46 protein-coding genes are annotated in these 56,211 nt (G+C 63.4%); 16 read left to right on the forward strand and 30 right to left on the reverse strand.

Annotation, left to right across the window (positions count from 1 at the left end):
* The 7 genes from ACQKPZ_RS21445 to mtnA form a co-directional block, all read right to left on the reverse strand.
* A partial coding sequence (locus ACQKPZ_RS21445; RefSeq protein WP_427541943.1) for a 30S ribosomal protein S1 occupies nucleotides 1-1,100 on the reverse strand: 1,100 nt, incomplete at its 3' end.
* Between the two features lie 124 nt (nucleotides 1,101-1,224).
* A complete protein-coding gene (gene cmk / locus ACQKPZ_RS21450) occupies nucleotides 1,225-1,911 on the reverse strand; it encodes a (d)CMP kinase (RefSeq protein ID WP_403203007.1) in 687 nt (228 codons plus the stop codon).
* The gene (locus ACQKPZ_RS21455) at nucleotides 1,908-4,115 is read right to left on the reverse strand and encodes a bifunctional prephenate dehydrogenase/3-phosphoshikimate 1-carboxyvinyltransferase (RefSeq protein WP_427542023.1); all 2,208 of its coding nucleotides are present in this window, start codon (nucleotides 4,113-4,115) and stop codon (nucleotides 1,908-1,910) included. Before ACQKPZ_RS21455 ends, cmk begins: the two co-directional genes overlap by 4 nt.
* 225 nt (nucleotides 4,116-4,340) lie before the next feature.
* Nucleotides 4,341-5,435, reverse strand: a complete 1,095-nt coding sequence (gene pheA, locus ACQKPZ_RS21460; RefSeq protein ID WP_403203009.1) for a prephenate dehydratase — start codon at nucleotides 5,433-5,435, stop codon at nucleotides 4,341-4,343.
* Nucleotides 5,435-6,520: a 3-phosphoserine/phosphohydroxythreonine transaminase gene (serC, locus tag ACQKPZ_RS21465; RefSeq protein WP_391125016.1), complete on the reverse strand. Its 1,086-nt coding sequence runs from the start codon at nucleotides 6,518-6,520 to the stop codon at nucleotides 5,435-5,437. The genes pheA and serC overlap by 1 nt, the downstream gene beginning before the upstream one ends.
* 266 nt (nucleotides 6,521-6,786) lie before the next feature.
* Nucleotides 6,787-9,552 carry a DNA gyrase subunit A gene (gyrA, locus tag ACQKPZ_RS21470; RefSeq protein ID WP_427541946.1) on the reverse strand — a complete coding sequence of 922 codons (2,766 nt, stop codon included), beginning with the start codon at nucleotides 9,550-9,552 and terminating at the stop codon, nucleotides 6,787-6,789.
* Between the two features lie 341 nt (nucleotides 9,553-9,893).
* On the reverse strand, nucleotides 9,894-10,970 hold the full coding sequence (gene mtnA / locus ACQKPZ_RS21475) for an S-methyl-5-thioribose-1-phosphate isomerase (protein ID WP_427541949.1): 1,077 nt from the start codon (nucleotides 10,968-10,970) through the stop codon (nucleotides 9,894-9,896).
* Between the two features lie 110 nt (nucleotides 10,971-11,080).
* Between mtnA and ubiG the strand changes: the two genes are divergently transcribed.
* The 3 genes from ubiG to ACQKPZ_RS21490 all read left to right on the forward strand — a co-directional run bounded on the left by ubiG (nucleotide 11,081) and on the right by ACQKPZ_RS21490 (nucleotide 13,340).
* Nucleotides 11,081-11,779 carry a bifunctional 2-polyprenyl-6-hydroxyphenol methylase/3-demethylubiquinol 3-O-methyltransferase UbiG gene (ubiG, locus tag ACQKPZ_RS21480; protein WP_012271034.1) on the forward strand — a complete coding sequence of 233 codons (699 nt, stop codon included), beginning with the start codon at nucleotides 11,081-11,083 and terminating at the stop codon, nucleotides 11,777-11,779.
* Nucleotides 11,780-11,781: 2 nt separating this feature from the next.
* Complete coding sequence (gene mupP / locus ACQKPZ_RS21485; RefSeq protein WP_391125006.1) at nucleotides 11,782-12,453, forward strand: N-acetylmuramic acid 6-phosphate phosphatase MupP; 672 nt, start codon at nucleotides 11,782-11,784, stop codon at nucleotides 12,451-12,453.
* A 146-nt stretch (nucleotides 12,454-12,599) separates the two neighbouring features.
* The gene (locus tag ACQKPZ_RS21490) at nucleotides 12,600-13,340 is read left to right on the forward strand and encodes a YciK family oxidoreductase (RefSeq protein WP_427541952.1); all 741 of its coding nucleotides are present in this window, start codon (nucleotides 12,600-12,602) and stop codon (nucleotides 13,338-13,340) included.
* A gap of 122 nt (nucleotides 13,341-13,462) precedes the next feature.
* On the opposite strand, the gene ACQKPZ_RS21495 is transcribed toward ACQKPZ_RS21490, so the two are convergent.
* The 7 genes from ACQKPZ_RS21495 to ACQKPZ_RS21525 all read right to left on the reverse strand — a co-directional run bounded on the left by ACQKPZ_RS21495 (nucleotide 13,463) and on the right by ACQKPZ_RS21525 (nucleotide 21,428).
* Complete coding sequence (locus tag ACQKPZ_RS21495; protein WP_403203020.1) at nucleotides 13,463-14,248, reverse strand: TenA family transcriptional regulator; 786 nt, start codon at nucleotides 14,246-14,248, stop codon at nucleotides 13,463-13,465.
* A 31-nt stretch (nucleotides 14,249-14,279) separates the two neighbouring features.
* Complete coding sequence (locus ACQKPZ_RS21500; protein ID WP_427541955.1) at nucleotides 14,280-16,736, reverse strand: EAL domain-containing protein; 2,457 nt, start codon at nucleotides 16,734-16,736, stop codon at nucleotides 14,280-14,282.
* Nucleotides 16,737-16,973: 237 nt separating this feature from the next.
* Nucleotides 16,974-18,713, reverse strand: a complete 1,740-nt coding sequence (locus ACQKPZ_RS21505; protein WP_427542026.1) for an ABC transporter ATP-binding protein — start codon at nucleotides 18,711-18,713, stop codon at nucleotides 16,974-16,976.
* 85 nt (nucleotides 18,714-18,798) lie between these two features.
* Nucleotides 18,799-19,431, reverse strand: a complete 633-nt coding sequence (locus tag ACQKPZ_RS21510) for a DsbA family protein (protein WP_391124997.1) — start codon at nucleotides 19,429-19,431, stop codon at nucleotides 18,799-18,801.
* 3 nt (nucleotides 19,432-19,434) lie between these two features.
* Complete coding sequence (locus ACQKPZ_RS21515) at nucleotides 19,435-20,367, reverse strand: rhodanese-related sulfurtransferase (protein ID WP_427541958.1); 933 nt, start codon at nucleotides 20,365-20,367, stop codon at nucleotides 19,435-19,437.
* Between the two features lie 229 nt (nucleotides 20,368-20,596).
* On the reverse strand, nucleotides 20,597-20,893 hold the full coding sequence (locus ACQKPZ_RS21520; RefSeq protein ID WP_400742072.1) for a BolA family protein: 297 nt from the start codon (nucleotides 20,891-20,893) through the stop codon (nucleotides 20,597-20,599).
* 10 nt (nucleotides 20,894-20,903) lie between these two features.
* Nucleotides 20,904-21,428, reverse strand: coding sequence for a DUF2059 domain-containing protein (locus tag ACQKPZ_RS21525; RefSeq protein ID WP_003252642.1), 525 nt, complete (start codon nucleotides 21,426-21,428; stop codon nucleotides 20,904-20,906).
* 154 nt (nucleotides 21,429-21,582) lie between these two features.
* Here ACQKPZ_RS21525 and ACQKPZ_RS21530 point away from each other — a divergent pair, with 154 nt between their 5' ends.
* Nucleotides 21,583-22,977, forward strand: coding sequence for a class II fumarate hydratase (locus tag ACQKPZ_RS21530; RefSeq protein ID WP_391124990.1), 1,395 nt, complete (start codon nucleotides 21,583-21,585; stop codon nucleotides 22,975-22,977).
* Between the two features lie 129 nt (nucleotides 22,978-23,106).
* Here ACQKPZ_RS21530 and ACQKPZ_RS21535 read toward each other — a convergent pair whose 3' ends face one another.
* A complete protein-coding gene (locus ACQKPZ_RS21535; RefSeq protein ID WP_427541961.1) occupies nucleotides 23,107-24,072 on the reverse strand; it encodes a DMT family transporter in 966 nt (321 codons plus the stop codon).
* 253 nt (nucleotides 24,073-24,325) lie between these two features.
* Nucleotides 24,326-25,819, reverse strand: a complete 1,494-nt coding sequence (gene pap / locus ACQKPZ_RS21540; protein ID WP_427541964.1) for a polyphosphate:AMP phosphotransferase — start codon at nucleotides 25,817-25,819, stop codon at nucleotides 24,326-24,328.
* 113 nt (nucleotides 25,820-25,932) lie between these two features.
* On the opposite strand from pap, the gene mnmC reads away from it, so the two are divergent.
* The 5 genes from mnmC to ACQKPZ_RS21565 all read left to right on the forward strand — a co-directional run bounded on the left by mnmC (nucleotide 25,933) and on the right by ACQKPZ_RS21565 (nucleotide 33,366).
* Complete coding sequence (gene mnmC, locus ACQKPZ_RS21545; protein WP_427541967.1) at nucleotides 25,933-27,897, forward strand: bifunctional tRNA (5-methylaminomethyl-2-thiouridine)(34)-methyltransferase MnmD/FAD-dependent 5-carboxymethylaminomethyl-2-thiouridine(34) oxidoreductase MnmC; 1,965 nt, start codon at nucleotides 25,933-25,935, stop codon at nucleotides 27,895-27,897.
* Nucleotides 27,898-28,124: 227 nt separating this feature from the next.
* A complete protein-coding gene (locus ACQKPZ_RS21550) occupies nucleotides 28,125-29,912 on the forward strand; it encodes an N-acetylglutaminylglutamine amidotransferase (protein ID WP_427541969.1) in 1,788 nt (595 codons plus the stop codon).
* 3 nt (nucleotides 29,913-29,915) lie between these two features.
* Nucleotides 29,916-31,661 (forward strand): N-acetylglutaminylglutamine synthetase, encoded by a 1,746-nt coding sequence (gene ngg / locus ACQKPZ_RS21555; RefSeq protein ID WP_427541972.1) that lies wholly within the window; start codon nucleotides 29,916-29,918, stop codon nucleotides 31,659-31,661.
* Between the two features lie 125 nt (nucleotides 31,662-31,786).
* Nucleotides 31,787-32,971 carry an osmoprotectant NAGGN system M42 family peptidase gene (locus ACQKPZ_RS21560; protein ID WP_391124974.1) on the forward strand — a complete coding sequence of 395 codons (1,185 nt, stop codon included), beginning with the start codon at nucleotides 31,787-31,789 and terminating at the stop codon, nucleotides 32,969-32,971.
* A 167-nt stretch (nucleotides 32,972-33,138) separates the two neighbouring features.
* Nucleotides 33,139-33,366 (forward strand): YheU family protein, encoded by a 228-nt coding sequence (locus ACQKPZ_RS21565; RefSeq protein WP_051099660.1) that lies wholly within the window; start codon nucleotides 33,139-33,141, stop codon nucleotides 33,364-33,366.
* A gap of 53 nt (nucleotides 33,367-33,419) precedes the next feature.
* On the opposite strand, the gene csrA is transcribed toward ACQKPZ_RS21565, so the two are convergent.
* On the reverse strand, nucleotides 33,420-33,608 hold the full coding sequence (csrA, locus tag ACQKPZ_RS21570; protein ID WP_427541975.1) for a carbon storage regulator CsrA: 189 nt from the start codon (nucleotides 33,606-33,608) through the stop codon (nucleotides 33,420-33,422).
* 120 nt (nucleotides 33,609-33,728) lie between these two features.
* Entirely contained in the window at nucleotides 33,729-34,538 is an 810-nt protein-coding gene (locus tag ACQKPZ_RS21575; protein WP_427541978.1) for an SDR family oxidoreductase, read from the reverse strand.
* Nucleotides 34,539-34,759: 221 nt separating this feature from the next.
* Between ACQKPZ_RS21575 and ACQKPZ_RS21580 the strand changes: the two genes are divergently transcribed.
* The gene (locus tag ACQKPZ_RS21580; RefSeq protein ID WP_012271016.1) at nucleotides 34,760-34,912 is read left to right on the forward strand and encodes a DUF3309 family protein; all 153 of its coding nucleotides are present in this window, start codon (nucleotides 34,760-34,762) and stop codon (nucleotides 34,910-34,912) included.
* Here ACQKPZ_RS21580 and ACQKPZ_RS21585 read toward each other — a convergent pair.
* From ACQKPZ_RS21585 to ACQKPZ_RS21625, 9 genes are all read right to left on the reverse strand, one after another.
* Complete coding sequence (locus ACQKPZ_RS21585) at nucleotides 34,840-37,989, reverse strand: transporter substrate-binding domain-containing protein (protein ID WP_427541981.1); 3,150 nt, start codon at nucleotides 37,987-37,989, stop codon at nucleotides 34,840-34,842. The two genes, ACQKPZ_RS21580 and ACQKPZ_RS21585, sit on opposite strands and share 73 nt — an antisense overlap.
* A gap of 9 nt (nucleotides 37,990-37,998) precedes the next feature.
* Nucleotides 37,999-38,625, reverse strand: coding sequence for a response regulator (locus ACQKPZ_RS21590; RefSeq protein ID WP_427541984.1), 627 nt, complete (start codon nucleotides 38,623-38,625; stop codon nucleotides 37,999-38,001).
* Between the two features lie 24 nt (nucleotides 38,626-38,649).
* Entirely contained in the window at nucleotides 38,650-39,831 is a 1,182-nt protein-coding gene (locus ACQKPZ_RS21595; RefSeq protein WP_427541987.1) for a hypothetical protein, read from the reverse strand.
* Between the two features lie 14 nt (nucleotides 39,832-39,845).
* Nucleotides 39,846-40,580, reverse strand: a complete 735-nt coding sequence (locus tag ACQKPZ_RS21600; RefSeq protein WP_427541990.1) for a molecular chaperone — start codon at nucleotides 40,578-40,580, stop codon at nucleotides 39,846-39,848.
* 116 nt (nucleotides 40,581-40,696) lie between these two features.
* Nucleotides 40,697-43,207 (reverse strand): CS1-pili formation C-terminal domain-containing protein, encoded by a 2,511-nt coding sequence (locus ACQKPZ_RS21605; protein ID WP_427541993.1) that lies wholly within the window; start codon nucleotides 43,205-43,207, stop codon nucleotides 40,697-40,699.
* A gap of 87 nt (nucleotides 43,208-43,294) precedes the next feature.
* On the reverse strand, nucleotides 43,295-43,774 hold the full coding sequence (locus ACQKPZ_RS21610) for a CS1 type fimbrial major subunit (protein WP_427541996.1): 480 nt from the start codon (nucleotides 43,772-43,774) through the stop codon (nucleotides 43,295-43,297).
* A 222-nt stretch (nucleotides 43,775-43,996) separates the two neighbouring features.
* Nucleotides 43,997-45,661 (reverse strand): cation acetate symporter, encoded by a 1,665-nt coding sequence (locus ACQKPZ_RS21615; RefSeq protein WP_427541999.1) that lies wholly within the window; start codon nucleotides 45,659-45,661, stop codon nucleotides 43,997-43,999.
* Nucleotides 45,658-45,969 (reverse strand): DUF485 domain-containing protein, encoded by a 312-nt coding sequence (locus tag ACQKPZ_RS21620; protein ID WP_016715535.1) that lies wholly within the window; start codon nucleotides 45,967-45,969, stop codon nucleotides 45,658-45,660. The genes ACQKPZ_RS21615 and ACQKPZ_RS21620 overlap by 4 nt, the downstream gene beginning before the upstream one ends.
* 240 nt (nucleotides 45,970-46,209) lie before the next feature.
* Nucleotides 46,210-47,070, reverse strand: a complete 861-nt coding sequence (locus ACQKPZ_RS21625; protein ID WP_427542002.1) for a glycine betaine ABC transporter substrate-binding protein — start codon at nucleotides 47,068-47,070, stop codon at nucleotides 46,210-46,212.
* A gap of 197 nt (nucleotides 47,071-47,267) precedes the next feature.
* On the opposite strand from ACQKPZ_RS21625, the gene ACQKPZ_RS21630 reads away from it, so the two are divergent.
* Nucleotides 47,268-48,854, forward strand: a complete 1,587-nt coding sequence (locus ACQKPZ_RS21630) for a beta (1-6) glucans synthase (RefSeq protein ID WP_427542005.1) — start codon at nucleotides 47,268-47,270, stop codon at nucleotides 48,852-48,854.
* Nucleotides 48,855-48,957: 103 nt separating this feature from the next.
* Here the strand turns inward: ACQKPZ_RS21630 and ACQKPZ_RS21635 are convergent, their stop codons facing one another.
* Nucleotides 48,958-49,335 carry a hypothetical protein gene (locus ACQKPZ_RS21635; RefSeq protein ID WP_427542008.1) on the reverse strand — a complete coding sequence of 126 codons (378 nt, stop codon included), beginning with the start codon at nucleotides 49,333-49,335 and terminating at the stop codon, nucleotides 48,958-48,960.
* Nucleotides 49,336-49,525: 190 nt separating this feature from the next.
* On the opposite strand from ACQKPZ_RS21635, the gene ACQKPZ_RS21640 reads away from it, so the two are divergent.
* Complete coding sequence (locus tag ACQKPZ_RS21640; RefSeq protein ID WP_427542011.1) at nucleotides 49,526-50,824, forward strand: serine/threonine protein kinase; 1,299 nt, start codon at nucleotides 49,526-49,528, stop codon at nucleotides 50,822-50,824.
* Nucleotides 50,817-51,644, forward strand: a complete 828-nt coding sequence (locus tag ACQKPZ_RS21645; RefSeq protein ID WP_427542014.1) for an MlaA family lipoprotein — start codon at nucleotides 50,817-50,819, stop codon at nucleotides 51,642-51,644. Before ACQKPZ_RS21640 ends, ACQKPZ_RS21645 begins: the two co-directional genes overlap by 8 nt.
* A 160-nt stretch (nucleotides 51,645-51,804) precedes the next feature.
* Here ACQKPZ_RS21645 and ACQKPZ_RS21650 read toward each other — a convergent pair whose 3' ends face one another.
* Together ACQKPZ_RS21650 and ACQKPZ_RS21655 are read right to left on the reverse strand one after the other, a co-directional pair.
* Nucleotides 51,805-52,953 carry a patatin-like phospholipase family protein gene (locus ACQKPZ_RS21650; RefSeq protein WP_427542017.1) on the reverse strand — a complete coding sequence of 383 codons (1,149 nt, stop codon included), beginning with the start codon at nucleotides 52,951-52,953 and terminating at the stop codon, nucleotides 51,805-51,807.
* Between the two features lie 146 nt (nucleotides 52,954-53,099).
* A complete protein-coding gene (locus ACQKPZ_RS21655) occupies nucleotides 53,100-54,035 on the reverse strand; it encodes a lipid A biosynthesis lauroyl acyltransferase (protein ID WP_427542020.1) in 936 nt (311 codons plus the stop codon).
* A 111-nt stretch (nucleotides 54,036-54,146) separates the two neighbouring features.
* Here ACQKPZ_RS21655 and minC point away from each other — a divergent pair, with 111 nt between their 5' ends.
* From minC to minE, 3 genes are all read left to right on the forward strand, one after another.
* Nucleotides 54,147-54,908, forward strand: a complete 762-nt coding sequence (gene minC, locus ACQKPZ_RS21660; protein ID WP_403202372.1) for a septum site-determining protein MinC — start codon at nucleotides 54,147-54,149, stop codon at nucleotides 54,906-54,908.
* A 109-nt stretch (nucleotides 54,909-55,017) separates the two neighbouring features.
* Complete coding sequence (minD, locus tag ACQKPZ_RS21665; RefSeq protein ID WP_054893840.1) at nucleotides 55,018-55,830, forward strand: septum site-determining protein MinD; 813 nt, start codon at nucleotides 55,018-55,020, stop codon at nucleotides 55,828-55,830.
* A 3-nt stretch (nucleotides 55,831-55,833) separates the two neighbouring features.
* Complete coding sequence (gene minE / locus ACQKPZ_RS21670) at nucleotides 55,834-56,088, forward strand: cell division topological specificity factor MinE (protein WP_003252572.1); 255 nt, start codon at nucleotides 55,834-55,836, stop codon at nucleotides 56,086-56,088.
* Nucleotides 56,089-56,211: the final 123 nt, after the last annotated feature.

Genomic DNA, 56,211 nt, shown 5'->3' on the forward strand with positions numbered 1-56,211 from the left:
TCTTTCCCTACTCGACTATCTTCCGATCTTAAGTCTTCCCATGGGTTTGTCTTTCTATGCTTGTTGCCCTGTGAGATACGACGACGCTCTTCGTAATTGTCCAGAACCATGACTTCCACTTCGTCGCCAACCTGAACGACTTTCGACGGGTGGATGTTCTTGTTGGTCCAGTCCATTTCGGAAACGTGTACCAGACCTTCAACGCCTTCTTCCAGCTCAGCGAAGCAGCCGTAGTCGGTCAGGTTGGTAACGCGAGCTTGTACGCGAGTACCTTCTGGGTAACGGGCAGTGATAGCTACCCACGGATCTTCGCCCATTTGCTTCAGACCCAGCGAAACGCGGTTGCGCTCGCGGTCGAACTTCAGAACGCGTACGTCGACTTCGTCGCCAACGTTAACGATTTCCGATGGGTGCTTGATGCGCTTCCAGGCCATGTCGGTGATGTGCAGCAGGCCGTCGATACCGCCCAGGTCCACGAATGCGCCGTAGTCGGTGAGGTTCTTGACGATACCTTTGACTTGCTGGCCTTCCTGCAGGGTTTCCAGCAGGGCTTCGCGCTCGGCGGAGTTCTCGGCTTCCAGCACGCTGCGACGCGAAACAACAACGTTGTTGCGCTTCTGGTCCAGCTTGATGACCTTGAATTCCAGCTCTTTGCCTTCGAGGTGGGTGGTGTCGCGCACTGGGCGGACATCAACCAGGGAGCCCGGCAGGAACGCACGGATGCCGTTAACGTCGACAGTGAAGCCGCCTTTAACCTTACCGTTGATAACGCCCTTGACCACTTCTTCGGCGGCGAAAGCTGCTTCCAGAACAATCCAGCACTCGGCGCGCTTGGCTTTTTCACGGGACAGTTTGGTTTCGCCAAAGCCGTCTTCTACCGCGTCCAGCGCAACGTGAACTTCGTCACCGACCTTGATGGTCAGTTCGCCAGCTTCGTTGTAGAACTGCTCGAGCGGGATGACACCCTCGGACTTCAGGCCAGCGTGTACGGTAACCCAGTCGCCGTCGATGTCGACAACGATACCGGTGATGATGGCACCCGGCTGAAGATTGAGGGTTTTCAGGCTTTCTTCAAAGAGTTCTGCAAAGCTTTCGCTCATTTTAATTCCTGTAGATTCGGGCGAAACAAACGCCCCTCGCCACATTCCAGACAATGTGGGTCTGTTTTAAGTAAAGGAAAGCCGGCAAGACGTTGACTGGTGAACCTGCCTGCTCTCCTGGCTATCAGAGAAGGTCGCGCTGGGCGATCTCGCTCCTGATACGTTGCAACACCTGCTCGATGGACAACTCGGTAGAGTCCAACTGAATGGCATCGGCCGCTGGTTTCAGCGGGGCCACTGCACGTTGGGTATCGCGTTCATCACGCGCACGAATCTCATCCAGCAGACTCGACAGACTAACATCTTCACCCTTGCCCTTCAACTGCAGGTAGCGGCGACGTGCACGCTCCTCCGCACTGGCGGTGAGGAAGACTTTCAACGGCGCGTCGGGGAACACCACGGTGCCCATGTCGCGGCCGTCGGCAATCAGCCCCGGCGCTTCGCGAAACTCGCGCTGGCGTACCAGCAGCGCATCACGCACGGCCGGCAGCGAGGCTACCATCGACGCACCGGCGCCGACGGTTTCGGTGCGGATGACGTTGCTGACGTCCTCACCCTCAAGGATGATCTGTTGCAGCTTACCGGGCTCGGCAGCAATGAACTGCACATCCAGATGGGCGGCAAGCTTGGTCAGCAGCTCTTCGTTGGTCAGGTCGACGCCGTGGTTGCTGGCGTTGAACGCCAGCAAGCGGTACAGCGCGCCGGAGTCCAGCAGCTTCCAGCCCAGCTCGCGGGCCAGCAGGCCGGCGACCGTGCCTTTGCCCGAGCCGCTTGGCCCGTCGATGGTGATGACTGGCGCCTGCGAATTCACGACTTGCCCTCTTCCGCCACGCGGATACCGACTTCGGCGCACAACGCCAGGAAGTTGGGGAACGAGGTGGCGACGTTGGCGCAGTCGTGGATGCGGATAGGCGCGCTGGCGCGCAGCGAGGCCACACTGAAGGCCATGGCGATACGGTGGTCACCGTGGCCATGCACTTCGCCACCGCCCAGCTGACCGCCGTCGATGATGATGCCGTCCGGGGTCGGTTCGCACTTGATGCCCAGGGTGATCAGGCCGTCGGCCATCACCTGGATACGGTCGGACTCCTTCACCCGCAGCTCTTCGGCGCCACGCAGCACGGTACGCCCTTCGGCGCAGGCGGCGGCCACGAACAGCACCGGGAATTCGTCGATGGCCAGCGGCACCAGCTCTTCCGGGATGTCGATACCTTTCAGCTTCGCACCGCGAACACGCAGGTCGGCCACCGGCTCGCCGCCGACTTCACGCTGGTTTTCCAGGGTAATGTCGCCGCCCATCAGACGCAGGATGTCGATGACACCGGTACGGGTCGGGTTGATGCCGACGTGTTCCAGCACCAGCTCGGAGCCTTCGGCGATGGAAGCCGCTACCAGGAAGAATGCCGCCGAGGAAATGTCGGCTGGCACTTCGATGCGGGTGGCGGTCAGCTTGCCGCCAGACTGCAACGAAGCCACCGGGCCATTGCTCTCGACCGAATAGCCGAAACCGCGCAGCATGCGCTCGGTATGGTCGCGGGTCGGTGCCGGCTCGGTGACAGTGGTCTTGCCTTCGGCGTACAGGCCGGCCAGCAGCAGGCAGGATTTGACCTGAGCGCTGGCCATTGGCAGCGTGTAGGTCAGGCCCTTGAGTTTGTGGCCACCGCGAATGGTCAGCGGCGGGCGGCCTTCGGGGCCGGTCTCGACCACCGCACCCATTTCGCGCAGCGGGTTGGCCACACGATTCATCGGGCGCTTGGACAGCGAGGCGTCACCGGTCATGGTCACGTCGAACGGCTGGCCGGCCAGCAGGCCCGACAGCAGGCGCATCGAGGTGCCGGAGTTGCCCACGTACAGCGGCCCGGGCGGCGGCTTGAGGCCATGCAGGCCAACGCCGTGAATGGTCACGCGACCGTGGTTGGGGCCTTCGATGACCACACCCATGTCGCGGAATGCCTGCAGGGTCGCCAGCGCGTCTTCACCTTCGAGGAAGCCTTCGACTTCGGTGGTGCCTTCGGCCAGCGAGCCGAGCATGATCGAGCGGTGGGAAATCGACTTGTCGCCCGGTACACGGATCCGCCCGTTCAGGCGGCCACCCGGTTGGGCCAGGAAAATCAGATCGTTGGCGTTCATAGCGTCCACATAGGCCCGGCGGGCCAGGATTTTACTGAAATGCTCGCGGGCAACCCGTGCGCGGGTGAATACACCCAGCAGCTGGTGCCCGTCCCCTTCAGCGATCGCGTCGCGCAAGGCGTCGAGATCGCTGCGATATGTATCGAGTGTGCGCAGGACAGCGTCGCGGTTGGCGAGGAAGATGTCATGCCACATGGTCGGGTCGCTGCCGGCGATTCTTGTGAAATCGCGGAAGCCTCCCGCAGCGTACCGGAAGATCTCGAGGTTTTCATTGCGCTTGGCCAGCGAGTCGACCAAGCCAAAGGCCAGCAGGTGCGGCAAATGGCTGGTGGCGGCCAGCACTTCGTCGTGGCGCTCGACCGACATGTGCTCCACATCGGCATCCAGCGCGCGCCACAGGCGGTCGACCAGGGCCAGCGCGGCCGGGTCGGTTTCGGCCAGCGGCGTGAGAATGACCTTGTGGCGGCGGAACAGGGTGGCGTTGGAGGCCTCTACCCCGCTCTGCTCGGAGCCGGCGATGGGGTGGCCGGGGACGAAGCGCGGCAGGCGCTGACCAAAGACCGAACGTGCCTCACGGACGACATTGCCCTTGGCACTGCCGACGTCGGTGATAATGGCGTTGCCGAGGTCGAGCCGAGCCAGGCGCGCCAGGACCTTTTCCATGGCCAGGATCGGTACGGCCAGCTGGATGACATCGGCGCCCACGCAGGCGGCGGCGAGGTCTTCTTCACAGCGGTCGACCACGCCCAGGGCCACGGCCTGCTTGCGCGAGGGTGCATCCAGGTCGACACCGACCACTTCGCGGCACAGGCCGCTTTCACGCAGGCCTTTGGCAAACGAGCCACCGATCAGGCCGAGGCCGACCACGACCAGGCGATTGATGATTGGTGCGGGTTTGGTTTTTGCTGCTTTTACCACTGGTGCGAACCCTGTTCAGAAATCTAGACAGCCTGTTAGGGCCATTGGGGCTGCTTTGCAGCCCATCGCGACACAAGGCCGCTCCTACAGGGACCGTGCAAACCTGTAGATTGCCCCTCCACAGGTGCGCGGTACCTGTAGGAGCGGCCTTGTGTCGCGATGGGGCGCGAAGCGCCCCCCAACAACCTCAAATCAAAGTACTGCCTTCGGATACGAGCCCAGCACCTTCAGCGCCACAGCCTCCTGGCTGATCTGCTCCAGCACCGCCTTGATCAACGGGTCGCGGTGGTGGCCAACGAAGTCGATGAAGAACACGTAGGTCCACTTGCCACTGCGCGACGGGCGAGTCTCGATGCGGGTCAGGTCGATGCCGTTCTCGTGGAACGGCACCAGCAGCTCGTGCAGCGCACCTGGCTTGTTGCTCATCGAGACGATGATCGAGGTCTTGTCGTCGCCGGTCGGCGGCACTTCCTGCTGGCCGATCATCAAAAAGCGCGTGGAGTTGTCCGGGCGGTCTTCGATCTTTTCGGCCAGGCGGGTCAAACCATACAGGTTGGCCGCCATGTCACCGGCGATCGCCGCCGAGTTCCACTCGCCCTTGACGCGCTTGGCCGCCTCGGCATTGCTCGATACCGCCACGCGCTCTACGTTCGGGTAGTGCGCGTCCAGCCATTTGCGGCACTGGGCCAGCGACTGGGCGTGGGAGTAGATGCGGGTAATGCTGTCGGTCTTGGTGTTCTCGCCTACCAGCAGGTGATGGTGGATGCGCAGCTCGACTTCGCCGCAAATAACCATGTCGTGCTCAAGGAAGCTGTCCAGGGTGTGGCTGACTGCGCCTTCGGTGGAGTTTTCCACCGGCACCACGCCGAAATTGACGGCGCCGGCCGCCACTTCGCGGAACACTTCGTCGATGGCCGCCATCGGCCGGCTGATCACCGCATGGCCGAAGTGCTTCATGGCCGCAGCCTGGGTGAAGGTACCTTCAGGGCCGAGGTAGGCGATTTTCAGCGGCTCTTCGAGGGCCAGGCACGAAGACATGATTTCGCGGAACAGCCGCGCCATCTCTTCGTTGCCCAGCGGGCCCTTGTTGCGCTCCATCACGCGCTTGAGCACCGCGGCTTCACGCTCGGGGCGGTAGAACACCGGTTTTTCGCCTTCTTTCAGCGAGGCCGTCTTGACCCGGGCTACTTCTTCGGCGCAACGGGCGCGGTCGCTGATCAGCTCGAGGATTTTCTCGTCGAGGCTGTCGATGCGTACGCGCAGCGCCTTGAGCTCCTGTTCGGACATCAGCCGTGCTCCTTCTCGAATTCAGCCATGTAGCCAACCAGCGCTTCAACTGCTTCCAGGCCCAGGGCGTTGTAGATGGAGGCACGCATGCCGCCCACCGAACGGTGGCCCTTCAGGTTGAGCAGGCCGCGGGCATCGGCACCGGCGAGGAAGGCCTTGTCCAGGCGCTCGTCAGCCAGGCGGAACGGCACGTTCATCCACGAACGGGCGTTGACGCTGATCGGGTTGGTGTAGAAATCGCTGTTGTCGATAAAGCCGTACAGGCGTTCTTTCTTGGCGCGGTTGCGCTGCTCCATGGCATCGACGCCACCCTGCTCTTTCAGCCACTCGAAGACCAGGCCCGAGAGGTACCAGGAATACGTGGCCGGGGTGTTGTACATCGAACCGTTGTCAGCCGAAACCTTGTAGTCGAGCATGGTCGGGCAGCTGCTGCGGGCATGGCCCAGCAGGTCTTCACGCACGATCACCACTACCAGGCCGCTAGGGCCGATGTTTTTCTGCGCGCCAGCGTAGATCAGGCCGAACTGCGACACATCGATAGGGCGCGAGAGGATGTCGGACGACATGTCGACCACCAGCGGCACGTCACCGGTTTCTGGCACCCAGTCAAACTGCAGGCCGCCGATGGTTTCGTTGGACGCATAGTGCACGTAGGCGGCGTTTTTGGTCAGGCTCCACTCGTTCTGGCCCGGGATGGCCAGGTAGTCGTAGGGCTTGGCGCTGGCAGCAACGTTGATGTTGCCGAAGCGGCGCGCTTCCTCGATGGCCTTTTTCGACCAGATGCCGGTTTCGATGTAGTCGGCAGTGCCGTTTTCCGGCAGCAGGTTCAGCGGGATTTCGGCGAACTGCTGGCTGGCGCCGCCCTGCAGGAACAGCACCTTGTAATTGGAGGGGACGGACAGCAGGTCACGCAGGTCCTGCTCGGCCTTTTCGGCGATGGCCACGTAGTCGTCGCTGCGATGGCTCATTTCCATCACCGACAAGCCCTTGCCGTTCCAGTCCAGCATCTCGGCCTGGGCGCGCTGCAACACAGCGTCAGGAAGCGCGGCAGGGCCTGCGCAGAAGTTAAAGGCTCGTTTGCTCACATCCACTCTCGCTCTGCCAAATGGTACTAATTCATTTCTTGCAGGCCGCGCACTGCTCTTTGTAGGAGCGGCCTTGTGTCGCGAAAGGGCCGCAAAGCGGCCCCAGCAATTCATCTGTTGACGCTGAAACCCTGGGGCCGCTTCGCGCCCCTTTCGCGACACAAGGCCGCTCCTACAAAAAGCTCGCCCGCACTAGGCCGGGCTTCGCCTGCTGCAATCAGTCAAACGGGGCGACCTTGGTCGCCCCGTTCGGGTTTTACACTTGCTTACTCCTGCGGCGCCTCTTCGGCACCCGCAGCCTCATCATTGTCTGGCGCTTCGGCCTCGACGCCCTCCTCGCCCGTCTCGATCACATCATCGAGTTCGTCCTCGGACGGCTCCTGGATACGCTCCAGGCCCACCAGTGTCTCGTCAGCCGCCAGCTTGATCAGCGTAACACCCTGGGTGTTCCGGCTCAGGCTGGAAACTTCACCAACCCGCGTGCGCACCAGCGTGCCCTGGTCGGAGATCAGCATGATCTCCTCGCCTTCCTGTACCTGGATGGCACCAATCAGCAAGCCGTTGCGCCCTTTGGTACCCATGGCGATAACGCCCTGGCCACCACGGCCGCGACGCGGGAACTTGGACAGCGGGGTGCGCTTGCCGAAGCCACGCTCGGAAGCGGTAAGGATCTGCGAACCGGACTCCGGGATCAGCATGGAAATGATCTGCTGACCTTTACCCAGCTTCATGCCGCGCACACCACGGGCAGTACGGCCCATTTCACGCACTACGCTTTCGGCGAAGCGGATGACCTTGCCGGCATCGGAGAACATCATGACTTCCTTGGCGCCGTCGGTAATGGCCGCAGCAATCAGGGTGTCACCTTCTTTAAGCTTCAGGGCGATCAGGCCGTTGGAGCGCGGACGGGCAAACTGCACCAGCGGGGTCTTCTTGACGGTACCCGAAGCGGTGGCCATGAAGATGTACGCGCCGGTCGGCTCTGCGACCCACTCCGGCGTGTCGCCGTCTTCTTCGTCGACTTCCTCGGGCTCTACCAGCTCACCCTCGAGCACGGTGTCTTCAGCGTCTTCCAGCTCTTCGTCCAGGTCGGCGTTCTGCTGCAGCGCTTCGAGGTCGATCTGCAGCATGGCGGTGATGCGCTCACCCTCCTCCAGCGGCAGCAGGTTGACCAACGGGCGACCACGGGCAGCGCGGGACGCTTCAGGGATTTCGTAGGTCTTCTTCCAGTACACCTTGCCCTTGCTGGAGAACAGCAAAAGGGTGGCGTGGCTGTTGGCGACCAACAGGTGCTCGATGTAGTCCTCGTCCTTCACGCCGGTAGCCGACTTGCCTTTACCGCCACGGCGCTGAGCCTGGTAGGCCGACAATGGCTGGGTCTTGGCATAACCACCGTGGGAGATGGTGACCACGCGCTCCTCCTCCGGGATCATGTCGCCGTAGTTGAGGTCGTGGCTGGCGTTGAGGATTTCGGTACGACGGGCATCGCCGTATTCGGCGCGGATGGCTTCCAGTTCTTCGCGGATCACTTCCATCAGGCGCTCGGCGCTGCTGAGGATGCGGATCAGCTCGCCGATCTGCTCGAGGATTTCCTGGTACTCGGCCAGCAGCTTCTCGTGCTCCAGGCCGGTCAGGCGGTGCAGGCGCAGGTCAAGAATGGCCTGGGCCTGTTCCGGCGACAGGAAGTACTTGCCATCGTGCAGGCCATACTGCTCCGGCAGGTCTTCAGGGCGGCAGGAATCGGCGCCTGCGCGCTCGACCATGACCTGCACGGCACTGGATTCCCACGGCGTGGAAACCAGGGCTTCCTTGGCTTCGGACGGGGTCGGCGAGGCCTTGATCAGGGCGATGACCGGGTCGATGTTGGACAGCGCAACCGCCTGGCCTTCAAGGATGTGGCCACGCTCGCGGGCCTTGCGCAGCTCGAACACGGTACGGCGGGTCACCACTTCACGGCGGTGACGGACGAACGCTTCAAGCAGGTCCTTGAGGTTGAGCAGGCGTGGACGGCCGTCGATCAGGGCCACCACGTTGATGCCGAATACGCTCTGCAGCTGGGTTTGCTGGTAGAGGTTGTTGAGCACCACCTCCGGCACCTCGCCGCGGCGCAGCTCGATGACGATTCGCATACCGTCCTTGTCGGACTCGTCGCGCAACTCGGTGATGCCTTCGATCTTCTTCTCTTTTACCAGCTCGGCGATCTTTTCGATCAGGCGCGCCTTGTTCAGCTGGTACGGCAGCTCGGTCACGACGATCTGCTGGCGGCCGCCGACCTTGTCGATGTCTTCGACTTCGGAACGGGCACGCATGTAGATGCGGCCACGACCGGTACGATAGGCCTCGATGATGCCCTGGCGACCGTTGATGATACCGGCAGTCGGGAAGTCTGGCCCGGGGATGAACTGCATCAGCTCATCGATGGTGACTTCCGGGTTGTCGATAAGCGCCAGGCAACCGTCGATGACTTCACCGAGGTTGTGTGGCGGGATGTTGGTCGCCATGCCCACAGCGATGCCGCTGGAACCGTTGACCAGCAGGTTGGGAATACGGGTCGGCATGACCGCCGGGATCTGCTCGGTGCCGTCGTAGTTGGGCACCCAGTCGACGGTTTCCTTGTGCAGGTCGGCCAGCAGCTCGTGAGCCAGCTTGGTCATGCGCACTTCGGTGTATCGCATGGCTGCGGCGTTGTCGCCGTCCACCGAACCGAAGTTGCCCTGGCCGTCGACCAGCAGGTAACGCAGCGAGAACGGCTGGGCCATACGCACGATGGTGTCGTAGACCGCAGTGTCGCCGTGCGGGTGGTACTTACCGATCACGTCACCGACCACACGGGCGGATTTCTTGTACGGCTTGTTCCAGTCGTTGCCCAGTTCGCTCATCGCATAGAGAACGCGACGATGCACGGGCTTCAAGCCGTCACGCGCATCGGGCAGCGCTCGCCCGACAATCACGCTCATCGCGTAGTCGAGGTAAGACTGTCTCAGTTCGTCTTCGATATTGACCGGGAGGATTTCTTTGGCCAGTTCGCCCATGAGAAGCCTGATTCCTTTTTCTGGTGAAACTTCGCAGCTCCATCAAGGGCCGAACGAAGCTCGCCGCCGCAGCGCATAAGGGTGCGACGACTTACGACAAATCAATGAGTTGTGCCATGGATCTGCGCAATGAAGGCCGCCGTGATGGGCGGTCTTGGAAACTGCCGGATGTTACCACAAAGGCGGGGGCGGTGGGGAGATGTGGCAGGCGGCCAGAAGCGGGTTTCAATCCTGGAGTTTTCACTGGCTTCTTCGCGGGCACGCCCGCTCCCACAGGGCCTTGTGCTATCCCTGTGGGAGCGGGCATGCCCGCGAAGAGGCCGGCACAGGCAATACAACTATCAGTGCAACCGCTTGCGGCACATCAACTGCGCCAGTTTGGCGGCATCCGGCCGTTCCACCACGCCGCGCTCGGTCACGATCACATCGATCAGGTCGGCCGGGGTCACGTCGAATACAGGGTTGAACACCTCGACATCCGGCGCCACCCGGGTACCCGCTATGTCCAGCAGTTCGTCGGCATCACGCTCTTCCAGCGGGATATCCTCGCCAGTGGCCAGGTTCAGGTCGATGCTGGTGCTCGGCGCCACCACCATGAAACGCACACCGTGGTGCATGGCGCTGACCGCCAGCTGATAGGTGCCGATCTTGCTGGCCATGTCGCCGTTGGCCGCAATGCAGTCGGCACCCACCACTACCCAGGTGATGCCCTTGGTCTTCATCAGGTGGGCCAACGCCGAGTCGGCGCACAGGGTTACCGGGATGCCTTCGTCGGCCAGTTCCCAGGCAGTCAGCCGCGAGCCTTGCAGCCAGGGGCGGGTCTCGCCGGCATACACCCGTTCGACCATGCCGTCCAGGTAGCCGGCACGAATCACCCCCAGCGCGGTGCCAAAGCCGCCACTGGCAAGGGCGCCGGCATTGCCGTAGGTAAGCAGGGTCTGGGCATTGCCCTGGTGGCGGCGGATCAGCTCGATGCCTTGCTGGGCCATGGTCAGGTTGGCTTCACGGTCGCTTTCGTGGATGGCCACTGCTTCGGCCTCCAGCGCTGCCAGCACATCTTCATCCGGGCGCAGCCTTTGCAGGCGCTCACGCATGCAGTTCAGCGCCCAGAACAGGTTGGCGGCCGTGGGGCGCGCCTCGGCCAGGCTAAGGAAGTCTTCTTCCAGGTCCAGCTCCCAGTCGCCACCTTCGGCCAGCCGCTCTTCCAGGGCCAGCACCAGGCCATAGGCCGCAGCAATACCGATGGCCGAAGCGCCGCGCACCGCCATGTCGCGGATTGCCGCCGCCACCTGCGCAACATTGTCGCAGGCCAGCCAGCGTTCTTCCGACGGCAGCAGGCGCTGGTCGAGCAGGTGCAAGATGCCGCCCTGCCAGCGGATCCCGGTCACCTTCTCCGCCGCCAAAAGTCGCTCGCGCATCGCCTCTCCCCGTCGTTCGCATGTCAAAAACCGGCGATTATAGCGACCCTCGGGGCCAAGCGCTCGGGTATACTCCGGCGCAATTTTGCGAAGTTTCAGAGGACTGTTCAATGAGCAACGTCGACCGCGCCGAAATCGCCAAGTTCGAAGCGCTGGCCCACCGCTGGTGGGACCGCGAAAGCGAGTTCAAGCCGCTGCACGAAATCAACCCGCTGCGCGTCAACTGGATCGACGAACGCGCCAGCCTGGCCGGCAAGAAAGTGCTGGACGTAGGCTGCGGCGGCGGCATCCTCAGCGAAGCCATGGCCCTGCGCGGTGCCACGGTCACCGGCATCGACATGGGCGAAGCGCCCCTGGCGGTGGCCCAACTGCACCAGCTGGAGTCCGGCGTGCAAGTGGAATACCGGCAGATCACTGCCGAAGCGCTGGCCGAGGAAATGCCTGAACAGTTCGACGTGGTCACCTGCCTGGAAATGCTCGAGCACGTGCCCGACCCGTCTTCGGTGATTCGCGCCTGCTACCGCATGGTCAAGCCGGGCGGCCAGGTGTTCTTCTCCACCATCAACCGCAACCCGAAGGCCTACCTGCTGGCCATCGTCGGCGCCGAATACATCCTGAAGATGCTGCCGCGCGGCACCCATGACTTCAAGAAGTTCATCCGCCCCTCCGAACTGGGCGCCTGGAGCCGCGATGCCGGCCTGCAGGTGAAGGACATCATCGGCCTCACCTACAACCCGCTGACCAAGCACTACAAGCTTAACAGCGACGTCGACGTCAACTACATGATCCAGACCCTGCGCGAGGAATAAGCATGCGTTTGCGAGCAGTACTCTTCGACATGGACGGCACCTTGCTCGACACGGCGCCGGACTTCATCGCCATCTGCCAGGCCATGCTCGCCGAGCGCGGCCTGCCGCCCGTCGATGACAAACTGATCCGCGATGTGATTTCCGGCGGTGCCCGGGCCATGGTTGCGGCCACGTTCGCCATGGACCCGCAAGCCGAGGGCTTCGAGCCCTTGCGCCTGGAGTTCCTTGAACGCTACCAACGCGACTGCGCGGTACACAGCAAGCTGTTCGATGGCATGGCCGAGTTGCTGAGCGATATCGAGAAAGGCAACCTGCTGTGGGGCGTAGTCACCAATAAGCCGGTGCGCTTCGCCGAGCCGATCATGCAGCAGTTGGGCCTGGCCGAGCGTTCGGCGCTGCTGATCTGCCCGGACCACGTGAAAAACAGCAAACCCGACCCCGAGCCGCTGATCCTGGCCTGCAAAACCCTGGACCTGGACCCGGCCACCGTGCTGTTCGTCGGCGACGACCTGCGCGACATCGAATCTGGCCGCGACGCCGGCACCCGCACGGCGGCCGTGCGCTACGGCTATATTCATCCAGAGGACAACCCCAACAACTGGGGTGCCGACGTGGTGGTGGACCACCCGCTGGAACTGCGCAAGGTGATCGACAGCGCGCTGTGCGGCTGCTGAGTTGCAACGGCTGACGACGGACCCTGTGGGAGCGGGCATGCCCGCGAAGCAGGCACTGCGGTGGATGGCACCGGCTTTGCCGGTGTTCGCGGGCATGCCCGCTCCCACAAGCTTCGGCGTTGCCCAATGAACAAGGGAAAAATCTGATGTTCGAATACACCGCCCGCCCCGACCTGCTGCAAGGCCGGGTCATCCTGATTACCGGTGCCGGCCGCGGCATCGGTGCCGCCGCTGCCAAGGCTTATGCCGCGCTCGGCGCTACCGTGCTGCTGCTGGGCAAGACCGAGGCCAACCTGAACGAGGTCTACGACCAGATCGAAGCTGCGGGGCACCCGCAGCCGGTGGTCATCCCGTTCAACCTGGAAACCGCCCTGCCCCACCAGTACGACGAACTGGCGGTGATGATCGAGGACCAGTTCGGCCGCCTGGACGGCCTGCTGAACAATGCCTCGATCATTGGCCCGCGCACACCCCTGGAGCAGTTGTCAGGCGACAACTTCATGCGTGTGATGCACATCAACGTCGATGCCACCTTCATGCTCACCAGCACCCTGCTGCCACTGCTGAAGCTATCTGAAGACGCTTCGGTGGTGTTCACCAGCAGCAGTGTCGGGCGCAAAGGCCGTGCATACTGGGGCGCTTATGGCGTTTCGAAGTTTGCCACCGAGGGCCTGATGCAGACCTTGGCCGACGAGCTGGAAGGCGTGGCGCCGGTGCGCTCCAACAGTATCAACCCGGGGGCAACGCGCACGGCAATGCGCGCCCAGGCGTACCCCAGCGAGAACCCGCAGAACAACCCGCTGCCTGAAGAAATCATGCCGGTGTACCTGTACCTGATGGGGCCGGACAGCACCGGGGTGAACGGGCAGGCGTTCAACGCTCAGTAAGGCTTGAGATTGTCGGGGCTGCTGTGCAGCCCATCGCGACGCAAGGCCGCTCCTACAAGAGCACGCGATCTCCTGTAGGAGCGGCCTTGTGTCGCGATGGGCGCGCAGCGTCCCCCGGGGGCCTACCCCGCCGCCAACGCCGGGCGCAAACGGCCTTGCTGGCGCCCCTCCAACTGCATGCAGCGCTCCAAAAACAGGAACATGCAGTCATAACTCTTGCAAATCGCCCTGCGTAACTCTGTACGCAGCCCCAGCGTCGGGTTCTCGCCGGCCAGGGTACAGATGATTTCCAACGCCTCCCACGGATGCGCATCATCATACTGGGCATGCATCTTCAGCCACTTCATCGCCCGCTTGCGCCCTTCCTCAGGGAAGCCCTGTGCATAGGTGTCGGTCGAGCACACCACCGCCGACCATTCGCCGGTCGCGCCTTCGATGGCGTAGTTGGTCGCGGCCATGGAAATCGCCAGGTTCTCGGTGGCACACACCCGCCAGCACCAGTCGTTCAGGCCGTTCAGCTCGGGCGGCACTTCCTGCGCCTGCAATTCGTGCAGGTGCACCCCGTGCGCCTGGCACCAGTTCACCCAATAGTCGGCATGGTTGAGTTCCACACGAATATTGCGCATCAGCCAGCGCCGCGCCATGTCTTCGCCCTGATGGCGGCCATAACGGGTCTTGGTCAGGTTGTGGGCCATGTACAGCGAAAACTGCTCCACTACCGGCCAGCCACCAATCAGGTACTGACGGATGGTCGACTGCTTCAACTGCCCGTCGCGCAGGCGCGCGTAGAACTCATGCTCGACCACCCGGCGCTTGCTTTCACGGCAATCTTCAATCAGTTGCTGGGCCCATTGGGGGTAGCTGGCGGGGTCCATCAAAGGCCCGATACGAACGAATGCATCAATCACTTTTCAGCTCCTTGATCCTTGTGATTTCTAGCTAGCGAAACGTGCCAGGTGCCCGCTGCAACAGAGGCCGGGCGGCGATCCGTTGGCGCTGCAGACTGTCACAGGTGAACACCTGGGGGCGTTCGATCAGGTAGCCCTGGGCGTAATCCACGCCTATCTCCTGTAGGGCCTGCTCGATCAAGGGTGTTTCGACAAACTCGGCGATGGTGCGTTTCCCCATGACATGGCCGATGTGGTTGATGACCTCGACCATGGCCCGGTTGACCGGGTCGTCGAGCATATCCTTGACGAAACTGCCGTCGATTTTCAGGAAATCCACGGGCAAATGCTTGAGGTAGGCGAACGAAGACATGCCGGCGCAGAAATCATCGAGCGAGAAGCGGCAACCCAGCCCCTTCAACTCGTTGATGAAGCGGATGGCGCTGCCCAGGTTGGCGATGGCGCTGGTTTCGGTAATCTCGAAACAGATCATCCGTGGCGGGATGGCGTATTCGACAAACAGCCGCTGCAGGTATTCGAGGAAGTTGTCATCGCCGATGCTCGACCCTGACAAGTTGATCGCACAGATCGACAGCGGCCCTTCGCGCTGTTCGTCCAGGCACTGGCGGATGACCTGGAACACATTGCGCACCACCCAGCGGTCCAGCGCGGTCATCAGGCCGTAGCGTTCGGCCGCCGGAATGAAGCTGCTGGGCAGGATGGTGCGGCCGTTTTCGTCGTGCAGGCGCAGCAGGATTTCAATATGCCCCGGGCCTTCAAAGGTTTTCAGCGGGGCAATTTCCTGGGCGTACAGGCAGAAGCGGTTTTCTTCCAGGGCCACGTGCAAGCGCTGGATCCAGGCCATCTCACCAAAGCGCATGGACAGTTCGCTGTCGTCGGCGTGGTACACCTGCACGCGGTTGCGCCCCTTTTCCTTGGCCATGTAGCAGGCCATGTCGGCAGCACGCAGCGAGGTTTCGAGGGTGCCGGGGGCCTGTGCCATGTGCACCAGGCCAACGCTCACGGTGGTGACGAAGGGTCGCCCCTTCCACACGAAGTGCAGGCTTTGCACCATCTGGCGCAATTGCTCGGCAATGCGCTCGGCCTGGTCGGGCGGGCAGTTTTCCAGCAGCACGCCGAACTCGTCGCCACCCAGCCGCGCCAGGGTGTCACCTTCGCGCAGGCCCGATTGCAGCACGGCGCAGATGTGCCGCAGCAGTTCGTCACCCGCGGCATGCCCAGAGGTATCGTTGACCAGTTTGAACTGGTCAAGGTCAAGGAACATCAGCGAATGCCGGCCGGCCTGACGCGCCAGGCCGTTCAGCGCCTGCTCCAGGCGGTATTCGAACTCGCGGCGGTTGGCCAGGCCGGTCAAAGCGTCGTGGGTAGCTTGCCAGGACAGGTTGGCGATGTACTGGCGTTCCTGGGTCATGTCGTGCAGCACCAGCACGATGCCGCTGACCTGGCCGTCATTGAGGATCGGCGAGCCCACCAGGTTGATCGACACCGTGCTGCCATCCAGGCGCTGGATCAGCCGGGCATGCTCGGCGCCCCCCTTGAGGCTGCCGCTGAGCACCTGCTCTACCAGGCTGCCGCCGTCTTCCTCGGCCTGCTCGTCCACCAGGCTGAACAGCGCCGACAGCGGCAAGCCCTGGGCCTGGCCAGACTGCCAGTGGGTCAATTGCTCGGCGGCCGGGTTCATGTAGCCGATGCAGCCGTCCACATCGGTGGTAATCACCGCATCGCCAATGGCCTGCAAGGTGATCTGCGCCCGCTCCTTTTCCTCCTGCAAGGCACTGGCAAAGGCCTGACGCTGGGCCAGCAGCTTGCTGGAGCGGCGCCAGGCGATGGTAATGAGGAACATCGCCGTCAGCAGGTTGGTAATCATCAGCACCCGCAGCAGCATGCGCGAGCCTTCACCCAAGGCATCGCTGAAGGCCTTGGCGGCGGGGGTAACACCCTCGTTGATGGTAACGATACGGGCCTTCCAGGCGCTTAACGTCTGGGCGTCGACGGGGCCACTGGCAAAGCGTTGGCGCATCTCGCCGGCCAGCACATCCAGCTTGGCCAGGTAATCGTCGCCGATGTCCCAGTAGTCAATGGCTGTCTGCATGTAGCTGACATTGCGGAAGTTGCGATAGAACCAGATGATCCGCGTGACATCATCGGGGTGGTTGCCGCCTTGCAGCACCGCCTGGCGCGCGGCATCCAGGTCAGGGTTGGGCTGGTCCAGCACCTCGCGCAACTGGTGGTCGCCCTGGGGCACGGTAATAGCCTGGCGATAGCGCTGGTAGGTGCTGTCGTCGCGGGTTTCGGCGTACAGGTTGAGGTAATAGATGGCGTCTTTCTGCGCCTTGGACCACAGGCTTTCGCCCGCCACATAGGCGCGCACGGCCGACAGCGTATACAGGCTGAGGCTACCCAGCGCCACCTGGAAGACCACAACGGCGATGAAGGGCCAGGTGATGCCAAGCAGCTTGGGCGCTTCTAGAGTGCGATGTCCCTTCATGGATTCCCTGTCACAGAGCAGATAAGGCGCAAATCAACCCAGACAAGCACAGCGTAGGCCATTTGCCATCGCTGTGGAGGGGATTTTTATGACAAGGAGTCGGGGGATTTGTACAGCCTGCGCCGCCCTCTTCGCGGGTGAACCCGCTCCCACAGTGATATCACAGCACTTGAGGCCTGTGCTGTACCTGTGGGAGCGGGTTTACCCGCGAAGAAGCCGGTAAAGGCAACCAGACATTCAGCTCTGCTGCAGGTGCCCATAAAGCTTGGCATACAACCCACCTTCGGCAATCAGCTGCTGGTGGTCGCCATCTTCGGCCACATGCCCGCCATCGAACACCAGCACCCGGTCGGCCTGTTTCACCGCCGACAGGCGGTGGGCAATGATCAGTGTGGTACGGCCGCTGAGGAAGCGCGCCAAGGCCTGGTGCAGGTTGTACTCGGTAGCCGCATCCAGGGCCGAGGTGGCCTCGTCAAGGATCACTACCTTGGGCTCGGCCAGCACCATGCGGGCAATGGCCAGGCGCTGGCGCTGGCCGCCGGACAAGCGCACGCCGGAGCGCCCCACCACACTGTCCAGGCCCTGCGGCAAGGCAGCGATGGTGGCATCCAGCTGGGCGATGCGCAGCGCCTGCCAGCAGGCGTCATCGCTGCAATCGCGGCCCATGGCCAGGTTGGCGCGCACGGTATCATTGAACAGCGACGGGTGCTGCAATACCACCGCAACATTCTCGCGCAGGGTTTCCAGGCCGATTTCCTGCAGGCTGGCGCCCCCAAAGCGGATAGTCCCGGCCTGGGCGCTGTACAGGCCCAGCAACAGTTGCACCAAGGTGCTCTTGCCACCACCACTGGCGCCGACTATCGCCACCTTTTCGCCCGGCGCGATGGACAAGCCGAGGTTGTCCAACACCGGCTCGTCGGCATAGGCAAAGCGCAGGTCGCGCACGTCGATACCCACCGTCTCGCGCCCCGCGAACGGGTCGCAGGCGGCCGGGTACTGTGGCTCGTCGGCACGCGCCAGCAGCTCGTTGAGGCGGCTCAGCGCACCACCGGCGGCGTAGTAGGCATATTGCAGGTTGAGCAACTGCTCCACCGGGCCGATCATGAACCACAGGTAGCTGAACACTGCCAGCATCTGGCCGATCGACAGGTCGGAGAACAGCACGGTAAGCATGGCTGCCGCGCGGAATATGTCGATACCAAACTGGAACAGCAAGCCACTGGCACGGCCACTGGCATCGCTTTTCCACTGCGAGTCCACGGCGTAGTCGCGCACTTCGCGGGCACGCAGGCCCAGGCGCCCCAGGAAGTAGCCCTGGCGGTTGCTGGCGCGGATTTCCTGGATGGCATCGAGGGTTTCCGTCAGCGCCTGGGTAAAGCGTGCAGTGCTGTCGTTCTCAAGCTTTTTCAGGTGTTTGACGCGCTTGCCGAGCTGCACGGTGAAGTAGATCACCAGCGGGTTGAACAGCAAGATCAGCAAGGCCAGCTGCCAGTGCATCCAGATAAGGATTGCCGCAGTGCCAGTCAACGTCAGCATGGCCACCAGGAAGCGGCTGAGCGTTTCGCCAACGAACTTGTCGAGGGTGTCCAGGTCGGTGACCAGGTGGGTGGTCACCGTGCCACTGCCCAGGCTCTCGTACTCCTTCAGCGAAATGCGCTTGAGCCGCTCGATCAGACGGATGCGCAAGCGATAGACGATGTCCTTGGCCAGGCCGGCGAACAGCTTGGCCTGCACCACGTTGAACGCCAGTGCAGCCAGGCGCAGGCACAGGGTAAGTGCCAGCATCAGCCCGATGTACCCGGCCGCTACCTGCCAACCGGACGGCAACAGGTGGTTCATCCACTTGAGCGCGGCATCGCCATGGCCCAGCAACACTTCATCCACCAGCAGCGGCAGCAGCAGCGGAATCGGCACGCTGCAACAGGCTGCCAGTACGGCGATGAAATTGGCGGACCAGAGGTTCTTCTTGTGATGCATGGCCAGGCGACGGATTTCCGCCCAGCTCAGTCGATCGCCCGCAGTGTGAGGTTTGCCCGGCACCGGGTCGGGTGACCCAGGCACATCAAGCACAGGCGGCCTGCTGCAGCCAGCGGCCGAGCAAGGGTTGCAGGCGCTCCAGCGCCTGGTAGCCGTTGGTCAGCAAGGCCAGTTGGCCATTGCGCTCGGCCAGAAGGGTCGGGAAACCGGCAATACCCAGGTCCTGGGCCCAGCTGAAATCGGCTGCGGTGGCAGCGCGTGTATCGGCACGGGCGAAGGTTTCGGCGAACACGGCGCGGTCGAAGCCTGCCTGCTCCGCCAGCTCGACCAACTGTGGCGCGGTGGTCACATCCACGCCCTGCTCGTAGAACGAACGCTGGATCAACGCCAGCAGCGGCCAGACACGCTCGGCATCCAGCTCGCGGGCGGTGACCAAGGCACGGCAGGCCGGCTCGGTGTCGTAGACAAAACCGTCGGGCATGGCGCCCTCGAAGCGGAACGGCTGGCCGGTAGCCTCGGCCACCGCCTGCCAGTGTTCGAGGATGTACTTGCGGGTAGAGCTGTCCAGGGCGCTGCCACCGGTGCGCAAGCCACCCACCACCAGCCGGGTGGCAATGCCCGCTTCACGCGCCTGGGCGATCAGGGCCGCCGCCACTGGCGCGAAACCCCAGCACCAGGAGCACATCGGGTCCATCACATAGATCAGGCGTGCAGACATGCATCAGGCCTCGGCTTTGTAGTTGTAACCGATCGGGTGCGGCAGGTTGCGGGCCTTGGCCAGCTCGATCTGCTTCTGCCGGTCGATGGCGCTGCGCCGGGTCTTTTCGCTCAGGGTGTCCCAGCAATGCGGGCAGCTGACACCTGGCGAATAGTGCTCGGACGCGCGCTCCTCTGCATTGATCGGGTGGCGGCAGGCGTGGCACTGGTCGTACTCGCCTTCGCTCAGGTCATGGCGCACCGTGACGCGGTTGTCGAAGACGAAGCAGTCGCCGTCCCACAGGCTCTCTTCCTGAGGTACTTCCTCGAAGTATTTCAGGATGCCGCCCTTAAGATGATAGACCGCATCAAAGCCTTCACCGAGCATGTAGCTGGAAGCTTTTTCGCAACGGATGCCGCCGGTACAGAACATGGCGACCTTCTTGTGCTTGCTGGGGTCGAAGTTGGCCTTGATGTAGTCCGGGAACTCGCGGAAGGTTTCGGTCTTGGGGTCGATGGCGCCCTTGAAGGTGCCGATGGCCACTTCGTAATCGTTGCGGGTGTCGATCAGCAGCACTTCCGGGTCACTGATCAGGGCGTTCCAGTCCTTGGGTTCGACGTAGGTGCCGACCGCCTGGTTCGGGTCCACGCCCGGCACGCCGAGGGTGACGATCTCTTTCTTGAGCTTGACCTTGGTGCGGTAGAACGGTTGTTCGTCGCAGTACGACTCTTTATGGTCGACATCGACCAGGCGCGGGTCGTTGCGCAGCCAGGCCAGCAGGCCATCGATGCCTTCGCGGGTGGCCGACACGGTGCCGTTGATGCCCTCATTGGCCAGCAACAGGGTGCCTTTGACGTTGTTGTCGAGCATGGCCTTGAGCAGCGGCTCGCGCAGCTCGACGTAGTCTTCAAGGGTAACGAATTTGTACAGCGCCGCGACGACGATGGCTTGGGACATGAAGCAGGTTCTCCAGGTGGTTGCCCTCGTAAGGGGCGGACCGGGTTTGACAGGTGTAGAAAAAGCATGGGGGCGCTTTGCGCCCCTTTCGCGACACAAGGCCGCTCCTACAGGAGAATGCACAACCCGATGGCGGGTGCGATCCACTGTAGGAGCGGCCTTGTGTCGCGAAAGGGCCGCAAAGCGGCCCCCGGATTTTGCAGGATTCTACCAGAACGACAGAAAGGTTTCAGTGCCCGCCGCCCGCGCACACCGGCGAGGCCGGTGCAACACCGACCTTGGCCCACTCTTCGGCGGTGTAGGTGTGGATGGCCAGGGCGTGAATTTCGCCCATCAGCTCGCCCATGGTGGCGTATACCTTCTGATGGCGCTTGACGCTGTTCAACCCGGCAAACTGCTCGCAGACGATCACTGCCTTGTAGTGGGTCTCCTGACCACGACTGTGCATGTGGCTTTCGTTGAGCACTTGCAGGTGTTGCGGCGCCAGGGCGGCCAGCTGTTGTTCAATGCGCTGTTGCATGGTCATCGCGGGGTGCTCACTTCTTGGCTGGGGCAGCGGCCTTGCCAGCGTTCGGGTCCAGCTCCTTGGTCATGTCTTCCAGCAGCTTGTTCACCACCGGTACTGCTGGCTCCAGGCTCTGCTGGGTCAGCTGGGCCGACTGCTGGGTGACCTTGGGCATTTCACGCAGTACTTTCTTGCCCAGCGGCGACTCGTAGAACTTGACCAGGTCTTTCAGTTCCTGCTCGGTGAAGGTCTGGGTGTAGAGGTCGACCATCTTCGGCTTCAGCTTGTTCCAGCCGATGGCGTTGTCCAGCGCGGCGTTAGCCTTGGCCTGGTAGCTTTCCAGCACTGGCTGCTTGGCGGCCGGCGCCTTGGTCTGGGCGAAGCGCTGGGCGAACATCTGCTGCACTTGCATGTACACCGGGGTGCCCAGCTTGTCGGCGTTGGCCAGGGTCAGGAATTTCTCGGCAGCAGCGTTATGGCTGGCGGTGGCAGCGAGTACCTGGCCGCTGGCGCAAACCAGGGCAACGGCGGCACAAAGGACACGGAGACGGGTCATTGCATTTCCTTCAAGGAGAGGGAGGCGGGTACCTCAGAGTAGAGCATTCTGCGCCGTGGTGGCGATGTGCTCAAGTGGCACGACGAGCGACTGAACCGCTCGGTCGATTCAGGGCCTAAACTGCGAATTCGAACTACACAGGAGTGAGTACAGAATGAGCCGTATCGAGACAGACAGCCTGGGCCCGGTGGAAGTTCCGGAGAACGCCTACTGGGGTGCGCAGACCCAGCGTTCGCTGATCAACTTCGCCATTGGCAAGGAACGCATGCCCCTCGCGGTACTGCACGCCCTGGCGCTGATCAAGAAGGCCGCGGCACGCGTCAACGACCGCAATGGCGACCTGCCGGCCGACATCGCCCGTCTTATCGAACAGGCTGCCGACGAAGTGCTGGCGGGCCAGCATGACGACCAGTTTCCGTTGGTCGTCTGGCAGACCGGCAGCGGCACCCAGAGCAACATGAACGTCAACGAAGTGATTGCCGGGCGCGCCAACGAACTGGCCGGCAAGGGCCGCGGCGGCAAGGCACCGGTGCATCCCAACGACCACGTCAACCGCTCGCAGAGCTCCAACGACTGCTTCCCCACGGCCATGCACATTGCAGCGGCCCAGGCCGTGCATGAAAAACTGCTGCCGGCGATTGCCGAGCTGTCGTCGGGGCTGGCGGAGTTGTCGGCGCGCCACCAGAAGCTGGTGAAGACCGGCCGTACGCACATGATGGACGCTACGCCGATCACCTTCGGCCAGGAGGTTTCAGCCTTCGTCGCCCAACTTGACTACGCCCAGCGTGCCATCCGCGCTACCTTGCCGGCGGTATGCGAGCTGGCCCAGGGCGGCACTGCCGTGGGTACCGGCCTTAATGCCCCGCATGGCTTTGCCGAGGCCATCGCTGCGGAACTTGCGGCGGAATCCGGCCTGCCGTTCGTCACCGCGCCGAACAAGTTTGCCGCCCTCGCCGGCCACGAACCGCTGACCAGCCTGGCGGGCGCCCTGAAGACCCTGGCCGTGGCCCTGATGAAAATTGCCAATGACCTGCGCCTGCTCGGCTCCGGCCCACGCGCCGGGCTGGCCGAAGTGCGCCTGCCGGCCAACGAGCCGGGCAGCTCGATCATGCCGGGCAAGGTCAACCCTACCCAGTGCGAGGCGCTGTCGATGCTGGCCTGCCAGGTGCTGGGCAACGACGCGGCCATCGGTTTTGCCGCCAGCCAGGGGCATTTGCAGCTCAATGTGTTCAAGCCGGTGATCATCCATAACCTGTTGCAGTCGATCGAACTGCTGGCCGATGGCTGCAGCAACTTCCAGCTGCACTGCGTGGCGGGCATCGAGCCGGATGCCGGGCAGATGGCTGCGCACCTGGAGCGCGGGTTGATGCTGGTGACGGCGCTTAACCCGCATATCGGGTATGACAAGGCGGCGGAGATTGCCAAGAAGGCTTACAGCGAGGGCAAGACCTTGCGCGAGGCTGCGCTGGAGTTGAAGTACCTGACAAATGAGCAGTTCGACCAATGGGTAAGGCCGGAGAACATGCTGGCACCGGGTGGCAAAGGGTAATGGCCCAGGTCCGCAACCCCCTGTAGGAGCGGCCTTGTGTCGCGATGGGCTGCGCAGCAGCCCCAAAATCTATGCCACTGTCGAGATCTCTGGGGCTGCTGCGCAGCCCATCGCGACACAAGGCCGCTCCTACATAGAGCGCGCAACTTTCTTGAATTTGCGGGCCCGCCACCCAGCTACCAGCGACGGCCCCAGCGCCACCAGCGCCGAACCCAGCACCACGGTCACCGCCCCCACGTAACCCAAGGCATTGATGTCCTCGGCATGCACATAGTCAGGCCACACCACGGCCGCCGCAGCCACCGCAACAAAGGTCACCAGCGGCGTCAACGCCAGCGTGGCACTCACCCGTGATGCCTCCCAATGCGCCAGCGCTTCGGCAAACGCGCCGTAGGCCACCAGGGTGTTCAGGCAGCAGGCCAGCAATAGCCAGCCCTGCACCGGGGTCAGCTGCAACGCCTCCAGCGGGTGCACCCAAGGCGTCAGCAGCGCAGCGCAACTGAGGTAGATCACCATCATCACCTGCTGGGAATGCCACACGGTCAGCAACTGCTTCTGGCTCAACGCGTAGAACACCCAGATGCTGGTGGCCAGCAAAATGGTCAGCACGCCGGTGGTGTAGGTGCCCAGCGAAGTCAGCAGCTCTTCCAGGCGCTGGTTGAAGAACAGCCCGAAACCCGCCAGCAATATCAGCAGCCCAACGCCCTGCCCCACGCTGAAACGCTCATGGAACACGAATACGCTGGCCACCAGCAACAGCACCGGGCCGAGCTGCACCACCAACTGCGCGGTGCCGGGGCTTAACAGGTTGAGCCCGATCAGGTACAGCACGTAGTTGCCCATCAGGCCAAGTACGGCAACCGCCACCAGGCCCTTGCCCTTGGGCGCAAGCCTGGCGAATGAAGGAAGCCGCCGTTTGGCCGCGAGCCAGGCGAACAGCAAGCCACCGGAGACCAGCAGGCGGTACCAGGTAACGGTGATCGGGTCGACCACTTGCAGCACCTGCTTGAGCTTGATTGGCAGGATGCCCCAAAGCAGCGCAGTCAGAAGTGCCAGGAACAGGCCGTAGCTCCAACGGCCGGAAGTGGTGTGCATAGCGTCCTCGATCAAGCCCGTGGTGGGGGTGATTGAATTCTACGGGCTTGGAGGGTGCCTACGGTGGAGAGTGCCGAGAAAAGAATTCATCAGGTCATTCTTTCGGGGCATGGTTTGCCAGATGAGGTGCCTGTTCCGGCCTCTTCGCGGGCAAGCCCGCTCCCACAGGGACCGCACAACGCTCAGCCCTGTGATGATCCTGTGGGAGCGGGCGTGCCCGCGAAGAGGCCAGAACAGGCGACATCACCTTCAGCTATTTCTTGTCCTTGGCAAACGCTGCCTCAAGCGCCTGGTTGATGGTGCGCAACACCTTCACTCGCGCCCAGCGCTTGTCGTTGGCCTCCACCAGCGTCCATGGCGCGATCTCGCTGCTGGTACGGTCGACCATGTCGCCCACCGCCTGGGCATAGTCGTCCCACTTTTCGCGGTTGCGCCAGTCGTCCTCGGTGATCTTGTAGCGCTTGAACGGGATCTGCTGGCGCTCTTCGAAGCGTTCCAGCTGGGTCTGCTGATCAATGGACAGCCAGAACTTGACCACCACCACGCCGGCATTGACCAACTGCTCTTCAAAGTCATTGATCTCGCTGTAGGCGCGCATCCAGTCGGCCGGGGTGCAGAAGCCCTCAACCCGCTCCACCAGCACCCGGCCGTACCAGGAGCGGTCGAAGATGGTGAATTTGCCACGCGCCGGGATATGCCGCCAGAACCGCCACAAGTACGGCTGTGCGCGCTCTTCTTCGGTGGGCGCGGCAATCGGCACGATGCGGTATTGGCGTGGGTCCAGTGCCGCCGCTACACGGCGGATGGCGCCACCCTTGCCAGCGGCATCGTTACCTTCGAACACCGCCACCAGGGCATGCCGACGCATGTGCTTGTCACGCAGCAGGCCGGCCAGGCGGGCCTGTTCGGTCACCAGCTGTTCCTGGTAGTCGGCCTTGTCCAGGCGCAGGGCCATGTCCAGGGCACCGAGCAGGCTGCGGTCATCGATGCTTCGGCCCAGCGGGGCAACGTTGCCCCGGTGCTTGCCCTTGGGGTTATTGGCTAGCGCAGCTTGCAGGCTTTCCAGCAGGATGCGCCCCACCGCCAGGCTGCGGTAGTTCGGGTCGACGCCTTCGACGATATGCCAAGGCGCATAGTCGCGGCTGGTGCGGCGCAGTACACGCTCGCCAAAGCGCACGAAGCGGTCGTACGTTTCCGACTGCTGCCAGTCCAGCGGGCTGATCTTCCAGCTGTGCAGCGGGTCGTCCTTGAGCGATTTCAGCCGTGCCTTCATCTGCTTCCTGGACAGGTGGAACCAGAACTTGATGATCAGCGCGCCTTCATCGCACAGCATTTCCTCCAGCCGCTCGGCGCCGGTTATGGCCTGATCGAGCACGGCATCCTTGAACACCCCGTGCACCCGCCCCTGCAACATCTGGCTGTACCAGTTGCCGAAGAACACGCCCATCCGCCCCTTCGGTGGCAGGGCCCGCCAGTAGCGCCAGGCCGGCGGGCGGGCCAGCTCTTCGTCGGTCTGCTGGTCGAAGGTGAGCACATCGATCATGCGCGGGTCCATCCACTCGTTGAGCAGCTTGACCGTCTCGCCCTTGCCCGCGCCTTCGACGCCGTTGATCAGCACGATCACCGGGAAGCGCGCCTGCTGCTTGAGTTCGTACTGGGCTTCGAGCAGGGCCTCGCGCAAAGCGGGTACCTCGGCGTCGTAAGCCTCCTTGTCGATGCTGTGGCCGATTTCGGCGGATTCGAACATGCACTGGCTCCTTCAATGGATAAGCAAGACTAGCGGATTTGTGGGTTGCCTGTGCCTGCGCAAAATCATCAGATGGCATAAAATCCCGCGCATCTGCTGCAACCGAGCCAACCATGTCCACCCTCCTCCAGCACGCCCAGATCGACTGGGACGACCAAGGCCGCCCCCATTCGCGGCAATACGACGACGTCTATTTCGCAGTCAACGAAGGCATCGAAGAAACCAAACACGTGTTCCTCGGCCAGACCCGCCTGGCCGAGCGCTTTGCCAGCCTGGCCCCGCATACCTGTACGGTGATTGGCGAAACCGGTTTTGGCACTGGCATGAACTTCTTCTGTGCGTGGCAGCTGTTTGACGAACATGCCCACAGTGACGCACGCCTGCACTTCGTCAGTGTCGAGAAATACCCCCTCGGCCTCGACGATATGGTACGTGCGGTGCGCCTGTGGCCGGAGCTTGCTGCCTATACCGAGCCGTTGCTGGAACAGTACGTGGCGGTGCACCCAGGCTTTCAACAGTTCACGCTGGCCAATGGCCAGGTCACCCTTACCCTGCTGATCGGCGATGTGCTGGAACAGCTGCCGCAGCTGGATGCGCAGGTCGACGTGTGGTTCCTCGATGGCTTCGCCCCGGCCAAGAACCCCGACATGTGGACCCCGGCGCTGTTCGCGCAGCTGGCGCGGCTGTCGCACCCGGGTACCGTGCTGGGCACCTTCACCACCACGGGGTGGGTACGCCGCAGCCTGGTCGAAGCTGGCTTTGCCATGAAGAAGGTGCCGGGCATCGGCAAGAAGTGGGAGGTGATGAGCGGCGCTTACGTCGGCCCACAGCCCGGCCCCAGCGCGCCCTGGTATGCGCGCCCGCGTACCGCACCTGGCCCACGTGAGGCCCTGGTGGTCGGCGCCGGGCTCGCGGGCAGCACAACCGCAGCCAGCCTGGCCCGGCGTGGCTGGCAGGTGACCGTGCTGGAGCGCCACGATGGCCCGGCGCAGGAGGCCTCGGGCAACCCGCAAGGGGTGTTGTACCTCAAGCTGTCTGCCCATGGCACTGCGCTGTCGCAAATGATCCTGTCCGGTTTCGGCTACACCCGGCGCCAGCTCGAGCGCCTGCAACGTGGCCACGATTGGGATGCCTGCGGCGTGCTGCAACTTGCCTTCGACAGCAAGGAAGCCGAGCGCCAGGGCAAGCTGGCCGCTGCCTTCGACCACAACCTGCTGCAATCGCTGGAACGCGCTGAAGCCGAAGCCATCGCCGGGGTAGCCTTGCCGGCTGGCGGCTTGTACTACCCCGAAGGCGGCTGGGTGCATCCGCCAGCGCTATCCGCGCAGCAGTTGCAACACCCTGGGATTCGCCTGCTGACGCACCAGGAAGTCATCGAGCTGCGCAAGGTGGATGACCACTGGCAAGCCTGGGCTGGCGAGCGCCTGCTCGCCAGCGCGCCGGTGGTCGTTCTGGCCGGTGCCGCCGAGGTGCGGCGCTTCGAGCCTTGCGCGCAGTTGCCACTCAAGCGCATCCGTGGGCAGATCACCCGGCTGCCGGCCACCGCCAGCAGCCGGGCACTGCGCACCGTGGTGTGCGCGGAAGGTTATGTGGCGCCGCCGCGCGGGGGTGAGCACACCTTGGGCGCGAGCTTTGATTTCCACAGCGAAGACCTGGCGCCGACAGTGGCCGAGCATCAGGGCAACCTGGCGTTACTGGATGAAATCTCCACTGATCTGGCCCAGCGCCTGGGCGCGGCAGAGCTGGCCCCTGAGCAATTGCAGGGGCGTGCGGCGTTCCGTTGCACCAGCCCGGACTACTTGCCAATTGTCGGGCCGGTGGCCGATGGGCCGGCGTTTGCCGAGGCGTATGCGGTGCTGAGCCGGGATGCGCGGCAGGTGCCGGATGTAGCCTGCCCTTGGCTGGAGGGCTTGTATGTGAACAGCGGACATGGCTCGCGTGGGTTGATCACGGCGCCCTTGAGTGGCGAGCTGGTGGCGGCGTGGGTGTGCGGGGAGCCGCTGCCGTTGCCGCGGGCGGTGGCGGAGGCTTGTCATCCGAACCGGTTTGCCCTGCGCAAGTTGATCCGGGGCAAATAAGGGATGGGGCCGCTATGCGGCCCTTCGCGGTCACGCCCGCTCCCACAGGGATCGCGCAATGTCAGAGGCTGGCGAAAAACCTGTGGGAGCGGGCATGCCCGCGAAGGGCTGCACAGCAGCCCCATATAACAGATTGTTCTAAAACTCTCACAAAGCACATAGGTCAGTTCCTTAAGGTGCCCTAATCCGGGGCATCACCTCCCCAACGGAAAAACCGGTAAGGACTTATGTGCGGATTAGCAGGAGAGTTGCGTTTCACCCCCATCGACCAAGCCCCTCGCCCAGCCGACCTGGCTGCGGTAGAGCGCATCACCCATCACCTGGCCCCGCGTGGCCCGGATGCCTGGGGCTTCCATAGTCAGGGCCCGATCGCCCTGGGCCACCGGCGACTGAAAATAATGGACCTGTCCGACGGCTCGGCGCAGCCGATGGTCGACAACACCCTGGGCCTTTCGCTGGCCTTCAACGGCGCTGTCTACAACTTCCCCGAACTGCGCCAGGAGTTGCAAGACCTGGGCTACACCTTCTGGTCCGATGGCGACACCGAGGTGCTGTTGAAGGGCTACCACGCTTGGGGCGCGGCCTTGCTGCCCAAGCTCAACGGCATGTTCGCCCTGGCCATCTGGGAGCGCGACAACCAGCGCCTGTTCCTGGCCCGCGACCGCCTGGGTGTCAAACCCCTGTACCTGTCGCGCAACGGCGAACGCCTGCGCTTTGCCTCGACCCTGCCGGCCTTGCTCAAGGGTGGCGACATCGACCCCATGCTCGACCCGGTCGCGCTCAACCATTACCTGAACTTCCACGCCGTGGTACCGGCGCCGCGCACCTTGCTGGCCAATGTGCAGAAGCTGGAGCCCGGCACCTGGATGCGCATCGACCGCCATGGTGAAGTGGAACGCCAGACCTGGTGGCAGCTGAAATACGGCGCCAACCCGGACGAGCGTGAGCTGGACCTGGAAGGCTGGACCACCCGCGTGCTCGACGCCACCCGCGACGCCGTGGCCATCCGCCAACGTGCCGCCGTCGACGTCGGTGTGCTGCTGTCCGGCGGGGTTGATTCCAGCCTGCTGGTCGGCCTGCTGCGCGAAGTGGGCGTGGACGACCTGTCGACCTTCTCCATCGGCTTTGAAGATGCCGGCGGCGAGCGCGGCGACGAGTTCCAGTATTCCGACCTGATTGCCAAACACTACGGTACCCGCCACCACCAGTTGCGCATTGCCGAACACGAGATCATCGACCAGCTGCCGGCCGCCTTCCGCGCCATGAGCGAGCCGATGGTCAGCCACGACTGCATCGCCTTCTACCTGCTGTCGCGTGAAGTGGCCAAGCACTGCAAAGGCGTGCAAAGCGGCCAAGGCGCCGACGAGCTGTTTGCCGGCTACCACTGGTACCCGCAGGTAGACGGCGCCGAAGACCCCTTTGCGGCCTACCGCGATGCGTTTTTCGACCGCAGCCACGCCGAGTACCGCGACACCGTGCAGGCGCCCTGGCTTCTGGAAACCGACGCCGCTGGCGATTTCGTGCGCGAGCACTTCGCCCGCCCCGGTGCCCGCGACGCCGTGGACAAGGCCCTGCGCCTGGACAGCACGGTGATGCTGGTGGACGACCCGGTCAAGCGCGTGGACAACATGACCATGGCCTGGGGCCTGGAGGCGCGCACGCCGTTCCTCGACTACCGCTTGGTGGAGTTGTCGGCGCGCATCCCGGCGCGGTTCAAGTTGCCCGACGGCGGCAAGCAGGTGCTCAAGCAGGCGGCGCGGCGGGTGATTCCGCATGAGGTGATCGACCGCAAGAAGGGCTACTTCCCGGTACCGGGCCTGAAGCACCTGGAGGGCGCCACCCTGGGTTGGGTGCGCGAACTGCTGACCGACCCCAGCCAGGACCGGGGCCTGTTCAACCCGGCCATGCTCGACCGCTTGCTGAGCAACCCACACGGCCAGCTTACGCCGCTACGGGGCTCCAAGCTGTGGCAGCTGGCAGCACTGAACCTGTGGCTGAGTGAACAAGGAATCTGACCGATGAAAGCCCACGAAATCGCTTACGGTCAGCGCCTGTTGCGCGGCCAGGCGCCGTCCTACGAACGCCTGCAAGCGCGCCTGGCCGGCGATGGCAGCCAGCCCCACGACCAGCCGCGTGCCGTGCACTGCGGTTGGGGCCGGCTGCTGATCGGCCACACCTACCCCAACCCGGCCAGCCTGGCCGAAGAACTGCTGGACGAATGCCCCGGTGAGCGCGACATCGCCTTGTACGTGGCCGCGCCCCAGCAGCTGCTGGCCCAGGCGCCGCAGCAACTGTTCCTCGACCCGTCCGACACACTGCGCTTGTGGTTCACCGACTACCGGCCAGCACAGCGGGTGTTCCGCGGCTTTCGTGTGCGCCGGGCACAAAACGCGGCCGACTGGCAGGCCATCAACACCCTGTACCAGGCGCGCGGCATGCTGCCGGTCGACGCCGATCGGATAACACCGCGGCACCTGGGTGGCCCGGTGTACTGGCTGGCCGAAGACGAAGACAACGGCGCGGTGATCGGCAGCGTCATGGGCCTGAACCACGCAAAAGCCTTTGACGACCCGGAGCACGGCAGCAGCCTGTGGTGCCTGGCGGTGGACCCACACTGCACCCGACCCGGCGTCGGCGAAGTGCTGGTGCGCCACCTGATCGAACACTTCATGAGCCGTGGCCTGGCCTACCTGGACCTGTCGGTGCTGCACGACAACCGCCAGGCCAAGCGCCTGTACCAGAAGCTGGGTTTTCGCAACCTGCCCACCTTTGCGGTCAAGCGCAAGAACGGCATCAACCAGCAGCTGTTCCTTGGCCCGGGCCCTGAGGCAGCGCTGAACCCCTACGCCCGCATCATCGTTGACGAGGCCTTGCGCCGCGGCATCGACGTGCAGGTAGATGACGCTGCGGGCGGCCTGTTTACCCTGAGCCTGGGCGGGCGCAGAATTCGCTGCCGCGAGTCGCTCAGTGACCTGACCAGCGCCGTGACCATGACCCTGTGCCAGGACAAGCGCCTGACCCAGCATGCCCTGCACCACGCCGGGCTGCAGGTGCCGGCGCAGCAACTGGCTGGCAATGCCGACGACAACCTGGCCTTTCTTGACGAGCATGGCGCGGTGGTGGTCAAACCGGTGGACGGCGAACAAGGCCAAGGCGTAGCGGTGAACCTGACCTGCATCGACGACATTACCCGCGCCGTGGCAAACGCCCGCCAGTTCGACAGCCGCGTGCTGCTGGAGAGCTTCCATGCGGGGTTCGACTTGCGCATCGTGGTGATCGGCTACGAAGTGGTGGCCGCCGCCATCCGTCACCCGGCCCAGGTGTTGGGCGACGGCAAACACAGCATCCGCCAGTTGATTGAAGCCCAGAGCCGTCGACGCCAGGCGGCCACCGGGGGAGAAAGCCGCATTCCGCTGGACGACGAAACCGAGCGCACCCTGCGTACAGCGGGCTTTGCCTACGACGACGTATTGCCCGCCGGCCAGCGCCTGGCCGTACGGCGCACCGCCAACCTCCACACCGGTGGCACCCTGGAAGACGTAACCGAACGCCTGCACCCGGTGCTGGCCGACGCGGCCGTGCGCGCTGCTCGGGCGCTGGAGATACCGGTAGTAGGGCTGGACTTCATGGTGCGCGATGCCGGGCAACCGGAGTACGTGATCATCGAGGCCAACGAGCGTGCCGGGTTGGCCAACCATGAACCGCAGCCTACGGCGGAGCGGTTTATCGACCTGCTGTTTCCGCATAGCCGGCCTCTGGCGTAACAGCTGATGGCCTCTTCGCGGGCACGCCCGCTCCCACAGGTCCGCCACAGGGCCTGGGACTTGTGCATTACCTGTGGGAGCGGGCATGCCCGCGAAGAAACCAACACAACTTTCAAGGAGTACTCATGTCCGAACGACTCCCGGAACCCGATCTCGACTACCTCAAACGCGTGCTGCTGGAAATGCTCGCCATCCCCAGCCCCACCGGTTTCACCGACACCATCGTGCGCTACGTGGCCGAACGCCTGGACGAGCTGGGCATCCCCTTCGAGCTGACTCGCCGCGGCACCATTCGCGCCACCCTCAAGGGCCGGCAAACCTCCCCCGACCGCGCCGTCTCGGCCCACCTCGACACCATCGGCGCCAGCGTGCGCCAGTTGCAGGACAACGGCCGCCTGGGCCTGGCGCCAGTGGGCTGCTGGTCCAGCCGTTTTGCCGAAGGCAGCCGGGTCAGCGTGTTCACCGACACCGGTGTGGTGCGTGGCAGCGTGCTGCCGCTGATGGCCAGCGGGCATGCCTTCAACACCGCCATCGACCAGATGCCGGTCAGCTGGGATCACGTTGAACTGCGCCTCGACGCCTACTGCGCCACCCGCGCCGATTGCGAAGCGTTGGGCGTGAGCATTGGTGACTTCGTTGCCTTCGACCCGCTGCCCGAGTTCACCGAAAGTGGCCACATCAGCGCCCGCCACCTGGACGATAAGGCCGGCGTAGCGGCGCTGCTCGCCGCTTTGAAGGCCGTGGTAGAGAGTGGCCACCAGCCGTTGATCGACTGCCACCCGTTGTTCACCATCACCGAAGAGACCGGCTCGGGCGCAGCCGGCGCCCTGCCCTGGGACGTCAGCGAGTTCGTGGGGATCGACATTGCGCCGGTAGCCCCCGGGCAAGCCTCCAGCGAGCATGCGGTGAGCGTGGCCATGCAGGACTCGTCGGGGCCTTACGACTACCACCTGTCCCGGCACCTGCTCAAGCTTGCCGGCGACCACGACCTGCCGGTGCGACGCGACTTGTTCCGCTACTACTTCAGCGATGCCCACTCGGCGGTGACAGCGGGGCACGATATACGTACCGCGCTGGTGGCATTTGGTTGCGACGCCACCCATGGCTACGAACGCACGCACATCGACAGCCTTGCGGCATTGAGCCGGTTGCTGTCGGCGTACCTGCTGAGCCCACCGGTGTTCGCCAGCGACTCACAGCCGGCCAATGCTTCGCTTGAAAGGTTCAGCCACCAGCTGGAGCACGATGCCCAGATGGAAAGCGACACGCGGGTGCCGGCGGTGGACAGCCTGGTTGGCAATAAGGTTTGAGGGCCTTGGGGGCTGCTTTGCAGCCCATCGCGACACAAGGCCGCTCCTACAGGTGTATGCGATCCCCTGTAGGAGCGGCCTTGTGTCGCGATGGGCCGCAGAGCGGCCCCAAATGCTTGAAGGTTTCGCGTAGCATGCCTGCACCAACACCCTAGGCAACGCCCACCATGCTGATCCCCTACGACCAACTGCAAGCAGAAACCCTGACCCGCCTGATCGAAGACTTCGTCACCCGCGACGGCACCGATAACGGCGACGATACCCCGCTGGAAACCCGCGTGCTGCGGGTGCGCCAGGCGTTGGCCAAGGGGCAGGCGTTCATCCTGTTCGACCCGGAGAGCCAGCAGTGCCAGTTGCTGGCCAGGCATGATGTGCCCCGCGAGTTGCTCGATTAGCAGGCCCGGCCCCTTCGCGGGCAAGCCCGCGAAAGGGGCCGGCAAAGGCTCCATCAAGCCCTGCGGGTCTTGTCCTGCCCTCCCTGCTTGATGCGCTTGTACACTTCGGCCCGGTGCACCGGCACCGCCCTCGGCGCCTCTACCCCGAAACGCACCACCCCGTCCCGCGTCTCTACCACCATGATGCGAATGTCATCGCCAATCACGATGATCTCGCCCACTTCGCGCCCGATTACCAGCATGTTCCGCTCCTTCAGCGACAGGTAAAAACGGAGCGTGCATCGTGGACATAAACCTACTCAATACTTCCACGGCAAATCAGAAGCGCCCTACATTCGCCGGTAACTCCTCCTACAGAACTTTCACCGAGAATGCGCTTTGGCACGCATTTTTACCGCCATGCCGGCCATTTCGTCATACAGTCGCTCGGGGGCTTCGCGCTTCAGTGCCCAGGCTTGTCGACCTGCCTCATGGGGCAGGATCAGGAACTCGCCGGCGGCCACTTGCTGATGGATATACTCGGCAATCTCTGCCGCGTTGATCGGCGAGCCCTCCAGCAGCTTGCCCACCTGGGCCTTCATCGCCGGGTTGGGCCCGCGGAACGAGTCCAGCAGGTTGGTCTGGAAGAACGACGGGCACACCACGTGCACCGCCACCTCCTGCTGGCGCAGCTCCACCAGCAGGCTTTCCGACAGCGCCAGCACGCCGGCCTTGGCCACGTTGTAGTTGCTCATGCCTGGGCCCTGCATCAGCGCGGCCATCGAGGCGATGTTGATGATGCGCCCCTTGCTGCGCTCCAGCAGCGGCAAGAAGGCCTTGCAGCCTTTGACCACGCCCATCAGGTTGACCGCGATCTGCCAGTCCCAGTCCTCCAGCGACAGCTCGGCGAAGAACCCACCCGAGGCCACGCCCGCGTTGTTGACGATCACATCGATGCCGCCAAACTGTTCGGTGCAGGCCTGGGCCAGCGCGGTGAGCTGGCTGTAGTCGCGCACGTCGCAGCGCTGGACGAAGCCTTCGCCACCAGCCGCGCGGGCCAGCTCCAGGGTTTCGCGCAGGCCGCTTTCATTGACATCGGCCAGCGCCAGGCGCCAGCCCTCACGCGCCCAGCGCAAGGCGATTTCGCGCCCGAGGCCGGACCCTGCGCCGGTGATCATGATGCGGTTTTGCATGGTGGCAGGCCTTGTTCAGGTGGGTAGTGAGGGGAGTCTAAACAAGGGCCTGTGTATCGGCAGGGTTCATCAGGGTAGTGAATGGGCGGGCATGACCATGCAGTCAGTGCCGGCCGCTTCGCAGCACACAAAATGGAATCTTTCCCAAGCGGCAGCAGTCCGAAGTTACAAGAGGCCTGCAGTCCGAGGCCCTTGCCCCTCAACCACGCAAGGACTCCACCATGACCACGATCCTCATCATCATCCTGATCCTGCTGCTGATCGGTGGCTTACCGGTCTTCCCACACTCGCGCAGCTGGGGCTACGGCCCGTCCGGTATTGTCGGCGTGGTGCTGGTCATCCTGCTCGTGCTGCTGCTGTTAGGCATGATATGAGCCATCCCGCCTGGCGGCGGGGTTCCAGGCAAGTCCGCGTGCTGCGCGAGGTAGCTGGCGAGCCAGCGATCCAGGCGCAGCATCGCGTCCTTCAGCGCGAGGGCTGCCCGGCGCACCTGCAAAGGGTCCGGCGGGGAGTGCCCGCACTGCGCTTCAAGCCGTTCACACAACGCTATCAAGGCGTGCCCCGGTGCGATGCGCGCTGCACCTTTTACCCTGTGGGCCAGCTCGGCAAGCGCCGACGGCTGGTGTAACGACGCGGCAAGCTTTGTCAGATCCTCCCTGTTGCTTTTGGCGAGGTCGGCCATCAGGGCCACCAATACTGCCTGGTCGCCACAGACCAGTTTATGCAGATGTGCCAGATCGACAATTGGCGGCCCCTGACCGGTCGGCTGGCAGGCACGCAATGTCTGCTTGAGTGTATCCAGGTCCAGCGGCTTGAACAGGCAATGGTCCATACCTGCTGCTCTGGCGCGGCGGCGCTCCGCCTGCATGGCGCTGGCGGTGAGCCCCACCACCCGACAACGTGGCAGGCCCCTGCGGCGCTCGTGTTCGCGAATTGCCCGGGCCAGCGCAAAACCACCAAGCCTGGGCATGTTGCAATCGCTGATGACCACATCGAACGGGTGCCGCAACCACAGGCGCAGGGCCTGATCGCCATCCTCGGCAACCTGGACCTCATGGCCAAGAAACTCCAGCTGGTGCGCCAGCAACAAGCGGTTGGCGGGATAGTCATCGACGACCAGCACGCGCAAGCCTGCCAACCTGGCTGGATCACCCTGCGGCAGCACCGAGGCAGCCACCACCGGCGCAGCTGCCAGCATCAGGTCAAGGCGGATTTCAATCCGCGTGCCTTGGCCCAGCACGCTGTGCAAACGCAACTGCCCGCCGAGCATTTCACACAAACTGCGGCTGATGCCAAGCCCCAGCCCTGTACTGCTACGCGGTGACTGGCGCTGATTGCTGGCCTGGTGAAACGGTTGGCCAAGGCTTGCCAGCTCGGACTGGGCAATACCGATGCCGGTGTCTGCAACTTCCAGCAACACGCTTGCCCGGCCGGCAGCAGCCTGCATGCTCAGGCTCACCAACACCTCGCCTTGGGGGGTAAACTTGATCGCATTGTTGACCAGGTTGGCCAGCACCTGTTTGAAACGCACCGGGTCAAGCATGACCCAGCTGTTCACCGCGCCTTTGCACACCACGTTCAGGGCAAGCCCTTTGCCGTGTGCCTGCTGCTCGAACAGCTGCACAACCCGCGCCACCTGCTCACGCAGGCTCACAGGCACCAGTACCAGCTGCAGCTGGCCGGTTTCGATGCGTGTGATATCGAGCACATCCCCTATCAGCTCTTGTAGCCCCATGGCGGCATCAGCCGCCACTTCAATGGCCAGGTGGTCCAGTTCGCCCTGCCCGGCTTTACGTCGGGCAAGCTCCAGCATACCCAGCAGGGCATGCAACGGTGTGCGGATTTCATGGCTCATGGCGGCAAGGAACTGCGTCTTGGCCTGGTTGGCCGCATCAGCGTCACGTTTTGCGCGCCGCAGTTGCACCTGCATCCGGCGCAGGTAGCGGACCCACAGCAGGGCCAGCAGCAACAGGCTACACGTGGTGGCAAACCCCGCCAGCACGCGACCGCCATAGCGGTGCAAGAAACCATCGTCAACGATCGTCGGGTTACGCCAGCGTCGCACCATTGCCTCCATTTCCGCCGGTGGCAGTGCGAGCAAGGCCTTATCGACAATACCCAATAGCTGTTCGTCAGCGTGGCTGCCAGCAAAGGCGAAATGCACCGGTGGCAGCGCAAGGCTGGCAGTGATACGCAGCCTGCCAGGGGAGTGACGCGCAACCAGCGAGCGTGCCTGGTCAAGTGCCAGCACCTGCCTGTCGAACGGCTCCAGGCTGCCGGGCGCTACCGCCTCGTTACGCGTTACCAACACCTGCGCAGCGCTCAAGTAAGCACGGCTGAACCGCAGTTGGCGGGCGTGTGCGGGGCTATATGCCAGGCCGGCAACCAGGTCGGCCTGGCCCCCGCGTACCTGCTCGATCATGCGCTGGGCATCGCTGCCCGCCTGTACCTCGAAGCGCAAGCCGGTGAGGCGGCTGATGCGGTCCAGCACGTCCAGGCTCAAACCGCGCAATTGGCCATGCCCATCGCGGTAGCTCAACGGAAGCTGCTGCTCGCCGAGCAACACTTTGACTACGGGGTTTGTCGCCAGCCAGCGCTGCTGTGCTTCGGTGAGTTCAACCCGCACGAGTTTGCCCGGGCTGGCAAGCTGGGGGCTCCAATACCCGCGAATGCGGGCATGCTGCTGCTCGTCAAGGCCTTGCAAAACGGCGTCGACCAACCGGGGGAGTGGGCCTTCGTTGTCGAGCATGGCAAAGCCCAAGGCCTGAGCTGGCAAATCTGGCCACTCGACGGCTTCGATGCCGGGCAACTGCCCGCGGGCCAAGAGGTAGCGAGTGCCCAAGCCACTGCCGAGGTACAGCTCGGCTTCCCCGAGCTGTAACGCCGCCAGGGCGCTGTAAGGTGTTGGGTGAAGCAGTATCCGTGCATTGGGGTGTTCGCGCTGCAACAGTGGCAATGGTCGATAACCGTCGACCATCAGCAACCGAGTGCCTTCGCTGCCGCCACTGACACCGCGCTCGCTGGCCAACAGCAGTGGCTGGTCGATGATGTAGGGGGTAGACACATGCAGATCTGCCGCTTGCGCCTGTTCTGCGGATACCGAGCTGACCATGTCGACAGCCCCCGCGCGCAAGGCAGCAAACGCTGCGCTGTACGTGTCGAATACTTTCAGGCGTACTTCCAGGCCAAGCTTCTCGCCCAGCAGACTGGCGTACTCGGCGCTGATGCCTTCGTAGGCATGACCGGTGCCGAGCATGTCGAAGGGTGGATTGTCGCGGCCGATGACGCCCAGGTTCAGCTGGCGCTTCTCCCACAACCAGCGCAGGTCTGCGACGGCCAGCGACGCAGGGGCACCCGCCTCCACGCCACGGGTGTACAGCTGCGGTGCGGCGAGGACGGATAATGGACTAAGGCAATACAGCAGCCACAGCAGCAAGGTTCGGATTGGCACGGGTAGCGACTAGAGCAGCGCATTGCGACGGGCGAAGTCCGCCAGGTCGATCAGCGAGTTGACCCGCAGTTTTTCCATGAGCCGGGCCTTGTAGGTGCTGATGGTCTTGTTGCTCAGCAGCATGGCCTCGCCGATTGCTTTGTTGCTAAGCCCGCGGGCCAGCTGTTGCAAGACCATCAGCTCGCGGTCGGTCAACGAGGCAATGCATTGCGCGTCCGTGTACTTGAGGTCCTGCTTGTGCACCGAACTCAGCGCCACCTCGGGGAAATAGGTATAGCCCGACAGCGCGGCGCGCACTGCCTTGCCCAGCTCGTCCAGCTCATCGGTCTTGGCCACGAAGCCTGCCGCGCCGGCCTGCATGCAACGCAGCGAATAGGCCTCGGGCAATTGCGACGTCAGCACCAGGACCTTGGGCGGCTGGGTCACGGCCTTGAGCCGGGCAATCACCTCAAGCCCATCCAGCCCAGGCATGGCGATGTCGAGGATTACCAGGTCCGGGCCCAGCTCACGCACCAGGCGCACCGCATCGATGCCGTTGTCGGTCTGGCCGACGACATCGAGCCGCTCCTTGCGCAGCAGCATGCACACGGTGGCGCGGATGAACGGGTGGTCGTCTACCACCAGGACCTTGTGCATGGCTTGCTCCTGGAAAATGCCACGTCATAACTCAGCATCGAAGATCACGGTGACTTGCCCGGTGTAGGTCTGCCCCGGGTTCTTGAGCATGCCCTGCACCTCGTCGCGGCCAGCCTCGAAATGCAGTTGGCCCGGGCGATTGATGGTCGGCATCGATGCCTCGAAATGCAGCGCAGCATGCCGACCGGTCGGCAAGGCCAGGTGCTGGACCGGGTTGCCGAGGTACTGCACACCGGGCGGCAGGCTCAGGCTGACCTGCACGGCTGCATTTTCGTTGTTGTCATTGCGGATCGCGCAACCCGCGCCGCTGTCGTACTGGCACAGCTTGTAGGCCTTGAACGGGCCGGTCGACCACAAGCGGAACGGCAGGTCTCGGTAAAGCCGCCCGGGCGCTTTGCCGCCGGACAGCCAGGCCTGCCACCCCCCTTTGGGTTCGAGCACGGCGCGCTCGGAGCCAGGTGGAAACTCGACAAGGAAGGGATGCTGAACATCCAGCTCGAAATTGAGGGTAAGGGTATCGGTACTCAAGTCGGTGACATCGTTGCCGAAGTCGAAATCACCACCCGGGCCGATGCGGTAAGTAGTTGTACCGCGATAGATGCCAGACCTGAGGCGGTAAGGCGGTGGCATATCCAGCACGAAGGCGGCGGCGAACTCAGTCATGTTGACCGTCATGACCGTGCCCTCGGGTGCATAAGTGCTGTCAGTCCAGCACGGCTCGGGGGCATCAGGATTGGACAGAAAAATAGCGCGCGCGGCTCGGCCATTTGCCCAGCCGCCACTTTGGCCGCCGCTGGTGCAACCACCTCCCAACTGGCTCCAGAAAGGGTTGCGGTCAAGGCGGGGACTGTACGCGGCGAAGCTCAACAGTTCCCACTTGAAGCGCATGCGGCGCGGCTCGCCAGATTCATGATAAACATCGATTTCCCGCGCGGCAGGGGCCTGCAAGAAGCCCCTGTCACGCCAGTCCGGCGCGCCTTTCACTGTTTTTTTGGTAAAGCTGATAGGCAGATCGACAGTGGTCCTACCCCGGCACGACAAGGGCCAGCGCTCACACATATGGCCGGGCGGCGTGGTGTTTTCGAACCGCCCCGAACCACCCCCCCGGTATTGCGCCGTAATCGTCAACTCAATCGCGCTGGCCAGTGGCGCCAGCAACAACATCGCCAGCGCCAGGGCATTGCGCAGACTGGCCAATGCCGCCATGCCCTTGGCCGGCCTCATCCTTCCACCGCCATCGCGGTCAACGTTGACCCTTCATGCAACTCGAACTGGTGCAATTTGCCCGCCTGCCCTTCGAACTCTCGGGTACGCCCAGGCAGCAAGTGATGCTTGGTCGCCGGTTCACACGCCTCACCGGCAGACTGGCACTGGCGGAACTGGTCCAGCACCACGGTGCTGTTACCCTGGTTGCTGACCGTGAGCTTGCCGCCCTGGCGCTGCACCGGCGTCTGGAATTGCACCTCGGCCGGCCGCACGAACAACAACGAGCCGTAGCCTGCCAGCAGGTTGACCCCGGCCTTGAGGTGTTCGCGGTACTGTTCGGCCTCCTGTGCATCGACGGCAAAGCCATCGCCCAGCTCTGGCAATACCGGCACGAAGCGCAAGCGGAAGTAACGCTCTTTGTCGCGCTCACCGCGGTACAGCAAACGCACGGCCTGCATACCCTGGGCCGGCACGATCAGCCGCGCCGGGCTGGCCACCAGGCCGCGCTGCTCCAGCGGCAGGCCATCGGTATTGACTTCGCGGGCATTGCCATCGCTGTCGTACACCAGCTCGGCGACGCTGACCTTGACGAAGGCGGTTGTGTCGCCGCCGTTGCGCACCCGTTTAAGCAAGGTGCTCTTGCCACCGTCAAGGTAATCATAGAGCGCACCGACATTGAGCTCGGGGGCTGCGTGGGTGGCCAGTGGCGCAACCAGCAGTGCCAGGGCAATCAGGCGATGGATATTCACGGTTGAAGGCTCCTTGGGTAAGTGCAGCGATGGGCATACCGTAAAACGGCTGCCCTCGTAGGAGTTGTAGGACCCGTCTGAACTGACGGTAGGGCGGCTCTGTGTCTGATCAAGGTCTAGCTCCTGCCGCGCTCGCTACCTGCGGCGCCAGCCTTGGCCAGGCTTGCTGGCGTGCAACGCTGGTCGCCGGCCAACAGCACATCGTCTTCACGCGCCAGTTGCGCCAGGTCCAGCGTCAGCAGGCATACGGCCTCCCCTTGCTGGCGAATTTCCAGGGTGGGGGTAGACTCGCTCATCTCCACGGCGAAAAAGCCATCGGCTTCGCTGACACTGCGGCTGGCGTGGTTGATCACCTGGGCACCGCGCAGCGGCTGCCCATGGCTGTCGAGCAGGCGGCCGATCACGGTCAGGGTGCGCAGTACCCGCAGTTGCCGGTAGGCGATGCCGCCACGGTTCAGGTGGTAGTCCACGCTGGACGGCTGGATTACGGCTGCGGTGGCGTCCGTACCTTCGAGGTCGAACTGCACATGGCCGGCCTTGTACGCCGCCACCGGCACAACGTTGCGCCCGGGCCGCAAGTTGGCAGTACCGCCATGACGGTCGTCTGCACGCAGCTTCAGCCCTGCGATGTCGCTTTCCACGTCGACGATAATCCCCGCCTGGTGGGGCAGGTACTGGCCACTCACCGCTGCCTTGCCGGCCCCCACCGCCAGCATGCTTTCAAGGTTGAGGCCGCCGCTGAACTCACCGTTGTACGAAGAGCGCTGGAAGTAGGCATCGCCATGCAACTGCTGGTTTTCAAACTGCGTGTCGCCCCCCAAGCCGGCACCATAGCGGTCGGCGCTGGCGGTCAGGCCAACGCTGCGCAGCGGGCCGAGGTCGACGTCCTGTTGGTAGGCCAACGCGGCATTCAGGTCACGCCCGCCGTCGCGTGCGGTACGGGTGCCGACGCTGGCCGACAGGCGCCGGCCGCCCGTGCCGCCCAGGCTCATGCTGAGGCTCAGGTTGACACCGCGGCTGCGGGCCTCGCCGGTGCCAGCGTTGCCCGGCCGGTCGAACAGCGACAGGCGCCAGTTGGCCTGCGAACCCAGTAACTGGCCGAAGTACGACCAGCCCAGGTCCACCCCCGTACCCGCGCTGGATCCGGTGCTGTGCGACACACGCACACTGGCGGTATTGCGCGGGTCCAGGCGGTGGTTGTACGACAGTGACGTCTGCGTTTGCCGGGCCTGCCAGTTGGTCGGTTCACGGGCCTCGCGCAGCGACTCCGGGCGCGCCAGCCAGGTGCTGCTCTGGCTAGCTACCAACGAGCTGCTTTCCCCGGCATGGATCAGTTGCAGGTCGTAACCGTTGCCGTAGCCCTCGGCCCGGAACAGGTTGCCGTACAGTTTGAAGCGGTCGCGTACATCCCAGTCCAGCGAGGTTCCGTATTGCAGGGTCTCGTCGATGCGCTGCGCCGACAGGCCGACGATAGCCCGCGGGTGTAGCAGGTAGTTGGCCAGCACGCCTGCGGCCAGGCTGTCATCGGCGTCGTGCTGCCAGTTGCTGAGCACGCTGCTCTGCCGGCCCAGGTACAGGTTGTAGCGCCACGGGGCATCGGTGCTGCGCCAGTTGCTGGGTTTGTAGATGAACGCCTGGCTGCGCGAAGTGACCTGGCCATCCTCGACCAGGCGTATTTCCACTTCATAGATGCCACCGGGCAGCACTTTGCTGTCCAGCGTCTGCAGGCCTGGCTGCACCGGCTGGCTGTTGATCAGCACCCCATTGCGGTAGATCTCCGCCACGGCGGGGCGATTGGGGGTGACGTAGATGGGCGTCGCACTGGGCGCGCCATTGTCGATGGCCAGGCTGTCGCTGCTGCCAAACATCAGCCCCAGCGTGGTGTCTGGGCTGGTGCCCATCAGCCGTGGCTGGCGGGTCAGGCCTTGGGCACTGGGGGTGAAATAGCCAAGTCGGTAGAAGTGATCTTGTACAAGACGCTCCCCATACAGCTGGTCAACCCGGTAACGCGTGCTCTGCTGGCTGTCGCTGCCACGGTCGAGCTGGCCATCGGCCAAGGTTGTCCAGTTACCCAGGCTGCCCTGCCCTTGCAGCGCATAGCGCCCGCTGGTGGCGCGGCCGTCATTCACCAGGTTGAGCTGGTTACGCAGCAACAGGCCGTAGCTGCCTTGTTCGGGAAGCCGGTGGTAACGCTCGCCTGCCGTTGATGCTTCGGCCTGGTCGGTGAGCAGTGACAGCTGCGAGTTGACCAGGCTGTAATGCACTGCGCGCAAACCATCGGGGCAATCCACCTCGCAGTCGCCCAGTGGCCGGCCGTCGACCAGGCGTTCGCGCCAGCGCCGCCGCAGGCTCTCCGGCTCACGGCTGTCGAGGGTTTCGGTAAATTCCAGCAACTGCACGCGCTGATCGCGGCTTAGCACCACCATGGCATCGCCCAGGTAGCGGCCGTCCAGGTCCACCCTGACGGCCAGCGGTACTTCATAGAAGTGCGCCTCGAATTCTCGCGGCAGGCCTTCGGTGCCGCCGAACGCCGCAGGCGCTGCCTGGCCATTCACAGGTGCAACGGCCAGGCAGGCTGCCACCGGCAGGCTGCGGTACAGCGCACGTAACGGGAAGTATCTGGTCATGAGTGTCGCTTGCAGGCAATACCTGCCCGCCCCGCGGCAGGGGCCGAGGGCAGGAGCAGGCAACAACGGATGAACGGTGAGGGTGAATCAGGGCGCGGCGGTTTCGAAGATCATGCTGACCAGGCCCTGGTAGTTGCCTGGCTCGTAGCCGGCGGCGGGTGCCGGTTGTGCGGCGACTTCAAAGCCAATGATCGCCCCCGGTGCCGCCTGGCTGGCGCTTACCACTTCGTTTGGCGTGGTCTGCAATACGGTGTCGCCAACCTTGACGTCCAGGCCGATGTTGTTGGTGCCATTGGCAATCACGGCAGGCGATACCAGGTAGGCGGTGATAGGGCCGACGGTGCTTTTGACTTGCAGTTCCTTGCGGATTGGCTCGAGCTTGGCTTGGTAGGGGTTCCAGCCCAACTCCTGAGGGTCGTTCATCCAGTTGCCGCCAACCGGCTCGACGAAGAAGGCATCGGTCGGTACCTGGGCGGTTACCTGCACCTGTTTTTCAATCGGGTCGACCGCGTGGGCCGCGCCGGCGAAAAGCAGGGCCAGCGGAAGGGCGAAGAACATACGTTTCACGAATCAAATCTCCTTGAAGGAATCACTGGCTGACGGGCGACTGCCCGATCAGTGGAGGCGATTATTCGTGAACGCTGGCGCGGAATGATTAGGACCGTTCCGAGCGAATTTAGGAAATTTCCCAAGCAAATTCATTTTGCCACTATGCGCTGCCAAACCGTGAAACGCACAACGCCCCGGCTAGCGGGGCGTTGTGCGTTTCACGGTTTGGCAGCTACAACATCAGTGGGAAACCGCCCCGCTGGCACCCAAACCAGTCTGCGAACGCACGAACTGCGGGAAGAATTTCGCACGCTCGTCATCAGCCGCCTTGGACTTGTCGGTGATCGAGAAGAACCAGATGCTGACGAAGGCAATCGCCATCGAGAACAGTGCCGGGTACTCGTACGGGTAGATGGCTTTCTCGTGGCCGAGGATCTGTACCCAGATGGTCGGGCCGAGGATCATCAGCGTCACCGCACTTACCAGGCCCAGCCAGCCGCCAATCATGGCGCCGCGGGTGGTCAGCTTCTTCCAGTACATCGAGAGCAGCAGTACCGGGAAGTTGCAGCTGGCGGCAATGGAGAACGCCAGGCCAACCATGAAGGCGATGTTCTGTTTCTCGAACAGGATGCCCAGGCCGATCGCCAGCACGCCCAGGGCGACGGTGGTGATCTTCGACACGCGGATCTCGTCCTTGTCGTTGGCCTTGCCCTTGCGCCACACGCTGGCGTACAGGTCGTGGGACACCGCCGAGGCACCGGCCAGGGTCAGGCCCGCAACCACTGCCAGGATGGTGGCAAAGGCGACCGCCGAGATAAAGCCGAGGAACACGCTGCCACCCACGGCATTGGCCAGGTGCACTGCCGCCATGTTGTTGCCGCCCAGCAAGGCGCCTGCGGCGTCTTTGAAGTCCGGGTTGGTGCTGACCAGCAGGATGGCGCCAAAGCCGATGATGAAGGTAAGGATGTAGAAGTAGCCGATGAAGCCGGTGGCGTACAGCACGCTCTTGCGCGCCTCTTTAGCGTCACTGACGGTGAAGAAGCGCATCAGGATATGCGGCAGGCCAGCGGTACCGAACATCAGCGCCAGGCCCAGCGAGAAGGCCGAGATCGGGTCCTTGACCAGGCCACCCGGGCTCATGATTGCCTCGCCCTTGGCGTGTACCTTGATCGCTTCGGAGAACAGCGTGTTGAAGTCGAAGCCCACGTGCTTCATCACCATCAGCGCCATGAAGCTGGCACCGGACAGCAACAGCACGGCCTTGATGATCTGTACCCAGGTGGTGGCCAGCATGCCGCCAAACAGCACGTACAGGCACATCAGGATACCCACCAGGATCACCGCCACGTGGTAGTCCAGGCCGAACAGCAGCTCTATCAGCTTGCCGGCGCCGACCATCTGCGCGATCAGGTAGAAGGCCACCACCACCAGCGAACCCGAGGCCGACAGGGTGCGGATTTCCTTCTGCCCGAGGCGGTACGAGGCGACGTCAGCGAAGGTGTACTTGCCCAGGTTGCGCAGGCGCTCGGCGATCAGGAACAGAATGATCGGCCAACCGACCAGAAAGCCGATCGAGTAGATCAGGCCGTCGTAGCCCGAGGTGAACACCAGCGCGGAAATACCCAGGAAGGAGGCTGCCGACATGTAGTCGCCAGCGATTGCCAGGCCGTTCTGGAAGCCGGTGATCTTGCCGCCGGCAGCGTAGTAGTCCGACGCCGACTTGTTGCGTTTGGAGGCCCAGTAGGTAATGCCGAGGGTGAAGGCGACGAAGGCCACGAACATGGCGATGGCGGAAACGTTAAGCGGTTGTTTCTGCACCTCGCCGGTCAGGGCATCGGCGGCCCACACGGCGGGTGCGAAGGCTCCGCAGGCCAGTACGGCCAGGGCTTTGGCGTGGCGAATCATTGTTGCGCCTCCTTCAGGATGGCCTTGTTCAGCTCATCGAATTCGCCGTTGGCGCGGCGTACGTAGATGGCGGTCAGGACGAATGCCGAAACGATCAGGCCGACGCCCAGGGGAATGCCCCAGGTAATCGATGACTCAGGGCTTAGCTTGGCGCCGAGCACTTGAGGACCGTAGGCGATCAGGAGGATGAAGGCGCAGTACAGGCCGAGCATGATCGCCGAGAGTATCCAGGCGAACCGTTCGCGTTTGGTGACCAGCTCCTTGAAGCGGGGGCTGTTTTGTATCGAGAGGTAAATGCTGTCGTTCATTGTTTTTGTCCTAGCAGCACAGGTAGGGGATGAAACCCACGCCCTTACTTTATGCGGCTGTTGGACGGCAACCAGACGACCTTAGTCTTAGATGCAACGGTGTTTTACCGATTGCGTAACAAAGTGCCGGCCCTTTCGCGGGCTTGCCCGCTCCCACAGGGGGATCACAAGGCCTGAGGGCAGTGATACACCTGTGGGAGCGGGCAAGCCCGCGAAGCAGCAAAACTGGCCCTGAAGTTCTTACTTGCCAGTCCACTCCTTCACACGATCAGGGTGCTTGGCCACCCAGTCCTTGGCCGCCGCTTCAGGCTTGGCCCCTTCCTGAATCGCCAGCATCACCTCGCCAATCTCATCCTTGGACTGCCAGCTGAACTTCTTCAGGAACTCCGCCACTTCCGGCGCCTTGGTGGCCAGTTCCTTGCTGCCGATGCTGTTCACGGTTTCTGCCGCGCCATACACGCCTTTCGGGTCTTCGAGGAACTTCAGCTTCCACTTGGCGAACATCCAGTGCGGCACCCACCCGGTTACCGCAATCGACTGCTGCTTGGCATAGGCACGGCCCAGCTCTGCGGTCATGGCCGCGCCGGAACTGGCCTGCAGCTTGTAGCCGGTGAGGTCGTAGTCCTTGATCGCCTGGTCGGTCTTGAGCATCACGCCGGAGCCGGCGTCAATGCCGACGATTTTCTGCTTGAAGCTGCTGTCGGTCTTGAGGTCGGCAATGCTCACCGCCTTGACGTACTCGGGGACGATCAGGCCGATCTTGGCGTCCTTGAAGTTGGCGCCGTAGTCGACCACGTTGTCCTTGTTCTTGGCCCAGTACTCGCCGTGGGTCACTGGCAGCCAGGCCGACAACATGGCGTCAAGCTTGCCAGTTGCCACGCCCTGCCACATGATCCCCGTGGCCACGGCCTGCAACTTCACGTCGTAGCCAAGCTTCTGCTTGATCACTTCTGCAGCCACGTTGGTGGTGGCCACACTGTCGGCCCAGCCATCCACGTAACCGATGCTTACTTCTTTGGCCATTGCCTGTGCTGCGCTCATTCCCAGTACCAGGGCGGTGCCTACACCCAGGAAACGTCGCATTTTTTTCAAAGTTGCCATCAAAGCATCCCCTCGTCAGGTCTTGGAGATTGCATCATCTGCCTGCAACAGCGGGCGACCTGATCCAGCTACGACCTGTACCCGCCCCATATGCGACAGCACTGTGCCATTAGCGCCATCGGCCTACAGCGGCCTGCGCGATCCTTGCATGCCAAAGCTTTGGCGCCGGGCTACTATCTACCCTTTTGCGCCTGACGATGGACCGCCCGATGCCCAGTTCTGCCCGCTTGCTGTTGCCGCTGTACCTGCTTGCCTGCCTATTGGCCCTGCTCGGGCTCGCCGGGCTCTGGTACGGGCTTGGCAAGCCGGTGCACCTGCCCGATGCGGCCAGCCCGACACACAAGTTGCAGTGCGCGTCCTACACGCCGTTCGACAAGGACCAGTCGCCCTACGACCAGCCGTTTCGCCTGCGCCCGGCCCGCATGGACGCCGACCTGGCGTTGCTGGCCGAGCGATTCCAGTGCATCCGCACCTATTCCATGACCGGTCTTGAGGCAATCCCCGCGCTGGCCCGCAAACATGGCCTGAAAGTGATGCTGGGCGCCTGGGTGAACGCCCACCCGGCAGACACCGACAAGGAAATCGAGCTGCTGATCGCCACCGCCAACGCCAACCCCGATGTGGTCAGCGCGGTGATCGTGGGCAACGAAACGTTGCTGCGCAAAGAGGTGACCGGTGCACACCTGGCCAAGCTGATCGCCCGGGTGAAAAGCCAGGTGAAGGTGCCGGTGACCTACGCGGATGTCTGGGAATTCTGGTTGCAGCACCCGCAGATTGCCCCGGCGGTGGATTTCCTGACCATCCACCTGCTGCCCTACTGGGAAGACGACCCACGCGGCATCGACGACGCCCTGGCCCACGTGGCCGATGTCCGCCGGGTATTCGGCACGCGCTTTGCGCCCAAGGACATCGTGATTGGCGAAACCGGCTGGCCCAGCGAAGGCCGCCAGCGCGAGACCGCCGTACCCAGCCGGGTCAACGAAGCGCGCTTCATTCGTGGCTTTGTGGCCATGGCCGAGAGCAACGGTTGGCATTACAACCTGATCGAAGCATTCGATCAGCCGTGGAAGCGCGCCAACGAAGGTGCAGTGGGCGGGTACTGGGGGTTGTACGACGCCGACCGGCAGGACAAGGGCGTGCTGGAAGGGCCGGTGAGCAATCTGCATTACTGGCCGCAATGGTTGCTGGCCAGTGCAATGCTGATGTTGGTCATGCTGGTGCTGGCCGGGCGCCCTGTTAGCGCGCAGGCAGCCTTGCTGCTGCCGTTGCTGGCGGCGTTTGGCGCGGGCTGCCTGGGCTTGTGGGGTGAACTGATGCGTACCCATGCACGCTTTGCCGGGGAGTGGCTGTGGGCAGTTGCACTGGCCGGGCTGAACCTGCTGGTGCTGGCCCATGCCCTGCTGGCCCTGGCGCAGCGCGCCGGTTGGCGCGAGCGCTTGTTCGCCTGGCTGCAGGCACGGGCCGGCTGGCTGTTGCTGGCGGCAGGCTTTGCCGCGGCGGTGAACATGCTGGCGATGGTGTTCGACCCACGCTACCGTAGCTTCCCCAGTGCGGCACTGGCGTTGCCGGCGCTGGTGTATGTGCTGTGGCCGGTGCGGGCGCGGCGGGCAGAGGTGGCGCTGCTGGCGTTCATCGTCGGAGCCGGGGTGGCGCCGCAGTTGTTTGTGGAGGGGCTGGAGAACCGGCAGGCCTGGGGTTGGGCAGTGGTGAGTGTGCTGATGACGGCGGCCTTGTGGCGGAGTTTGCGGCTAAGCCCGCTTCTACAGCCGGCGCGGTCCGTGTAGGAGCGGCCTTGTGTCGCGATGGGCCGCAAAGCGGCCCCACGATTCATGCAGCAGCACAGATTGCCGGGGCCGCTTTGCGGCCCATCGCGACACAAGGCCGCTCCTACAGGGACCGCGTCGCTTTGCCTTCTCTTACAAGACGCAGCCCCGCCAGCACCAGCGCAAACACGGCAATGCTGGCGGTATACAGCACCAGCGCCGGCACCGCGAACACCAGGGCCACCACCGCCAGCCACCAGCCGGCACGGCCGGCAACCACCTGCGCCAGCAGCGCCAGGCCCAACCCGCTCCAGGCCAGCACCTGGTGGTGAATGCCCAACCCCAGCAACGAACGCACCTCACACTGCCAGTACGCCGCCGGCACCGTGCACAACCCAACCCACTGGCCATCCTCCATCAGCCCATAGCGCACGCCATAACTGGCCGCGAGCCACAGCCCGATACAAAGCACCAGTAGCGCAGCCGGTAGCGAACGAGACATCCTGTTCTCCAATAGCGGTAATCGAAAGCATCCATGATCGCTTATGCCCGGTTGTAAGGCAAAATCACAACCCTGCAGCTATGTTGCAGATAACCAGCACACCAAAGGCCACCGCGCCAGGCAACTTTGCCCGCGTTGATGTGGTCCTAGCCTGCACACTGCTCGACCTTGCGTTCTTTTGGGGGATTACATGCTTCGATCTTTGCGCCTCGCTGCCTTGCTCGGCAGCCTGCTCATGGCTGTGGCCGCTTCGGCGCGGGATATCGACGCCGCGAGCTACGGCTACCCCTTGACCAACCCGTTCGAGGCGACCATCGCCACTACGCCGCCGGAGCAGCGCCCGACCCTGCCCAGCGACGACGAAATCAACCAGTCCGACTACAGCCTGAACCTGCGCCCGGAGCGCGAGTTCACCCTGCCCGACAACTTCTGGGCGGTGAAAAAGCTCAAGTACCGCATGGCCCGCCAGGACCACGAGGCACCGCTGATCTTCATCATCGCGGGCACCGGCGCGCCCTACAGCAGCAGCATCAACGAGTACCTGAAGAAGCTGTTCTACCAGGCCGGCTTCCACGTGGTGCAGCTGTCGTCGCCCACCAGCTACGACTTCATGAGCGCCGCCTCGCGTTTTGCCACCCCCGGTGTCAGCCAGGAAGACGCCGAAGACATGTACCGGGTGATGCAGGCCGTGCGCGCCCAGCACCCGCGCTTGCCAATCAGCGAGTTCTTCCTCACCGGCTACAGCCTGGGCGCGCTCGATGCGGCCTTTGTCAGCCATTTGGACGAAACCCGCCGCAGCTTCAACTTCAAGCGCGTGCTGCTGCTCAACCCGCCGGTCAACCTGTACACCTCGATCAACAACCTCGACAAACTGGTGCAAACCCAGGTCAAGGGCATCGACCGCAGCACCACGTTCTATGAGCTGATGCTGCAGAAGCTTACGCGTTACTTCCAGGACAAGGGCTACATCGACCTCAACGACGCCCTGCTGTACGACTTCCAGCAATCGAAACAGCACTTGTCCAACGAACAGATGGCCATGCTGATCGGCACCTCGTTCCGCTTCTCGGCGGCCGACATTGCCTTTACCTCCGACCTGATCAACCGTCGCGGCCTGATCATTCCACCGAAGTTCCCGATCACCGAGGGCAGCAGCCTCACGCCATTCTTCAAGCGCGCCCTGCAATGCGACTTCGACTGCTACATGACCGAGCAGGTAATCCCGATGTGGCGCGCCCGCACCGGCGGCAACAGCATTTTGCAACTGACCAACCAGGTGAGCCTGTATGCCCTGGCCGACTACCTGCAAAGCAGTGACAAGATTGCCGTGATGCACAACGCCGACGACGTCATCCTCGGCCCTGGCGATATCGGGTTCCTACGCAAAGTGTTTGGTGAGCGCCTGACCCTTTACCCCCATGGCGGCCATTGCGGCAACCTCAATTACCGCGTCAACAGCGACGCCATGCTGGAGTTCTTCCGTGGTTAACAAACTCCTCTTCGCCACTGCCCTGCTTGCCGCCGGCCACACCCAGGCAGCCGAAACCGCCCCACGGGCCAGCGTAGTGGAGGCCGACCCGCAGGTCGTGGGGACCGCCCCTCTGGTGCCCGAAGCCGATGGCTTCATCGACCCGCTGCGCGAGCTGAAATTCAACCCGGGGCTGGACCAGCGCGAGTTCGAGCGCTCTACCCTGGAGGCGCTGAACGTGTACGACCCGCTGGAGTCGATCAACCGGCGCGTCTATCACTTCAACTACCGGCTGGACCAATGGGTGCTGCTGCCGCTGGTAAGCGGTTACCAGTACGTCACCCCGCGCTTTGTGCGCACGGGGGTGAGCAACTTCTTCAACAACATTGGTGATGTGCCGAACCTGTTCAACAGCGTGTTGCAGCTCAAGGCCAAGCGCTCGGCGGAGATCACCGCACGGCTGATGTTCAACACCATCATCGGTGTAGGTGGGCTGTGGGACCCGGCGACCAGCATGGGCCTGCCGCGCCAGAGCGAAGACTTTGGCCAGACCCTGGGTTTCTATGGCGTACCTGAGGGGCCGTACCTGATGCTGCCGGTGCTGGGCCCATCGAACCTGCGTGATACCACCGGCCTGGTGGTGGACTATGCGGGCGAGCAAGCCATCAACTACCTGAACGTGGCCGAAGCCAGCACCGACCACCCGGAAATCTTTGCCTTGAAAGTGGTGGACAAGCGCTATACCACCAACTTCCGCTATGGCCAGCTGAACTCGCCGTTCGAGTACGAGAAAGTGCGGTATGTGTATACCCAGGCGCGCAAGTTGCAGATAGCCGAGTAAGCGGATGTGCAGCTGACTCGATCCCTGTAGGAGCGGCCTTGTGTCGCGAAAGGGGTGCGAAGCGCCCCCAGGATTTCAGCTTCGCAACAGATATCGCCGGGGCCGCTATGCGGCCCTTTCGCGACACAAGGCCGCTCCTACAGGGGACTGCGTCTGCAGGTCATATTCCCAGGAACTGGCACAGCTCCCGCTTCTTGGCCAAGGCATCGCGCCGCCCCAGTTCGATCAGCTCACTGCAATAGCTCGCCTCGAACAGCAAATAGCTCAACACCCCCGCCCCACTGGTACGCGTCGCCCCCGGCCCTCGCAGGAACAGGCGCAACGCCGCTGGCAACTCGCGCCGATGCCGGGCGGCGATTTCGTCCAGTAGCTGGCTGGGCGCCACTACCAGCACGTCGATCGGCGCCAGCCCCAGGCGCCGGGCATCCAGGTGCGCCGGTAGCAACCGGCTCAGATGATTGAGCCGCTGCAACAGCTCGATGTCATCCTCCAGGCTGTCGATGAACGTGCTGTTGAGCATGTGCCCGCCAATCTGCGCCAGGCTCGGCTGCTGCCCGCTGAACACCCGCTGGGTCGGCAACGGCGGCGCTGGCCGCTGCGGGTTGCCACTGACCCCGACCACCAGCACGCGGCTGGCGCCCAGGTGCAGGGCCGGGCTGATCGGCGCCGACTGGCGCACCGCGCCATCACCGTAGTATTCGTCACCCAACTGTACCGGCGCGAACAGCAGCGGGATCGCCGCACTGGCCAGCAGGTGGTCGATGGTCAATGGCGTGGGTACGCCGATGCGGCGATGGCGCAACCAGGCTTCGATGGTGCCGCGGCCCTGGTAGAAGGTGACCGCCTGGCCAGACTCATACCCAAAGGCGGTGACTGCCACGGCACGCAGTTGCTCGGCGGCCAGGGAATGGCCGATACCCTCCAGGTTCAGGTGGGCTTGCAACAGGCTGCGCAGTGGGCTGCTGTCCAGCAGTGCCACTGGCGCCTGCCCGCCCAGCCCGAGCAGGCTGTGGCCGACGAAGCGGCTGGCCTGGCGCACTACCCCGGGCCAGTCGCTGCGGATGACCAGCTGGCTGCGGAAATTCTGCCAGAAGGCGGTGAGCCGCTGCACGGCATCGTTGAAGTGGGTAGCGCCGCTGGCCAGGGTAACGGCGTTGATGGCCCCGGCAGAGGTGCCGACGATGACTGGAAAGGGGTTGTGCGCGCCGGCCGGCAGCAGCTCGGCGATGCCGGCCAGTACGCCGACCTGATAGGCGGCGCGGGCGCCGCCGCCAGAAAGGATAAGACCGGTTACCGGGGGTGGGGCCATGGAGTCCTTCCTGGATCAGCTGTTTTCAGGCCCGGCCCTTTCGCGGGTAAACCCGCTCCCACAGGGACCCCACAATATTCAGGACCTGTGTTACTCCTGTGGGAGCGGGTTTACCCGCGAAGAGGCCAGACCTGCTTACACAAGGTTCAGCGCTTTTTCTTGTCGTACAGCCGCGGCGCCCCTTCGGGCCGCGACTTGAACCGGCGGTGCGCCCACAGGTATTGCTCGGGGCACTCGCGTAACACGCCTTCCACCCACTGGTTGATGCGCAGGCAATCGGCCTCTTCGCTTTCGCCCGGGAAGTCCGCCAATGGCGGGTGAATAACCAGACGATAGCCGCTGCCATCCTCCAGGCGCCTCTGGGTAAACGGAATCACCTGTGCCTTGCCCAGCCGGGCAAACTTGGTAGTGGCGGTTACCGTCGCCGCCTGGATGCCGAACAGCGGTACGAAAATGCTCTGTTTGGCGCCGTAGTCCTGATCCGGTGCGTACCAGATCGCGCGGCCCGAACGCAGCAGCTTGAGCATGCCGCGCACGTCTTCACGCTCCACCGCCAACGAGTCGAGGTTATGGCGCTCACGGCCGCTACGCTGGATGAAGTCGAACAGTGCGTTACCATGCTCACGGTACATGCCGTCGATGGTGTGCTGCTGGCCGAGCAGTGCAGCGCCGATTTCCAGCGTGGTGAAGTGTACCGCCATAAGGATGGCGCCCTGCCCCGCCTGCTGGGCGGCCTGCAAGTGCTCTAGCCCCTCGATATGGGCCAGGCGCGCCAGCCTGGCCTTGGGCCACCACCAGCTCATGGCCATTTCGAAGAAGGCGATGCCGGTAGAGGCGAAGTTGGCCTTGAGCAAACGCTGCCGCTCGTCGACCGACAGCTCCGGGAAGCACAGCTCCAGGTTGCGCGCGGCAATGCGCCGCCGCTCGCCGGCAAAGCGGTACATCACCGCCCCCAGCGCGGCACCGACTTTCAACAGCACCCGATACGGCAACTGGACCACCAGCCACAGCAGGCCCAGGCCCAGCCACAGGCCCCAGAACTTGGGGTGAAGGTAATAGGGACGAAAACGCGGGCGTTCCATTGAAGCTTCCGGAAAGACAAAGGCTGCGCATTCTACAACGGATCAGCGTATGTTGCGGGCAACCGGTGTTCTCGTTATAAGTCAGGGCACTTTTTTCGCAACAAGCCGTCTATGCAGACCATGAGCCCAAACCACACACCCGACACCGCCTCCGTGTTCCAGCTCAAGGGCAGCATGCTCGCCATTACAGTGCTGGAACTGGCGCGCAATGACCTTGAAGCCCTTGACCGCCAGCTGGCGGCCAAAGTCGCCCAGGCGCCCAACTTCTTCAGCAACACGCCGCTGGTGCTGGCGCTGGACAAGCTGCCGGCCGACGAAGGGGCGATCGACCTGCCCGGCTTGATGCGGATCTGCCGCCACCATGGCCTGCGTACCCTGGCCATCCGCGCCAACCGCATCGAGGACATCGCTGCCGCCATCGCCATCGACCTGCCGGTACTGCCACCGTCCGGGGCACGCGAACGGCCGCTGGACCCTGAACCCGAGGTGGTCAAAAAGCCCGAGCCAGCCCCGGCGCCACCACCCGCCCCCGAGCCCGAGGTGCGCCCGACCCGCATCATTACCTCGCCGGTACGGGGCGGCCAGCAGATCTACGCCCAGGGTGGCGACCTGATCGTCACCGCCTCGGTCAGCCCGGGTGCGGAACTTCTGGCAGATGGCAACATCCATGTGTACGGCGCCATGCGCGGCCGGGCCCTGGCCGGCATCAAAGGCAACACCAAGGCCCGTATCTTCTGCCAGCAGATGACCGCCGAAATGGTCTCCATCGCCGGCCAGTACAAGGTCTGCGAAGACCTGCGCCGCGACCCGCTGTGGGGTTTCGGTGTGCAAGTCAGCTTGTCTGGTGACGTGTTGAACATCACCCGTCTTTAACGGATACTTGCCAGCATTTTTAGAGCAACTTTTTTACCGTTGCCGTTATTTACGCTATTTCAGTTATTTGCAGGGACTCGTGTCCCGATCATTTTAGGGGTGAAACACCTTGGCCAAGATTCTCGTGGTTACTTCCGGCAAGGGGGGTGTGGGCAAGACCACCACCAGCGCCGCCATTGGTACCGGCCTCGCACTGCGTGGCCACAAGACCGTCATCGTCGACTTCGACGTGGGCCTGCGTAACCTCGACCTGATCATGGGCTGCGAACGCCGCGTGGTGTACGACTTCGTCAACGTGGTCAACGGCGAAGCCAACCTGCAGCAGGCGCTGATCAAGGACAAGCGCCTGGAAAACCTGTTCGTGCTGGCCGCCAGCCAGACCCGCGACAAAGACGCGCTGACCCAGGAAGGCGTGGAAAAGGTCCTGATGGAACTGAAAGAACAGTTCGATTACGTGATCTGCGATTCGCCAGCCGGTATCGAGAAAGGCGCGCACCTGGCCATGTACTTCGCTGACGAAGCCATCGTGGTTACCAACCCTGAGGTTTCCTCGGTACGCGACTCCGACCGCATGCTGGGCATCCTGTCGAGCAAGTCGCGCCGCTCGGAAAACGGCGAAGAGCCGATCAAGGAACACCTGCTGATCACCCGCTACCACCCAGAGCGTGTGGAAAAGGGCGAAATGCTGAGCATCGCCGACGTCGAAGAAATCCTGGCAATCAAGCTCAAGGGCGTTATCCCCGAGTCCCAGGCCGTGCTCAAGGCTTCCAACCAGGGTATCCCGGTCATCCTCGACGACCAGAGCGATGCCGGCCAGGCCTACAGCGATACCGTCGACCGTCTGCTGGGTAAAGAAAAACCCCTGCGGTTCATCGAAGTGCCGAAGCAAGGATTCTTCGCGCGTCTGTTTGGAGGCAAGTAAACCATGAACCTTTTTGACTTCTTTCGTGGCAGACAGAAACAGACCAGCGCGTCGGTAGCGAAAGAGCGTCTACAGATCATCGTGGCGCACGAGCGCGGCCAACGCAGCGAACCGGACTATTTGCCGGCGCTGCAGAAAGAACTTCTGGAAGTGATCCGCAAGTATGTGAACATCGGCAACGATGACGTGCATATCGAGCTGGAAAACCAGGGCAGCTGCTCGATTCTGGAGCTGAACATTACCCTGCCGGATCGCTGATCCGCGCTACCGGGAACCTGGGGCTGCTTTGCAGCCCATCGCGACACAAGGCCGCTCCTACAGGGGAATGCATAACCCTTGTAGGAGCGGCCTTGTGTCGCGCTTGGGCCCAAATCGGCCCCG

The sequence above is a fragment of the Pseudomonas sp. NPDC089547 genome, assembly GCF_050280665.1.
Taxonomy (GTDB): Bacteria; Pseudomonadota; Gammaproteobacteria; order Pseudomonadales; family Pseudomonadaceae; genus Aquipseudomonas.

Excerpts from the sequence above, each read along its gene's own strand:
- mtnA (WP_427541949.1), bottom strand. The coding sequence starts at position 10,970 with ATGCGCGAGCGACTTTTGGCGGCGGAGAAGGTGACCGGGATCCGCTGG.
- ACQKPZ_RS21515 (WP_427541958.1), bottom strand. The coding sequence starts at position 20,367 with ATGTCCCAAGCCATCGTCGTCGCGGCGCTGTACAAATTCGTTACCCTT.
- ACQKPZ_RS21650 (WP_427542017.1), bottom strand. The coding sequence starts at position 52,953 with ATGGCCCCACCCCCGGTAACCGGTCTTATCCTTTCTGGCGGCGGCGCC.
- ACQKPZ_RS21500 (WP_427541955.1), bottom strand. The coding sequence starts at position 16,736 with ATGAAGGGACATCGCACTCTAGAAGCGCCCAAGCTGCTTGGCATCACC.
- ACQKPZ_RS21575 (WP_427541978.1), bottom strand. The coding sequence starts at position 34,538 with ATGCAAAACCGCATCATGATCACCGGCGCAGGGTCCGGCCTCGGGCGC.
- ACQKPZ_RS21655 (WP_427542020.1), bottom strand. The coding sequence starts at position 54,035 with ATGGAACGCCCGCGTTTTCGTCCCTATTACCTTCACCCCAAGTTCTGG.
- ACQKPZ_RS21490 (WP_427541952.1), top strand. The coding sequence starts at position 12,600 with ATGTTCGAATACACCGCCCGCCCCGACCTGCTGCAAGGCCGGGTCATC.
- ACQKPZ_RS21550 (WP_427541969.1), top strand. The coding sequence starts at position 28,125 with ATGTGCGGATTAGCAGGAGAGTTGCGTTTCACCCCCATCGACCAAGCC.
- ACQKPZ_RS21640 (WP_427542011.1), top strand. The coding sequence starts at position 49,526 with ATGCTTCGATCTTTGCGCCTCGCTGCCTTGCTCGGCAGCCTGCTCATG.
- csrA (WP_427541975.1), bottom strand. The coding sequence starts at position 33,608 with ATGCTGGTAATCGGGCGCGAAGTGGGCGAGATCATCGTGATTGGCGAT.
- minC (WP_403202372.1), top strand. The coding sequence starts at position 54,147 with ATGCAGACCATGAGCCCAAACCACACACCCGACACCGCCTCCGTGTTC.
- ACQKPZ_RS21580 (WP_012271016.1), top strand. The coding sequence starts at position 34,760 with ATGACCACGATCCTCATCATCATCCTGATCCTGCTGCTGATCGGTGGC.
- minE (WP_003252572.1), top strand. The coding sequence starts at position 55,834 with ATGAACCTTTTTGACTTCTTTCGTGGCAGACAGAAACAGACCAGCGCG.
- ubiG (WP_012271034.1), top strand. The coding sequence starts at position 11,081 with ATGAGCAACGTCGACCGCGCCGAAATCGCCAAGTTCGAAGCGCTGGCC.
- ngg (WP_427541972.1), top strand. The coding sequence starts at position 29,916 with ATGAAAGCCCACGAAATCGCTTACGGTCAGCGCCTGTTGCGCGGCCAG.
- ACQKPZ_RS21560 (WP_391124974.1), top strand. The coding sequence starts at position 31,787 with ATGTCCGAACGACTCCCGGAACCCGATCTCGACTACCTCAAACGCGTG.
- ACQKPZ_RS21615 (WP_427541999.1), bottom strand. The coding sequence starts at position 45,661 with ATGATTCGCCACGCCAAAGCCCTGGCCGTACTGGCCTGCGGAGCCTTC.
- pheA (WP_403203009.1), bottom strand. The coding sequence starts at position 5,435 with ATGTCCGAACAGGAGCTCAAGGCGCTGCGCGTACGCATCGACAGCCTC.
- ACQKPZ_RS21595 (WP_427541987.1), bottom strand. The coding sequence starts at position 39,831 with ATGGCGGCATTGGCCAGTCTGCGCAATGCCCTGGCGCTGGCGATGTTG.
- mupP (WP_391125006.1), top strand. The coding sequence starts at position 11,782 with ATGCGTTTGCGAGCAGTACTCTTCGACATGGACGGCACCTTGCTCGAC.
- ACQKPZ_RS21510 (WP_391124997.1), bottom strand. The coding sequence starts at position 19,431 with ATGTCTGCACGCCTGATCTATGTGATGGACCCGATGTGCTCCTGGTGC.
- ACQKPZ_RS21590 (WP_427541984.1), bottom strand. The coding sequence starts at position 38,625 with ATGCACAAGGTCCTGGTGGTAGACGACCACCCGTTCATCCGCGCCACC.
- ACQKPZ_RS21525 (WP_003252642.1), bottom strand. The coding sequence starts at position 21,428 with ATGACCCGTCTCCGTGTCCTTTGTGCCGCCGTTGCCCTGGTTTGCGCC.
- ACQKPZ_RS21625 (WP_427542002.1), bottom strand. The coding sequence starts at position 47,070 with ATGGCAACTTTGAAAAAAATGCGACGTTTCCTGGGTGTAGGCACCGCC.
- ACQKPZ_RS21565 (WP_051099660.1), top strand. The coding sequence starts at position 33,139 with ATGCTGATCCCCTACGACCAACTGCAAGCAGAAACCCTGACCCGCCTG.
- pap (WP_427541964.1), bottom strand. The coding sequence starts at position 25,819 with ATGTTCGAATCCGCCGAAATCGGCCACAGCATCGACAAGGAGGCTTAC.
- ACQKPZ_RS21530 (WP_391124990.1), top strand. The coding sequence starts at position 21,583 with ATGAGCCGTATCGAGACAGACAGCCTGGGCCCGGTGGAAGTTCCGGAG.
- ACQKPZ_RS21635 (WP_427542008.1), bottom strand. The coding sequence starts at position 49,335 with ATGTCTCGTTCGCTACCGGCTGCGCTACTGGTGCTTTGTATCGGGCTG.
- ACQKPZ_RS21630 (WP_427542005.1), top strand. The coding sequence starts at position 47,268 with ATGGACCGCCCGATGCCCAGTTCTGCCCGCTTGCTGTTGCCGCTGTAC.
- ACQKPZ_RS21535 (WP_427541961.1), bottom strand. The coding sequence starts at position 24,072 with ATGCACACCACTTCCGGCCGTTGGAGCTACGGCCTGTTCCTGGCACTT.
- ACQKPZ_RS21620 (WP_016715535.1), bottom strand. The coding sequence starts at position 45,969 with ATGAACGACAGCATTTACCTCTCGATACAAAACAGCCCCCGCTTCAAG.
- gyrA (WP_427541946.1), bottom strand. The coding sequence starts at position 9,552 with ATGGGCGAACTGGCCAAAGAAATCCTCCCGGTCAATATCGAAGACGAA.
- ACQKPZ_RS21605 (WP_427541993.1), bottom strand. The coding sequence starts at position 43,207 with ATGACCAGATACTTCCCGTTACGTGCGCTGTACCGCAGCCTGCCGGTG.
- ACQKPZ_RS21505 (WP_427542026.1), bottom strand. The coding sequence starts at position 18,713 with ATGCATCACAAGAAGAACCTCTGGTCCGCCAATTTCATCGCCGTACTG.
- ACQKPZ_RS21520 (WP_400742072.1), bottom strand. The coding sequence starts at position 20,893 with ATGACCATGCAACAGCGCATTGAACAACAGCTGGCCGCCCTGGCGCCG.
- mnmC (WP_427541967.1), top strand. The coding sequence starts at position 25,933 with ATGTCCACCCTCCTCCAGCACGCCCAGATCGACTGGGACGACCAAGGC.